A 56619-nucleotide genomic window follows, 5' to 3' on the forward strand; every position below is an offset into this window, starting at 1 on the left:
CGGGTGATGTCCTGGGCCGTGCGAGGAACGCCGAGCGGTGGCCGCGTCTCCGCCTCGTAGACACGCAGCTCTCCGAGCCCGTCCAGCCGGCCCTCCCGGTTGCAGCGGCCGGCCGCCTGCGCGAGCGCATCGAGCCCACCCACCGCGCGGTAGACGACGGGAAAGTCCAGGTCCACGCCTGCCTCGACCAGTTGGGTGGCCACCAGACGCACGGGCTCGCCGCGACGCTTGCGCGCCTTGATGTCCGCGATGACACGTGAGCGGTGCTCCGGACACATGAGCGCCGACAGGTGCAACGTCCGCGAGTCTCCCAGCCGCGCATCCACCAACTCGCAGAGCCTGCGCGCGTCCTTCCGCTGGTGCACCACGGCGAGCACATCTGGCTCGCGCGCAATCTCCTCGGCCAGCTCTTCGTAGGAGCGAGGCTCCCGGCTCGCGGGCCATCGCACGCGGACGCGGCGCAATCGCTCGAAGGCGCGCAGCTCCGCGGGAACGATTTCCCTCACCTCGGGGAAGCCCTGCGGGAGCCCGGGACGGCGTCCCAGCGCGGGCTGCGTGGCGGTGCAGATGACCACCGAGCAGCCATAGTCGGCCACGAGAGTGCCGAGACCGTCCAGGATGGGAGTCAGAAGCGCGGGCGGCAGCGTCTGGGCCTCATCGAGCACGATGACGCTGCGAGCCACCCGGTGCAGCTTGCGGCAAGCGGACGGCCGATGAGCGAAGAGACTCTCCAGCAACTGCACCGTGGTGGTGACGATGACCGGAGCGTCCCAGTTCTCGCTGGCGACGCGGTTGAGCGGAGTCTCGCGGCGAGGGTCCACAGCCGAGTGATGCTCGATGACCGCGTGCTCCAGGCCCTCGAACGCCTGACGATAGACACCAGCGCTCTGCTCGATGATGGATGTGTAGGGAATGGCGACGATGACGCGCTGGAGGCCGTGAAGCCGGGCGTGCTCCAGCGCGAAGGCCATGGAGGTCAGCGTCTTGCCGCCTCCGGTGGGCACGGTGAGGCTGAAGACACCGGGCTGATGCGAAGCGCTGTGCACCGCGGCCGCGAGCACCTCGCGGCGGACGCGGTTGACCTCCGTGTCCGGGGCGGCGCCCTGCTTCTGGTCCAGGAAGGCACGCAGCCGGTCCGCGAGCTCGGCGGGCGTCACCTGCACCGCGCGCGCCGTGCTCCGGTCCGAGTCGAAGAACGCCTCGGTATCCAGGAAGTCGGCGTCACACAGCGCCGAGAAGAGCATGCGCGTCCAGAACTCCAAACGATGCTTGGAGAGCGAGGCCTGAGCTCCGGGCTCGAAGCCGAGCGGCCCCTTCAGCAGGTCCGCTGGTGCCTGAGCCAGCGCATCAGCGAGGAGCGCGTGCTTCTCCTTACGGTTCATGCGCTCCTTGAACTTCGCCAGGTCAGGCAGGCCCGCGTGGTGCCCGGCGATGGCGAGCGCCAGCGGCAACAACCGGGTGTCGGTCCGCAATGCCCAGAGTGCGCCCGGGGTGGAGTGGTCTCGCTCCAGGGCGCCGTCCTTCTCCAGGTGCGCCTCGAAACCATTCTCGAAGCGGATGCGGTACTGAAAGTCGCGCGTGTACTTGCCGAGGTCATGCCACCTCCCTGCCACGCGCAGCGGCTCGCGCAGGTCCTCGCGAGGCGCCAGCTTCGCGGCCCACGCGCCCACGGCGTCGAGGTGCTCCCTCAGCAGGTGCGGACGCCCGCCCTCCGTAACATGCGCGAGCGGCGCCGGCGTGACGATGCGCACCGAAGAGCCTCCCTCTTCCAGCTCAATCTTTGACATGAGCCTCCCATTCGCCCGCCCTCTGATGTCTGTATTTTGGAAGACGTGCCGAACGAATCACAAGTCCACATCCCATGAAGCGGATGGGCACGCCCTACCCCGTCAGGGGTAGGGACCGTCTCCCCAGCATCGGATGTTCGTTCCAGCACTTCCGGACGTGTGCGGCGCACGTCAACGCGTGCATTGAGCGCAACGCGATTGCGATTCCACGCGTGGCGCGCGACCGGCAACCGCAGGTGCGGCAGCCACAAAAGTGGCCCAGTCCGCTCCGCCTAAGTGGCGCTTCTCACCTCTCCGGCTCGCGCGCATCTTGCTCGGCGTCACTCCTCCCCAAGCGAGCGAGCCCCATGCCCCGCATCATCACCACCTCACGCCGGAAGCTGCTCACCCACGCCCTCGCGGGCGCCGGCGCCATGTCACTCCTCCCCTCCCTGAGCATCGCCGGAACCCACAAGGCGGCAATCCCTCCCAAGCTTCCCACCGGCGACATCCACGACTTCGACTTCTTCGTCGGCAACTGGACCAGTGTGAACCGGCGCCTCAAGAAGCGCTGGGTCGGCTCCTCCGACTGGGATGTCTTTCCCAACACGGTCCGCTGCGAGAGCCGCATGGGCGGCGTGGTGAACATCGACGAGGTCGTCTTCCCGACCAAGGGCTGGTCCGGAATGACCATCCGCACGTTCAACCTCGAGAAGCGCCAGTGGTCCCTCTATTGGGTCAACAGCAGGACCGGTGAGCTGTTCCCTCCCGTCGTCGGCGGCTTCACCGGCGACTCCGGCGAGTTCTACGGCGACGACACCGACGAGGGCCGGCCCATCAAGGCCGTGTTCCGCTGGAAGCGCCTCGGGCCTGACGCCGCGCATTGGGAGCAGGCGTTCTCCCTCGACGGCAAGGAATGGGAGACGAACTGGACCATCGAGCACACCCGGGTGAAGAGCTAACCTCGGGGGTCGATGGCCAAACACGCCGTTTCCATCTTCTCCGTCGACGTCGCGGGGCTCGACTCCGTGCACGGACAACCCGCGTACGCGCGCATCTGCGACCGGATTCGCACCGCCATCCGCGGTGGGGCGCTCGTGCTGAACGCGCGCCTCCCGTCCAGCCGGGTGCTCGCGAAGGACTTCGGCGTGGCGCGGAACACCGTGGACTGGGCGCTCGGCCAGCTGGTGTCCGAGGGCTACATCGTCCGGCGCCGGGGCGCGGGCAGCTTCGTCGCCGCGCGTCTCCCCGAGCACGACGCACCTCCGCTCGCGCCCAGGCGCGTCGCATCGAAGAAGCCCCACGACGAGGAACGGCGTCTGTCTCGACGCGCGCAGGCGCTGCGGAGCTATCCCGGCCACTATCAGCCGCTCAAGGCCATCGCCTTCACGCCCTCGCTCCCGCCCATCGAGCACTTCCCGCGTGAGGTCTGGAAGCGGCTCCTCAGCCGCGAGGCGGCCCGGTCCGGCAGCACCTACTGGGCCTATGGCGCGAGCAACGGCCTACCGGCCCTGCGCGAAGCCATCGCCGCGCACGCCTCCGCCATGCGCGCGGTGGTCTGTTCCCCCGAACAGGTCATCGTCGTGACAAGCACACAGCAGGCCGTGGAGCTCGCGGGGAAGGCGCTCGCCGACCCCGGTGACAGCGCGTGGGCCGAGTCGCCGGGCTACCAGCCCGTGCAGCACTGCCTGCGCGCGGTGGGACTGGAGGTCGTGCAGGTGCCGGTCGACGAGCACGGCCTCGACGTCGAAGCGGGCCGGAGGCTCGCACCGCGGGCACGGCTCGCGTACGTCACTCCGGCGCACCAGTACCCGCTCGGCCACGAGATGTCGCTCGAACGCCGCAAGGCGCTGCTCGCGTGGGCACGAGAGGCAGACGCCTACGTCGTCGAGGACGACTACGACGGTGACTACCGCTACGAGGGCCGCCCGCTCGCGTCCCTCCAGGGAATGGATGGCGAGGGCCGCGTCATCTACGTGGGCAGCTTCAACAAGATTCTCTTTCCGGGACTGCGCATCGCCTACGCCATCGTGCCGGAAGCGCTCGTCAGCGCCTTCGTGGACGCGAAGCACGTCGCGGACGGACACACCGCGCTGCTCACCCAGGGCGTGCTCGCGGCGTTCATCCAGGAAGGGCACCTCGCGCGCCATCTGCGCAAGACACGCGCCCTCTACGACGAGCGCCGCCGGACCTTCCTGGAGGAAGCCAAGGTCCTCTCCGACACCCTCGACTTCGGGCCCGCGCGGGCCGGCATGCACCTCACCGGTCTCTTCAAGAAGAACCTGGACGACCGCGCGGTGGCCGCGGAGTGCGCTCGCTCGGGCGTCGAGGTGCAACCCCTCTCCCGCTTCGGAGCCACCGGCCGTGGCGGGCTCGTCTTCGGCTTCGCGGGTGCCACGCGCGCGGCCACCCGGTCCGGCCTGGACGTCGTCCGGCGGGCGCTTGGCAATCCCAACCTTCGCACGGACTTCCACCGGGCACCGTGACGCCTGGGTGTGTTCACTCCCACGCCTCCCGGGCATGCGCGCAACACTCCCGTAGTCGTCTTTGACGCAACACGGTTAAGTTTCCGCGCATGAACCGCGAATACCACCGCTGGTACAGCGAGCGCCTGCACCGGGACATGGAGGTGCTCCTCTTCGGCCACTCCGGCGAGCCGGTGCTGCTGCTGCCCACGAGCCGGGGCCGCTTCTACCAGGCCGAGGACTTCGGCCTCATCGGCGCCATTGCCGACCGCATCCAGTCCGGCCGGTACATCGTGGTGTGTCCGGACTCCGTCGACGAGGAGTCCTGGTTCAACAAGTCCGTCCACCCGCGTGAGCGCGTCACCCGCCACCAGCAGTGGGAGGAATACCTCCTCCACGAGGTGGTGCCCCTGCTCACCAGCCGCAGCACCGGCGGCCGCCTCACCCTCGCGGGATGCAGCTTCGGCGGCTTCCACTCGTACAACGTCGGCCTGCGCCACCCGCACGTCTTCCGCCGCCTCATCTCCATGGGCGGCAAGTTCGAGACGGACGAGTTCCTCGACGGGCACAACGACTCGGACGTGTACTTCCACTCGTGCACGCAGTGGCTGCCCAACCTCAACGACGCGGCGCAGCTGTCAGCCCTGCAGCGCGTGGAGATGGTCCTCGCCGTGGGCGAGCACGACTTCTGCCGCCCCTCCAACGAGCACCTCTCCAGCCTCCTGTGGAAGAAGGGCATCGGCAACCACCTCGCCGTGTGGCAGGACGGCACCCACGACTGGCCCGTGTGGCGGCAGATGATTCAGCAATACCTGCCCTGGTAGCGCCCGCGCCTCCTACGACTCCAGCGGGCGCAGCGTGCCCGCGCTCAGGCGGTGGAAGCGCCACAGCAGCGCCACCGCCACGCTGATGAGGCCCGCGCACAGGCCCCACCAGATGCCCACCACGCCCAGCTTGAGCCCGAAGCCCAGGAGCAGCGTCAGCGGCAGGCCGATGGCGTAGTGCCCCACCATGTTGGCGAGGAAGGTGAAGCGCGTGTCGCCCGCGCCGCGCAGCACGCCCGCGCCCACGCCCTGCACGCCGTCGAACACCTGGAACACGGCGCTCACCATCAGCAGCGGCACCACCAGCGGCAGCACCTCCGCGGGTGCCCCGGCCAGCTCCGCCAGCGAGTGCGGGAAGAAGGCGAACACCAGCCCGCCCAGCGCCATGAAGCCCGCGCCACCCGCGAAGGCCGTGAAGCCGGCCACCCGCGCCCGCGGCGTGTCGTGCGCCCCCACCGCCCAGCCCACCCGCACGCTGCCCGCGTTGCCGATGCCCATGGCCACCGTGAAGGTGACGCTCGAGAAGGAGATGGCAATCTGGTGCGCGCCCACGCTCGCCGCGCCCAGGCTTCCGGCCAGCACGCCCGCCAGCGCGAACACGCCAATCTCCGCGGTGATGTGCAGGCCAATGGGAATGCCCACCCGCGCCGCCTGCGCCAGGTCCGCCCACACCGGCGTCCGCCGGGGCTTCTCGCCCGCCACGCCCTTGCTGCGCACCGCCCAGAGGACGACGAGCACCTCCAGCCCCGTGCACATCGTCGTGGCCATCGCCGAGCCCGCCACGCCCAGGGCTGGCACCGCGCGCAGCGGCCCGAAGTACCACGGCAGCCCCGCCCCACCGAACACCAGCAGCATGTCGCCCAGCAGGTTGAGGATGTTCGCCACCACCGTGGCCACCACCAGCGGCCGGGTGAAGGCCGTGGCCTGGCAGTACGAGCGCATCGTCAGGAAGGCCAGCATCAGCGGCATGCCGGGCGCGCGCCACACCAGGAAGTCCCGCACTCCTGAAACCTGCTCGGGGGCAATGCCCGCCAGCGGCAGGAGCAGCGGCATCAGCATCAGCAGCGAGGCCAGCACCGTGCCCGCGAACAGCGACATCCATCCGCCCTGCCACAAGAGAGCGCGCGCCCGGCCGAGGTGGCGCGCGCCGACGGCCTGGGACACGAGCGGGTCGAAGCCCATCATCAGCCCGATGCCGAAGCCGCTCATGGCGAAGAACAGGCCGTTGCCCAGGCCCACCGCCGCCAGCGCGGCCGTCCCCGCCCGCCCCACCACCAGCGTGTCCACCAGGCCCATGAGCGCCTGGCCGCCCTGGGCAATCGCAATGGGGAAGGCCAGCCGGCCCAGCTCACGGAGCTCCGTGCGGTAGGGATTCACGGACTGGGACGGGGTCGCGGCGAGAGTCATGGCAGGCGCGCCTATAGCGCCTTCCGGAAGGGAATGCGCTCCCCGGTGTGACGCCCCGCCGCTCCCCGGCCTGACCGGGGAGGGCGGGTTTCACGCCCGTGACGGGCCGCCTACAGGACCGCGCCCGCGAGCAGCAGTGCGGCAAGCTGCTGCTTCGCGGGCTTCATCACGGGAACATCGGGGCGTCGAAGCGCGACGTGGCGAGCGGCGTCTGGAGCGCGTCCACCTTCGACACGCGCAGGCCGGCGTCCGTAATCGCGTAGACGTAGTCATCCGCCATGACGCTGCGACGCACCATGGGAGACCAGTACCACGTCCAGCCGCGCTGGTTGAACGTCTGGTACACGTCCTTCATCGACAGCGCGCCCACCGGGGTGATGCCGGTGGTGGTGTCCACGCGGAACACGCGCAGCTCGCTGCGGAAGCTGCTCCAGTAGTCGTAGCTGTCGTAGCGCCAGTCGGTGAAGGGAATCGCCAGCAGGCCCTTGGCCGGGAAGTAGTTGAAGGCCTTGTGCTCGTAGAGGGCCTCGCTGTAGCTGCTCGCCGTGCCCACCATCTGCGTGAAGGCCTCCTTCGGGTGCTCCAGGTCCCTCACGTCGAACAGCGTCAGCTTGAGCATGCGGCCGTTCCAGCCGCCCGTCTCGTCCCGGTGCTCGCCCAGCGCGAGCAGGTGCGTGTCGCCAATCGGGTGGATGTACGTGGAGAAGCCCAGCACCTTGAGCTCGCCCACCTTGCGCGGGTGCGCCGCGTCGCTCAGGTCGAAGGTGAAGAGCGGGTCCGTCTGCCGGAAGGTGACGACGTAGCCCTTGTTGCCCACGAAGCGCGCGCTGAAGATGCGCTCACCCTGCGCCAGGTCCTCGGTGCGGCCCAGCTCCTCCAGCTTGCCTTCCTGCTCGCGGAAGGTGGTGACGCGGTTGGCGGTGTCGAAGCGCCACCACCCCGAGTTCGTCGTGTCCATGACGCGCTTGCTCACCGTGGTGGCCACGCGCAGCACGCCCTCGTGCTCGTCCATGGAGAACTGGTTGGCGACACTGCCTTCCACCGTGCCGCTGCCCACGTAGGTGGCCTTGCCCGGCTCGCGGATGTCGAACTTGTGCAGGTACGTGGAGTCCGTCTGGCCGACTTCAGGCCACCACCACCAGTGGGACGCGGCCATGTAGAGCGCGTCCTTCGACGCGTACACCTCGCCCGGCATCGTCACCACGCTGGTGCGGCCCGGCGCCGTGTCGGTCGCGCCCGCGCCCAGGTTCAGGGACAGCACCGTCACGAAGCCCAGGCCCGTGGGCGCGTTGGCGTGGAAGAAGTCCGTGCACCGGTACGCCAGCGGCGTCACCTGGCCCTGCGCGTCCACGCGCCGGCCCGGCGCCAGCCACTGCTCCAGCGTCTGGGCGCGGATGAGCTTCTCGTTCTTGGCGATGAGCGCGTCCACCACCTTCTTCAGCTTCTCCCTGTCCGAGTACACGTCCTCCGAGTACTCGGGGTAGAAGCGCACGTCCTCCGGCCAGCGGAACTGGTCCGAGAGCACCAGCCGCACCATGCCCTCCACGCGCCGCGCGTTGACGTAGCCGCCGGGCACGTACACCTGCTCCACCACCTTGGGCGCGGCGAGGTCCGCCACGTCCACCACCGTCACCTTCAGGGTGTCGCCGTACATGTAGCCGCACCCGAGGCCCGCGCAGTCCACGGCCACGGCGGGCTCGGCCACGCCGCCTCCGGAGCTGCCGCCCGTCAGGTTGGGCTTGCCGGGCCGCTCCTCGTACACCTGCGAGGTGATGACCAGCCGGTTGCGCTCCGCGTCCAGGAGCATCTCCCGAGGCCAGCCCTCCACCTCCAGCGCGGCCGTCCGTACCAGCTGCTCCGCCGGCCACGAGCGGTGGATGTACAGCTTGGGGCCGGACAGCACGAAGATGCGCGTGCCGTCGTTCTGCACGAAGTCCGCCTCGTGCACGCCCTCCACCTGGTTGTTGGTGCCCGTGGAGTTGCCCGGCCCGGAGCTGCCATTGCCACCGCCCGCCGCGTCCTCCTGGGGAGCACCCGACGGCGGAGCGCCATTCACATCATCCACGCCGCGGGGCCCCCACCCGCCAAAGCCACCGCCGACGGGGTTCGTGAGGGACTCCAGCGACACGCGCATCTGCGTCGTCGCGCTGTCCTCGATGTATTGCTCCAGCTCCGCGCAGCCTTCGAAGGACTCCAGCTTCGCCGCCGTCTGCACCGGCGTGTTCTTCACCTGCGAAGCGTTGTCCGTGCCATCGCTGCAGCCCGCCGCCACCAACGCCAGCCCCACCCATCCATAGCGTTTCCACTGCCGCATCAAATCCTCCGCGTCGTCATCGGCCCCACCGGCGGCGGCGTGGACCCTCGCGTCCACCCCCCCCAGCAGCCGGCGCAGCCACTGCCACCGGCATGCCAGGGCACACGGAGAGCAAACAGCCGGGATTTCCAGGGGTTTGCGGGAGAGGGGGCCTCTCAGAAACCTGAGACGCGCGGGGAACCCGAGAGCGAAAAACCGAGGGTGCGCGGCACGAAGCGGACGAACTGCTGGGTGAGCGACGCGTCCATGCGCTCCAGTCGCAGGCCCATGCCGGCGGGAGCGCGGAAGGCCCCCGGGGGATGCGGCGGGTTGGACCAGGCCACCGTCGCCTCGGCGGTGCAGGGCGTGCGCTGACCCGCGAGCAATACTTTCAAAGACAGACGTGCGCCCTCGCGCGCGGGGGTGAGGGTGCGCACGAAGAGGCCTTCCGGGCTGGCGTCGTGGCTGAAGCCGGAGAGGACGGGCCCGCCCGCGGTGGAGAACTCCACCACGGTGAAGAAGGGCACGCGCTCCGCGGCGCGCAGCGGGACGAGCCCCGGCACCAGCCGCGCCAGCACCTTGCCCAGCAACTCATCCGCGCCCAGGTGGCGCTTCTCCAACAGCGGCGCGCCCGCCAGCGCCTGCGCGCGAGAGAGCACCTCCGGAGACTCCTCGGCGCGAGACAGCAGCACCAGCGGCTTGCGCGCGTGCGTGTCGCGCAGCTTCGCGGCCAGCCCCAGCGCCTCGCGCGGCGCGCGGGACACGTCCACCACGAAGCCGTCCAGTTGCGCGCCGTGCAGCGCGGCCAGGCGCGCGGCGTCCTCCGCGTCGCGCGCGTAGAGGACGTGCAGCCCCTCCTGCTCCAGCGCGCCACCGAGGAAGGTGTGCAGGAAGCGCCCGCCCTCCACCAGCAGCACGCGGCGCCCGCGCGGCGCACCCTGGGCCCGCTCGCGCGCACCGCGCACCGCGGCCAGCTTCGCCTCCAGCGCCTCCAGCGCCACGGGCTTGGGGAGGAAGTCATCCGCGCCCGCGCGCCAGCAGTGCATCACCTCGTGCGGCTCGCCCGCGGAGGTGAACATGATGACGGGCACGTTGCGGCCCGCGGGGTGCGCCTTCACGAGCCGGCACACCTCGTCACCCTGCATGCGCTCCATGCGCAGGTCCAGGAGGATGAGGGACGGCGCGCGACGCGACAACTCGGCGAGGCAGGCCTCTCCGCCCTCCATGGCCACGGCCTCGCAGCCCAGCCGCGCCAGGTGCAGGCGCACCACCTCCCGGGCGGTGCGGGAGTCGTCCACCACGAACACGGTGTCGCGCGCGGCGGTAGTGGGGACGGTCATGGGCTCACGGATAGAGAGGAAAGAAGGGGACAACCACGGGCCCTACGGGCCGGCGTTCGGGTGTTGACGCTCAGGCGCGGTTCTCCTGCCGTCCGGACAGCAGTTTCGTGAGCTGCCGGGCAATGGATGCGCACTGCGCGGCATCCCCGCTCTGCAATGCGGTGCGTCCGCCTTCCAACAACTGTTGCACGGTGCCCACGGCGGCCTGGGCCTCGGGGCTGGGGTTCTCCTGCGCGCTCTTCTGGAGCATCCGCGCGAGCTTGTCGCCGCGCTCCAGCAGCTTGCGGAACAGGTCCTCCGCGCGCTTCGCGTCCACCACGCCCTGCGTCTGTGCGTAGTGCGCCTGCTCCGCGCCCAGCTTCTCCGCCTCGCCCTGCGGCATGCCCGGCCGCGCCTCCAGGCGCACCAGCTCCATGTTGCCGCTCGTCAGGTCCGTGGCCTTCACCGCGAGGATGCCCTCGCTGGACAGCTCGAACACCACCTCCAGTGGCGTGTCGCCGCGCGCGGCGACCTGCAGGTTCTTGAGCACCACCTCGCCCAGCTTGTGGTTCTCGTCCTGGAACTCGCTCTCCCCCTGGTACACGGGGATGCGCGCCTCGCTCTGGCCGGCCGTGCCGGGGAAGAAGATGTCGCGCGCCACCACCGGCACGCCGGTGTTCTTCGCGATGAGCCGCTTCACGCGCCCGCCCAGCACGCCCACGCCGAGGCTCTGGCTGGCCACGTCCAACAGCAGCGCCTGCCCGGACTGGCGCAGCAACTCATCCGCCTGCACCGCCGCGCCCAGCGCGACGGCCTCGTCCGGGTGCACGTCCGTGGACGGCGCGCGGCCGAAGAAGTCCGCCACCAGCCGGCGGATGAGCGGCACGCGCGTCATGCCGCCCACCAGCAGCACCACGTCCACCGAGCGCGGGTCCATCTTCGCCTCGTGCATGACGCCCTGGCACACCTCCAGGCAGCGGCGCGACAGCGGCTCGGACAGCGTCTCGAAGAAGGAGCGCGTCAGCACCGTCTCCAGCTCCGTGAAGCGCCGGCCGGCGGTGGCGTGGTCGCCCAGGCCGGACACGGAGATGGTGGCCTCGTCCGCCTCGGTGAGGGTGCGCTTGGCGGCCTCGGCGGCCACCTTCAGGCGGCGCAGGCTCTGCGCGTCCTGCGACACCATGTGGCGCATGTCGTCCTCCACCTGCGCCAGGAGCCACTGGACGATGCGCTGGTCGAAGTCCTCGCCGCCCAGCCGCGGGTCGCCACCGGTGGCGCGCACCTCGAAGACGCCGGACTTCACCTCCAGAATCGACACGTCGAACGTGCCGCCGCCGAGGTCGAAGACGAGCGCGTTGCCCTCGAAGCCGCGCGACAGGCCATACGCCAGCGCCGCCGCGGTGGGCTCGTTCACCAGCCGCACCACGTCCAGCCCGGCGATGGTGGCCGCCTCGCGCGTAGCCTGGCGCTGGTTGTCGTCGAAGTTGGCGGGCACCGTAATCACGCACTTGGTGACGGGGCGTCCGAAGTGCGCCTGCGCGTCCAGGGCCAGCTCGCCCAGAATCATCGCGGACACCTGCGTGACGGGCATGACCCGCCCGCCCAGCTTCACGCGCACGTCGCCCGACGGGCCCGCCACGAGTGGGTAGGGCACGAGCGCCTTCGCCTGCTGCACGAGCTCCGGCGTGTATCGTCGCCCGAGGAAGCGCTTGGTGGCCCAGACCACCGCGTCGGGTTGTTCCTCACCGAGCGCCTGCGCGGCCTGACCCACCACGCGTTCGCCGGACTTCGTCACGCCGACGACGGAGGGCGTGAGCCGACCCCCGGCGCGTGACGGGATGAGGCGCGCGCGCCCGTCTTCGACGGTGGCCACGGCGCTGTTGGTGGTACCCAGGTCGATGCCGATGACGGGGTCGTGCATGGGGGGCGTTCAGGACACCACGCTACGGTCCTTCCGGCCACCTCGCCAAGTCCCCTACTTCCCATACCCCCCGTGTACCGGACGCCCACCCGCCCTCCAGAGCGTCCGACCTGTTGCGCCATGAGCGGCTCCGGGGCCGGGCGCACGCCCGTTGCCCGGGGGCGGGCACCATGCTAAGGGCGCCCCCGTCATGGTGAACGTGTCCATCGCCCGCCGCTACGCCCGTGCGCTCCTCGATGTCGCCTCGGAGGCCGGCAGCGTCGACGCCGTCGCCGAGCAGCTCACCGCCTTCGCCTCCGCCTTCGCGAAGAGCCCCGAGCTGACGGATGTGCTCCTCAACCCCGCCTACACCCGCACCCAGCGCAGCCAGGTCGTGGAGGGCGTGATGAAGGCGCTCCCCGGCGGCGCGGACCCGCTGCTGGCCAGCACGCTGCGCCTGCTGGTGGACCGCAACCGCCTCGGCTACCTCCCGGACATCGCCCGCCTCTTCGGCGACATGGCGGATGCCCGCGCCGGCCGCGTCCGGGGCCGCGTCACCACCGCCGCTCCGCTCAGCGCCGACGCCCTGGCCGGCATCCAGAAGCAGCTCCAGCAGCTCACCCAGCGCAACGTCATCCTCGAGACGCGCGTGGACCCCTCCCTGCTGGGCGGCGTCTCCGCCCAGGTGGGCAGCATCCTGTACGACGGCAGCCTCCGCACCCAGCTGGAGGAGATGCGCCGCGAGCTGAAGCAGCACTGACGTTGCGGCTGGCCGTCGGTCAGCCAACTGTCCAGGTCGGCTTCTCGTCCCGTAGTCCAGGGTAAACCGGTATTTCCAGCGGGCCCCGGGAAGGGATATACTGCGTCATGACGCAGGACAAGCCCGCGTTATCCGGACGACCTGAACATGCCGCAGCCCCTGCTCCACTGGCTCCCTGATGGCGCGTCCACGTCGGCCGCGCCCGAGGAGTCGAGGCCCTTCCTTGGCGCGTTGCTCAACGCGTCGGGTTGTGGCGTGGCCCTCCTGGACAGGGAGCTCCGGCCGCTCTGGGTGAACGCGGCGCTCGCGTCGCTGTCGGCCCTGGAGCCGCGCGCGCACGTGGGCCGGCCCCTGGCCGAGCTCTGGCCGCAGGTGGCGCCCGCGCTGTCCCCGCTGCTGGCGCGCGCGCTGTCCGGCGAGGACGTGGCGGAGGCGCCGGTGTCTGGCGTGCTGGCGCCGTCCGCGGGAGAGCGGCACCTGCGTGTGGGCACGTCGCCCGCGCTGCACGGCGGGGTGCTGCAAGGCGTGGTGCTGTGGGTGCGCGACGAGACGGAGCGCGTGCGCGAGGAGCAGCGTCTGCGAGAGCGCGAGGCAAACATGCGCAACCTCGCGGACGTGGCGTGTGACGGGCACTTCGTCCACGCCAGCGGCACCATCCTCGACGCCAACCGCGCGGCGGCGCACCTCTTGGGGCTGGACTCTCCCTCGGCGCTGGTGGGCCGCAACCTGGTCGAGTGGGTGGCGCCGGAGTTCCGCCAGACGGTGCTCACCGCGATGAGCCGCGGCGTGGAAACCCCTTATGAGGTGGTGTGCGTGCGCCACGACGGCCAGCGCCTCCCCATCGAGGTGCTGGCGCGCGACGTGACGTGGGAGGGCCGGCGGGCGCGGCTGGTAGCCGTCTGGGACATGAGCAGCCGCAAGGCCTCGGAGGAGCGCGTGGCGCGCACGGAGCACTTCCGGGACCAGCTGCTGGGCGTCATCGGCACGGACCTGCGCACGCCGCTCCAGTCCATCCAGCTCAGCACCGGCGCGCTGCAGCGGCTGGGCGGGCTGGAGGAGTCACAGCGCCGGCTGGTGGGCCACATGGCCCAGGCGGCCCGGCGCATGGAGCGGATGATCCACGAGCTGCTCGACTTCACGCGCGAGCGCCTGGCCGGCGGCCTGGTGGTGCGGCCGGAGCCCGGCGTGCTCGACATGGTGGTGGAGCGGGTGGTGGAGGAGCGCAGGACGGCGCACCCCGGGCGCGCGATTCAGGTCGAGTCCGAGGGAGATTTGCGCGGGCGGTGGGACGCGCCCCGGCTGGCGCAGCTCGCGGACAACCTGCTGGGGAGTGTCCTCCAGCACGGCCCCGAGGACGCGCCGGTGCTGCTGCGGCTGTCCGGCACGGTGGGCGGCGTCACCCTCACCGTCCAGAACGACGGGCTGGTGGTGCCCGCCGAGGAGCACGCCGCCCTCTTCGAGCCCTTCCGCCGGGGCCGCGCCACCAGCCCGGATGGACTGGGGCTGGGGCTCTACATCGCCCGGCAGATCGCCCTCGCCCACGGCGGCCGACTCACCGTGGAGTCCCGCGCCGGCGGCGGGGTGCGCTTCATCGTCTGGCTCCCCCGCGAGGGCGGCGGCTGCTGAGCCCCGGGCCCCCGCGGGCCCGCCTGCTTCCTCACCTTCCAGCCAGAGAACCTGAACCGGGCTTCAGATGTCCGGCGGAAGGTGGGAACCCTTCGTGGGGCTCCGTCCGTCGGAGCTCCAAGGGGAAGAATCCGGCAGTCCGGCCTGTCCCTCTCTTACCGGGCCCATCATTCCGCTCACGCACGAGGTATGCCGTCCGCATTGCAGCGGGGGGGTGTGCGTGGTAAGGGGCCCCCACTTCCAGCTTTCAGCGGCCGTCCCCCACGTAGGCCGCCCAGTGCAAGGACGCGATACGCCCATGGAAATCCGCGCCGACGAGATCAGCAGAATCATCCGGGAGCAGATCAAGGATTACGGCAAGAAGGTCACCGTCGCGGAGACTGGGACCGTGCTGTCCGTCGGTGACGGTATCGCCCGCATCTACGGCCTCGAGGGCGCCCTCGCCGGCGAGCTGGTGGAGTTCGCCAACGGCGTGCAGGGCCTGGTGCTCAACCTCGAGGAGGACAACGTCGGCGTCGCCATCATGGGTGACTTCCAGCACATCCGCGAGGGCGACACCGTCAAGCGCACCCAGCAGATTGCGTCCGTGCCGGTGGGCAAGGGGCTGCTCGGCCGCGTGGTGGACCCGCTCGGCAAGCCGCTGGACGGCAAGGGCCCCATCACCGGCACCGAGACGCGCCGCCTCGAGGTGAAGGCGCCCGGCATCGTGAAGCGCAAGAGCGTGCACGAGCCCCTGCAGACGGGCATCAAGGCGCTGGACGCGCTGGTGCCGGTGGGCCGCGGTCAGCGCGAGCTCATCATCGGTGACCGCCAGACGGGCAAGACGGCTGTCGCGGTGGACACCATCATCAACCAGAAGGGCCTGGGCGTTTACTGCATCTACGTCGCCATCGGCCAGAAGCAGTCCACGGTGGCCCAGGTGGTGGAGAAGCTGAACCGCTTCGGCGCCATGGAGTACACCACGGTGGTGGCGGCCAACGCCTCCGACTCCGCCCCGATGCAGTTCTTCGCGCCGTACGCCGGCGTGGCCATCGGTGAGTACTTCCGCGACAACAAGATGCACGCCCTCATCGTGTACGACGACCTGTCCAAGCAGGCCGTGGCGTACCGCCAGCTCTCGCTGCTCCTGCGCCGCCCGCCGGGCCGCGAGGCGTACCCGGGCGACGTGTTCTACGTGCACAGCCGCCTGCTGGAGCGCGCCGCCAAGCTGTCCGACGAGGAGGGCGCCGGCTCGCTGACCGCGCTCCCCATCATCGAGACGCAGGCCGGTGACGTGTCCGCGTACATCCCGACCAACGTCATCTCGATTACGGACGGGCAGATCTTCCTCGAGACGGACCTGTTCTTCTCCGGCGTCCGCCCGGCCATCAACGTCGGTCTCTCCGTGTCCCGCGTGGGTTCCGCCGCGCAAATCAAGGCCATGAAGCAGGTGGCCGGCACGATGAAGCTGGACCTCGCGCAGTACCGCGAGCTGGCCGCCTTCGCGCAGTTCGGCTCCGACCTCGACAAGGCCACGCAGGAGACGCTGGCCCGCGGCGCCCGCATGGTGGAGGTGCTGAAGCAGGGCCAGTACGAGCCGCTGCCCGTCGAGCACCAGGTCATCCAGCTCTATGCCGCCACCAACCGCGACGACGCCAAGAAGCGCGGCTGGATTCGCGACATCCCGGTGTCCGACGTGGTGCGCTACATGAAGGAGCTGCTGGAGTTCACCACCGCGAAGCACCCGAACATCGCGAAGGACATCATCGGCAAGCGCGAAATCAGCAACGACACCAAGGCCGCGCTGAACAAGGCCATCGCCGAGTTCAACGAGGTGTTCCAGCCCACGCCGGGCGCCAAGGTCTGACGGCGCCGCCGTGCTGAAGGTGGGGCCCTCCTCGGAAGGCCCCGCCAACTCGAAGCCCCGCTCCCATCACCGGGACGCGGGGCTTCTTGCGTCTGGGGCTTCGAGCCTTCGCGCGCCTACTCCCAGCCGGGCTCGGGTAGAGGTACGACACCCGTCGTACTCCGGGCCGGGGAAATACGACGGGCGTCGTAAACAACGCCCCATCCGGAAGGGGATATCGGCGCCGCTGTCAGCGCAGGCGGGGCAGCAGGGCGCGCAGGCTGCGGTCCACGCCGCCGCGGATGCCGAGCGCCTGCACCGCCTTCAGCTCGTAGGGCAGCACGTTGTCTCGGGCCACGAGCTGCACGTGCGCGCCCAGCGCGGCCGGCAGCGCGAGGTCCAGCTCGTAGATGTCGCCGGCCACCAGCGTCTCCTCGGGCCGCGTGCCCGTGGAGTCCCAGACGCGCTTCAGTGCCTGGAAGTAGCGGCCCCGGCGCAGGTAGATGGGCCGGCGCAGCACCCCGTCCATCGTCTGCGTCTCCGGCACCGCGGCGAAGCGCGCGTCGGGCGCGTCCGGCGGGTCCAGCAGGAACTTGCGCGCATCGCCGGACACCTTCAGCCGCTCACGTCCCTTCGGCGCGAGCTGGTCCAGCTTCTTCTCCACCAAATCCGTGTGCGCGTTCGTCACCACCGTCACCGGCAGACCCGTGGCGAGCAGCGCCTCCAGCACCTCCTTCGCCTCCGGCTTGAAGGCCGTAGCGGAGAACGCGTACGCCTCGCGGTAGAGCGTCTGCACCGCGTCCGAGCGCACCGCCTCGTCCCCGCCCTTCCCGAAGCGCTGCAGCAACCGGTGCGCCGCGCACGTGGCCATCAGGTACGGGTCCGCCGTGGCCGGCGCCACCACCTTCCCGCCCAGCTCCCAGCCCAGCGAGTCCGCCCCCACCTTCAGCGCCGAGACTTCCTCCTCCCAGGCGACTTCCAACTCCTGTCCCAGCAGCCGCGCCAGCCCCTCGCGGAAGTGACGCAGGAACGGCGCGCTCTCCGTCGCCACGTCGGTAAAGGTTCCATCGAAGTCCAGCACCACGCACGAAATCGCCATCAGCCCACCGGCTCCCGGAGTCGTTGTGAAAGGGCCCCCGATGACGCCCCGCCGCCGTCCCGGAATCAAGCCCACCCCACCAGACAACACCCGACGATTCCCAGACAGCCGAGTAAATCCAGCCGCCGACGTTGCGAGCGGGCCCGGGTTGTCAGCGGGAGGTGGCAGCCGCAAGGTAGGTGGGTTCCGGGCCACACCGCCCCCTGCGCATGTCCGAGTCTCCGCTCTCCCCCACCGAGGCCGTGCCCTCCCCCGAGAGGGAGCGGCTGCGGGCCGTGCTGCGGCTGCTGCCGGTGGGCGTCTTCATCGCGGACGCGCACGGGCGCCTGCTGGAGACGAACGCGGCCGCGGAGGCCATCTGGGGCAGCCCGCCCCTGGTGGAAGGCATCTCCGGCTACCGCGAGTACACCGCCTGGGAGCCCGACACCGGCCGGCGGCTGGAGGCGCACGAGTGGGGCCTGGCTCGAGCCCTGCTCCACGGCGAGACGGTGCTCAACCAGGAGGTGGACATCGTCGCCTTCGACGGGACGCGGCGCACCATCCTCAACTCGGCCACGCCACTGTACGGCGCGGACGGCGTCCTGCTGGGCGGGGTGGCCGTCAACGTGGACATCACCGAGCGCAAGGTGGCCGAGCGCGCGGAGGCCTTCCTCTCGGGCGCCAGCCGCCTGCTGGCGGAGTCGCTGGAGTGGGAGACGACGCTGACGGCCGTGGCACGCCTGGCCACGCACGAGTGGGCGGACTACTGCCTGCTGGACGTGCTGGGTGGGGACGGCACCCTGCACCGGCTCGCCCTCTTCGCGCGGGACGCCGAGCGCCAGTCCCTGCTGAACCGGGCGATGCCCTACCCGGCGCGGCTGGACACGGACACGGTGATGGCGCGGGCCATCGCCGAGGGGCGCTCCATGCTGGTGCAGGACATCACCCAGGAGTGGCTGGTGCGCCACGCGCGCAACGCGGAGCACCTGAGGATGATGCAGGAGCTGGCGCCGCGCTCCATGCTCGCGCTGCCGCTGGTGCGGGGCGAGCAGCGCTTCGGCCTCATCACCCTCATCTCCACCTCGCAGGCGCGCCGCTACACGCCGAGGGACCTCGCGTACGCGGAGGAGTTCGCCCGCCGCGCTGCGCTCGCGGTGGACAGCGCGCGGCTGTACCGCGAGGCACGGGAGGCGCTGCACGCGAGGGATGCGTCGCTCGCGGTGGTGGAGTCCTTCCTCGCCGCCTCGCCGGTGGGCATGGCCTTCCTGGACCGGGAGCTGCGCTACGTGCACATCAACCCCGTGCTCTCCGGGCTCAACGGCATGCCTCGGGAGGCGCACCCGGGCCATACGCCGCGCGAGGTGATGGGCCCGCTCGCGGAGACGTGGGAGGCGCCGCTGAGGCAGGTGCTGCGCACGGGCGAGCCGCTGGTGGACCACCAGATGGCGGACCCACGTCCCGGCGAGCCGCGCCACTTCGTGGCCTCCTACTTCCCGGTGCGCGTGAACGGCGAGACGCTGGGCGTGGGCGCCACGGTGCGCGAGGTGACGGAGCAGAAGCGCGAGGAGGAGCGGCTGCGCTTCCTCGCGGACGCCACCGCGCGGCTGTCCACCTCGCTCGACTGGCGCACCACGCTGCGCACCGTGGCGGAGATACTGGTGGAACAGCTGGCGGACTACTGCACGGTGGACATCGTCACCCAGGACGGCGTGGGGCTGGAGCGCGTGGAGGCGCGGGCCCGCGACGCCCGCACCCAGCAGAGGTTGGGAGAGGCGCTGCGCTACGCGCCTCCACCCGGCGTGCGCACGGCCGTCCGCCGCGTCCTGGAGACGGGGCAGCCGGAGCTGGCGTCGGAGCTGGACGCGGCGACGCTGGGCGCGCTCGCCGTGTCGCCCGAGCACCTGCGGCTGATGGAGTCGCTGGCCCCGCGCTCGATGATGTTCGTCCCGCTGGTGGCGCGCGGACGCACGCTCGGCGTGGTGAGCGTGGTGTCGCAGAGCCCGTCCCGGCGCTATGGCGCGCGCGACCTGGCCTTCCTGGAGGACCTGTCGGCACGCGCGGCGCTGGCGGTGGACAACGCGTGGCTGTACCGCGAGCTGGAGGGCGCGGTGACGGCGCGCGACGAGTTCGTGGCCATCGCCACGCATGAGCTGCGCACGCCGATGTCCGCGTTGCAGTTGCAACTGACTTCACTTCAGCGCGCGGCGGAGCGCGACACGCCGATTTCACCGGAGCGGCTGAAGCAGGGGCTGGCCAGCGCGAAGCGGCAGGTGGAGCGGCTGAGCCACCTGGTGACGCACCTGTTCGACGTGACTCGCATCAGCACCGGGCACCTGGTGTTGGAGCGCGAGGAGTTGGACCTGTCCGCGCTGGTGCACCGGCTGGTGGCGCGCATGGAGGACGCGCTGGCCGCGGCGGGCTGCGCGCCCGTCGTGCACACGGACGCGCCGGTGCGGACCCGGGTGGACAAGCTCCGGCTGGAGCAGGTGCTGATGAACCTCCTCTCCAACGCGATGAAGTACGCGCCCGGCCAGCCGGTGGAGCTGTCCGTGGAGGACTCCGACAGCATGGCCATCATCGCCGTGCGCGACTGGGGCCCGGGCATCCCCCGCGAGGCCCAGACGCGCATCTTCGAGCGCTTCGAGCGCGCCACCGGCGAGCACGCGCGAGCGAGCCTGGGACTGGGGCTCTACATCTCCCGCCAGATTGCCCGCGCCCACGGAGGTGACTTGACGGTGGAGGACCCGCGCGAAGGCCCCGGTGCCCGCTTCGTGCTCCGGCTGCCGCGAGAGTGAGGTAGGACGCGGGGCGCGGACGCCGCCTTGAGGCCTACCCCGGTGGGCCCGCTAGCCTTCCGGGCATGGAAGCGACGCAGCAGAGCGAGTCGGCGCGGCGACGCCGGGTGTGGCTGCCCTGGGGCCTGCTGGTGGGCGCGGTGGTGCTCGCCGCGTCGGGGGCCTGGGCGGGCTCGCGCTCCGTCTCCGCGCTGGTGGAGCGCAACGTCCAGCTCGAGCGCGAGGCCGCCGAGTCCGAGGCCAGGGTGGCGGAGCTGCAGGCCCTGCGCGAGGCCCAGTCGCGCCGCCTGCGCACGCTGGAGCAGGAGCACCAGGCCACGCAGGCCGCCCTCGCCTCCACCACCGCCACGTGCGCCGCGCCCGAGAGCGCTCCTCCCCGCCCCGAGCCGCGCCGCACCGGAAAGGCCACCGCCCGAGGCAAGAAGGTCGCCCGCCGCTGAAGGCTTCCGCCGCTCGCCGTTGTCCTCGCGTCCACACCGCCTGGGGACGCTGTGGACGGGGAAGCAACACCCGCGCGCTGCCTCCGAACGCAACCCCGCGAAAGCACGGGTGCGGGGAGGGCGGCCCGCCGCGTGCTAACCGCAGCCGCAAGCGTCGTCGTCTTCCTCCCCGTCGAGGTCCATTCCGCATGTCGCCCACCGTCCTCCGTGCTCCCTCGCGGCCCCTGCTGGCCGCGCTCGCGTGCCTGTCCGCGCTGCTGCTCCCGGCGTCCCAGGCCGAGGCCGAGCCGGGCATCCGCATCCTGAACTCGCTGTCCACGTCCGACCTGGCCCTCAACGCCCTCACCACCAACAAGAAGGCGCTGGACGCCCTCACGACGGGGCCGCTCAACACCGAGGTCTTCGAGAAGGACGACCGCCTCAAGTACCAGCTCGAGCACCCGCCCGCGCTGCACGTCATGAAGTACCTGGTGGAGTGCGCCCTGGCGGAAGGCCAGGAGGTGAAGTGGACCAACCGCTCGGGCGTCACCACTTACTTCAAGGGCGAGGTGGGCCTGTGCAAGGAGTGGGAGAAGGACAAGCCGAGCCCCGAGTGCCTGGGCTACGTGACGGCGTGCCTCCTGGCGCGCAACAACGCCTTCGGCGTCACGGTGCCGCTGTCCATGCGCGGCGAGGACCCGCGCGACGAGAAGCGCTTCAACCCCTCCGGTAACTCCGAGGAGTGGAGCCCCATGTTCCTGCCCTGCCCCTCGGGAGACAAGGGGCTTGCGCCCGAGTGCGGCTGGCTGGGCGAGAGCGTGGGCACCTGCACCCCGGGCGCCGCGGTGACGGTGGCCGCGGGCGCGCCGCTGGACCAGGTCGCGTGCACGGGCAAGCTGGGGGACATCAACGGCGACCGCGTGCTGCGCGTGTGCAAGGACCCGGCGGGCTGCACGCGCGCCGACGCCTGGGCGGAGACGGACGGAAACAAGTGCGGCGCCGCCCCGAGCGTCACCTTCAAGTGCCCGGACTCGGGCCAGTACAGCGTCATGTCCGCGCCGTATGACCGCACCGCCCTGCCCGGCTCGTGGGTGTGGCCGCAGGCGCGCTCCACCTCGGCGGGCGCATACCCCGCGGGCCCCTTCGGCGCCTTCACCTTCCGAGAGGGTGCCTTCTACGGGAACATGTTCGACCCCGCCGCGCTCGCGGTGGAGGTGCTGGTGGACAAGGACAAAGACTTCGTGCCCGTCCTCACCAAGCCGGGCTTCCAGGGCTACCCCTACCAGAACGTGCACGCCTGCCACTCGCGGGACTGGGTGTCCGGCGACAGCCACCTCATCTCGCGCGTCTGCGCCAACGCCAGCGTCGGCGGCAGCACCGCCTACGCCTGCGTGGCGCGCACCGCCGGCCCCTGCGAGCCGGACAGCACCAGCGGCCGCCCGCCCCGCTGCGGCGTGAATGACGGCACCTGGGTGTACGGAGACGGCGACTTCGAGGCCTGCCTCGACGAGGCCGACAACAAGCACCCGGAGCCCATCACCGTCTACCTGCGCAACCCCTGCGACCTGCTCCCACTCAGCGCCAGGCAGGTGTGCACCAACGGCAAGTGCCGCCCCAAGTCGCCCAGCGAGTGCCTCCAGAAGTACGGCTCCTCGACGAAGCAGTAGCCCCCAGGCGGGGCGGGAGCGGCGGTGTTCCCCCGGCCTCCGGGGGTGCAGAATTGCCGTGAAATGAATAAGACAGCCGAGCAGCCGTCCACGGTTCCCGAAGGCGCTTTCGCCGCTCCCCTGCCGAGGAGAAGAACCGTGTCCCCACTCCGGGCTGTGCTGTGTGCCGCTCTCGCACTCGGGCTCGTGCTCGGGCCGGGTCCCGCCGAGGCCCGCTTCGGCAAGCGCTCCAACTCGAGCGAGTCGAAGAAGGACGACGACAAGGCGCACGACGCCAGCGCTGTCGGAGACGACTCGGATGACGACAAGGACGATGACCGTCCGCGCCGCCGCCGCCGCCACACGAACAACTTCTCGGACGTGGACGCGACGATAGGCTTCTTCGCCTTCGTCTTCTCCGGCGGCAACCACCGGCTGATGATTGACGACCGGCGGGGGGCGGATGCGGAGTGGCGCGGCGAGCGTCACGCGGCGCCGCTGTCCTTCCGCCTGGGCCTGCAGGGCGGCCCCATCACCGAGGGCGCCGCGGCGGACATCTTCCTCGGCATCGAGGGCCGCCGCTTCGGCGTGGACGCGCGGCTGACCGGCATGGGGCTGGACGCGGACGACGGCTCGGACGAGATGGACTCCATCTCCCTCGTCGAGGCGCACCTCACCTGGGCCATCGTCTCCCTGCCCCGGGCGCGCGTGCGCGTGGAGGCCGGCGTGAGCACGGCCCACGCGCCGGACGCCACCTTCGTGGGCGCCAGCATGGGCATGTCCCTGGAGGCGTGCGTGGCGGGCCCGCTGGACTTCGAGGCGCGCGTGCAGGCGACGCCCTTCCCCTACCGGCAGGTGGACGCGAGCGCCGCGCTCGCGCTGCACCTGGGCGCGCTGGTGCTGCGCGGCGGCTACCGCGGCATGGTGCTGGACGACGCGGGGCTGGTGGACGACGTGCGGCACGTGGACACGTTCCACGGCCCGTACTTCGGCCTCGGCCTCACCTACTAGCCACGGCCCGGCCGCGGCCTAACCGCTCGACGAATTCGCGGTCTCCCGCCTCGGGCAGTACCGCGCCACCGCGTCCAGGAGCATGCCCAGCTTGACGGGCTTGCGCAGCAGCGCCACCACGCCCGCGGGCGGCGGCCCGAGCTCTCCCGTCATCCCCAGCACCTGCGTGCCGGTGAAGCGCGCGTCCGTCCTCAGCCGCTCGATGAAGGCGTGGCCGTCACCCCGGGGAATCTCCAGGTCCAGCAGCACGAGGCACGGCACGTCCAGGGACGCCAGCACGCGCAGGCCCTCGTGGCCGTTGATGGCCATGGCCACCTCGTAGCCTTCGTCGTGGAGGGCTTCCGCCATGGTGCCCCGGACGTCCGGATCGTCTTCGACGAGGAGGACCATGGGCCGCGCCAGTGCGTGAGTCACGCGTGCCACCCTAGCGTCTCCTCTCGCGCAAGACACGCGCGGCATGTGATGCCGCCCTCCCTCCGGCGGCCCAGTGTCGAACCATGAGCATCTGCATGGGGAGGACAGGCAGATATTACAGGCCCCTGGCCACAGACGGCGCCCGACCGGGGGCGGGCTTGTTGTCGCGCGGCGGTGGGTGGGGCGGGGCTTCTCGCGGGAGCCCTGTCCAACGCCACACAGGAGATGTTGCCCAACGCCACACCCCGCCCGGGGGCCCATGGCCGTTCCTCCCGCGAAGGCGCTTCAATCCCCCTTCCCCCACGGGCTTCAGAAATCCCGAGCAGAAGAGGAGTGCACCGTGCCATCTCCCAAGGCCGTGCTGTGCAGCGCGCTCGCCGCAGGTGTCCTGTGGAGCGCTCCCGCCGAGGCCCGCTTCGGCAAGCACTCCTCCTCTTCCTCCCAGTCCGGCGGGTCCAGGGACCGCGGCGGCTCGCGGCCCTCGCGTCCCCCACGCGATGAGCAGCCGCGCAGGCACGAGGCCACGCCCGTCAGCGGCCCGTCCTCGTCGAACGACAACGACGACGCGCCCCGGAGGAGGAGGGCGGCGGTCCGCCGCCCGCTCCCGGAGGTCATCGTCTCCGGCGCCATCATCGCCTCGCCCCGAGTCCGGGCCCTGGCCCCCGTCACCCGGGTGCGCGAGCGCTACGAGCCCGTGCCCCTGATGGTGCGGCTGGGCGTGGACGGCGGGCTGCTCGGCGACGGCAGGGCCATGGGGCTCTTCATGGCCGTGGAAGGGCGGCGCCTCGGAATGGACACGCGCCTCACCGGCATGGCGCTGCCGGCGGATGACGGCTCGGATGACGTGGACCGCATCAACCTGCTGAGCGCGCACGTCACCGCGGCGCTGTGGGCAGGCAAGCGCGGCCGCGTGCGCGTGGAGGCCGGCGTGGCCAGCGCCCATGCACCGGACATCATCTTCGTGGGGCCCAGCTTCGGTACCTCGATGGAGGTGTGCATCGGCCGCTCGCCGGTGGACCTGGAGGCGCGCCTGCACGCGGTGCCCTTCCCGCACCGGCAGGTGGACGTGCAGGCCGGCCTGGCCACGCACCTGGGCGCCTTCAACATGCGCGGCGGCTGGCGGGGGCTGTACCTCAACGATGCCGGCCACGTGGACGGTGTCGTGCACGCCGAGAGCCTGGGCGGCCCGTACCTCGGGCTCGGACTGTCGTTCTGAGGCAGAGTCGGAAGCGCGCGCGCCCCGGCCCTCCGCCCCATGCGGCGCAACAGGGCGGGGCCCGCCACCTTCACACAGTCTGGACACTTCCGGGCCGGAGCGCCCGGACTGGGGGAGCTCCGGCCCTTGCAGCCCTACTCCTCGGACGCGGCGGCCATGGGCGCGGAGCCGCCGCCCAGTTCGCCCAGCTCGCCCACGGTGGTGGACGGAGTGCCACCGCGCTTGCCGCGACGCTTCGGCGGAGGCGCCAGGCGAGGCGCCATTCCGAAGAGCCGCTCGTACGTCTCCGGCGTGTTGATGTTCACCACCACGCCCGGGTCCTTCACCGGCACGCGCCGCGTCTTCAGCCCCGACAGCGCGGGCTCCAGCTGCGCGCCCTCGGCGGAGCGCAGCCGCTCGGCCGCGGCCCGGTTGAGTACCAGCGGCCAGCCGGGCGCCCCCTCGAACTCAGGGCGGAGCACTTCATCCGTCTCGCCGATGAGCTTGAGCAGGGACTTGAGGGTGGATGCACGCAGCGCGGGCATGTCCACCGGGTGCAGCAGCACCACGTCCGCCCCCGACTCCAGGGCCGCTTCGAGCCCCGTCCTCATCGAGGCCAACAGGCCCTCCTGCCACTTCTCCGCTTCCACCAACTCCAGGCCCGGGTGCTGCTCGCGCACGGCCTCCGAGTCCTTGCCCAAGACTCCGATGACAGAGGAGCCCGCCTTTCCGAATGTAGATGCCAGTGATTGGAGGAAGCTCTTTCCTCCCTCGTGTTCGATGAGCGCCTTGGGATGGGCCATCCGCCGGGCCTCACCCGCAGCGAGGATGATCGCCACTGCCTTCATGCCACGCCTCCTCCGCCCCCCATGAAATGAACGCCAGCAGGCCCGGGGGCCACCCGTTGAAGGCTGTGGACTTCTTCCGGGATTGCAGCCCGCCCCCAGGTCCGAGCCGTCAGCCAGCCGCCAGTCACTCAAGAAGGGTGTTGGCTGCAAGCGGCTGCCGGGCGTTAGAACGTTCGCAAGCCACCATGAGCGCCCTTCCCGACTTCATTGCGCGCCTGCTCCCCTTCCGCTCCCACTTCGCTCCGGTCCGCTTCGGCCCCGGGCTCGTGAAGATGCACTTCCTGGACCACGGCGAGGGCCGGCCGGTGCTGCTGCTGCACGGCAACCCGACGTGGAGCTTCCTGTGGCGCAAGGTGATGGCCGGACTGGAGGGCAGGGGCCTGCGCATGGTGGCGCCGGACCTCATCGGCCTGGGGCTGAGCGACAAGCCGCGCGCACTCGACGTGCACACGCTGCGCAACCACGGGCAGGCGGTGTTGGAGCTGGTGGAGCGGTTGGATTTGCGCGACGTGGTGCTGGGCGTGCAGGACTGGGGCGGGCCGGTTGGCGCGTGGGTGGCGGCGCGCTCGGGTGGGCGGGTGACGGGGCTGGTGGTGCTGAACACGTCGATGCTGAAGCCGCGCACGTACCGGACCACGTGGTTCCACCGCTTCTCGCACGTGCCGCTGGTGAGCGACGCGGCGTTCCGGCTGCTCAACTTCCCGGTGCCGATACTGGGGCGCTCGCAGGGCGACGCGCGCTCCATCTCCGGTGACGTGGCGAGGGCGTATGCGTGGCCGCTGCGGCACGTGATGGACCGGTCCGCGCCGCTGGCGATGGCGCGAATGGTGCCCAACCGCGAGGACCATCCCACGTTGGCGGAGCTGGCGGACGGCGAGGCGTGGCTCCGGAGCTTCCGCGGGCCCACGGAGCTGGTGTGGGGACTGAAGGACCCGATTCTCGGCCGCGCGCTGAAGCGGCACCGCGAGGCCCTGCCGCATGCGCGCGTGACGGAGACGCAGGCGGGGCACTTCCTCCAGGAGGAGGTGCCGGACGAAATCGCCGCGGCACTGCGGCGCGTGGCGGGCGTGGCGTCCGCGGCGGCGTGAGCCTCGCGCGCGGCTCAGTGCAGCCACAACCGCGCGGGCGCGGACTCCCGCGCCTCGTGCGGAACGCCCGTCGTTTCTTCCATGCCCGCGAGGGCCTTGGCGGTCAGAATTTCAGCCAGCCGGGCCAGCGGGGCGAACGCGGACAGGCGCTGCAGCTCGCCCTCCGTCACCTCTCCCAACAGCTCTCCGTCCTGCCCGTCCACCACCGGGAGCACGTGCACCCCATGGCGGTGCATCACCTGGAGTGCGGCGAGGACGGTGTCCTCGGGGAAGAGCGTCACCGCACGTGAAACGAGGGACTGGAACTGGAAACCGCGGCACGTCGTCACGGATGCCTCCGGATACCGAGGCGCCTCGCGCCTCGTGGATCACCCCGTAGCAAGGGCCTTGCCGCGCCAAATCCTCACTTTCAAAGAGGAACACACAACCTGCGACAAGGTGCGCGCGATAATCCCGTTACACTCGCCTCCCCCCGGCTGATCGCGGAGCCCGCCCGTCCATGAGCGTCAAGAACACCCCCTCCCCTTCTCCGCTCGTTCCCCGCCGCACGCCCGAGGCTCCTGCCCCCCAGGCCCCTCGCAAGGCCGAGCAGCCCAACCTCATCGCCCGCCTCGGCCAGGGCCTCCAGAATGTCGCCCGCAAGGCAGACGCGCTCGTCGACGGCTTCGAGGCGCGCCTTCCGGACCTCGGCCGCCTCGGCCTGCCGAAGCCGGGCGGTGCCACCGGCAAGCCGTGGGAGGGCATCACCCTCACCGGCAAGCCGCTCCAGATTCCCTTCGACAAGCTGCTCCAGGTCGACCTCGGTGACTTGCGCAAGGTCCTGGAGCGCGTCATCCCGCAGAAGATTGACGACAAGCAGGGCAAGCATCTCATCGCCCAGACGCAGGGATTCCGCGACAGCCTCAACAAGGTGCGCTCGCTGGGGCTCGAGCTGGACATGCTGCCGCCCTCGCACCCGCGCCACGCGGAGGTGAAGGCCCAGCTCGCCAAGGCCGAGGCCGAGCTGAAGCAGTCCTCCGGCTACACCCGCGCCACCGCGCCGCGCCCGGGCTCGCTGTGGTTGGACCCGCAGTTCCTCGCCAAGGAGCTCCCCAACGGCCAGGTGAATGCCAGCAAGTTCCCCACCGGCACGCCGGTGACGAAGCCGCCCAAGCCGCTCGACTTCCTCTTCGGCGGCGACGCGACGAAGGCCGCGCAGTACACCGCCTCCGTGGCGAAGAACCGCGAGGCCGCCGGCATGCCCGTGCAGGGCGGCGAGCCCATCGGCGTGCACCTCTCGCTCCAGGGTGGCGGCGGCAAGGGCAAGCGCTACGCCGCGATGATTGGACAGATGCAGGAGCTGGGCGTGGTGCCGGTGAGCCTCACGGGCACGTCCGCCGGCTCCATCGCCGCGGCCTTCGCCGCCACCGGCGCCACGCCGAAGCAACTGGAGGACGTGGCGAAGGACCCGCGCCTGAGCAAGCTCTACGACTTCGACTTCGACCTGAAGGACGGAGGCCTCCTGGACGGGCAGGCCGCGTATGACCTCTTCGACGCGAAGCTGCGCGAGCTCACCGGCATCAAGGACCGGCCCGTCACCTTCGCGGACCTGAAGGTGCCGCTGCAGCTCGTGGCCGCCAAGGCGTACGACAGCGCGGTGGGCAAGGACGGCTTCAAGAGCGCCAAGGACCGCGTCTTCGTCTTCAGCCAGGAGACGACGCCGGACACGCCGGTGGCGCTCGCCATGCGCGCCTCCATGGCCATCCCCGGCGTCTTCGAGCCCGTGCAGGTGGTGGACCCCACCACCGGCCGCAACATGCACCTCGTGGATGGCGGCACGCTGGACAACCTGCCCATGGGCTACGCGAAGAACGACTTGCCGCAGATTGGCGCGTCGCTCCACTCGCGCGGCGACTCGCACCCCGTCAACGGCCAGGCCACCGCGAAGCCGCTGCCCTCGGGCCAGCTCGACACGGACGACGTGTTGTGGAACGCCTTCAACGGCATCTCCATGCTGAAGGAGAACGCCACCAACGCGCAGGACTGGAAGGACCGCACGCAGCCGGGTGCCAACCAGTTCATGCTCAGCGTGCCCACGTGGGACCTCACCAACCCCAAGCAGGGCAACAGCATGCTCGGCTTCGGCTACGACGCGAAGGTGGACCCCGCGCTCGACGCGCAGACGCGCCAGGTGACGCAGAACTTCCTGCGCGAGTTCATGGACGACCTCGGCCGGCCCGGCGCGCGCGGCACCAACCTCACCACGCAGGTGCCCGCCAACTTGAAGTTCGACGTGCCGGTGAGCGTGAAGGGCGAGTCCTTCCGCGTCACGTACAACGGCGGCGAGTCCGTGACGGCGACGGGGACCGACGGCAAGCCTCACGAGGTGAAGCTCGGGAAGCAGAAGATTGAGGCCATGTGGCTGGACAACCAGGCCTTCGGTGACTTGAGCGCGCAGCTCTCCGAAGCGCTGGGCAATCCACGCAGCGTGCGCCCCTCGTGGCTCCCGTTCTGACACCGCTGCAAGGTTGAACCTCCAGATACCTGCACGCACCCGGGGCGCCTTGAGGTGCACCCGGGCGTGGTCGCTACGGTGACTCGCGAGTCTCTTCCATCGTGGAAGCGGTGACGCTCTCCCGGGCGTCACCGTCGAGACAACGGCGCCCCCGCGCCGACGTGAGCCAGCGGCGCCCCACGGCGCCAACGTGAGACAGCGGCGCCTCACGGCGCCAACGTGAGACAGCGGCGCCTCACGGCGCCTCATCGGAGGTCCCCACATGACGGAAGTCCCGCACGAGCACGGCCGGCAGCAGGAGCGAAAAAGCAGCCCGGTGCCCTGGCTGGTGACGGCGCTGGTGGTGCTGCTCGCGGGCGGCGTGATGTTCCTCGCGCACAAGAGCTCGCAGCAGGCACAGGCCCTGGCCGAGCAGTCACGCGCCGCCGCCGAGGAGGCCGCCAACCGCGCCCGCGACGCGGAAGGAGCGCGCCTGAAGCTCGAGGAGAAGCTGGCCTCGGTGGAGTCCGAGCGCACGAAGCTCGCCACCGAGAAGGAGCAGCTCAGCAGCGAGAAGGAGCAGCTCAGCCAGACGGTGCAGGAGCAGGAGGCGGAGCTGGCCAAGCTCAAGGCCACCTACGACGACCTGCAGGACAAGATGAAGGCGGAGATCGCCAACGGCGCCATCAAGCTGTCGCAGGCGGAGGGCCGCATCCAGGTGGACCTGGTGGACAAGGTGCTCTTCGACTCCGGCGACGCGAGCATCAGCACGCGCGGGCAGGAGGTGCTGACGCGCCTGGGCGGCGTGCTCGCCAAGGTGGAGGACAAGCTCATCCAGGTGTCGGGCCACACGGATGACTCGCCGCCGTCGCAGAAGCTGCAGGGCACCTTCCCCACCAACTGGGAGCTCTCGGTGGCGCGCGCCGTCAACGTGGTGCGCTTCCTCCAGGAGAAGGGCGGCGTGCCCGCGCGCCGGCTGGTGGCCGCGGGCTACGGCGAGATGAAGCCGGTGTCCTCCAACGCGACTCCTCAGGGCCGCGCGCGCAACCGGCGCATCGAGGTGCTGCTCATGCCGCAGCTGCCCAGCCAGCGCAACCCGGCCGCGGTGAAGCGCGCGCTCGCGGACTCCACCACGCCCAAGAGCGCGGTGAAGCCCGCGAAGGGAACGAAGTAGACGCGCGTCTACTTCTTCTTCACCGACTCCAGCAGCTTGCGGAAGGGCTTCTCCGCGGCGGCCGCCGTCTTCTCGGGCGCGGTCAGCTTGAAGAAGACGGCGCCCTCGGGCCCTTCGACAATCGCGCCCAGCAGGCGGTAGCCCGGCTTCGGCGCGGAGGGGCCCATCATGGGCCCGCCGCCCGCGTACGTGCCCTTCACGTCCACCGTGGTGACGGGCATGCCGTTGAGCTTCTCCGTCTTCGTCTTCGCCACCTTGTCCACGGGCTTGCCGTCCGGAGTCTGGAACTGGCCCACCCAGCGCTTCACGTTCGCGTCCACCGCGCCGCCCTGGCCCTGGCCGAAGTAGAAGACGGCCAGCTCACCGCCCTCGGCGTCGCCCTTGGCCGCCGGAATCTTGTACGTCGCCGCGCGCATCGGCCGCTCGCCCTGCGTCGTCCACTCCGCGGGGGCCGTCCACGTCAGTCCCCCGGCCTCCTCCGCGTGAGCCACCACGGCCGCAATCACCACCAGCACACTCAGCAGTCGGTTCATGCCGCGTAACGTACCCGCCGCATGTCCCCCGCGCAGCGGCTGAGACGGCCAGTCCGCCCGGCTCGTCCGCCAGCCACGAATGACACGCAGCGTCAAGTCGCCTGTCTTCCTGGCAACCAAGCAACGTGCTACGCCACGGAATCGTTTCCAGCAGTCCAACTTTGGACGCGAGGGGTCTGACTCATGAGAAAGATGTTGTTCCTGGGGGCACTCGCCCTGGGCTCGGCGGCGTGTGATCCGGATATCGCCAAGGACGCACCGCCGGCCGCTGAAAATGTCCCCGCCGTCGCGGAGTTCGACCCCGCGGCCTCGCCGCCGGTGGTACCGACGCCCAACGACCTGGCCATGAAGAATGGCCTGGTCAACGCGCCCATCAGCGAGAACTCTCCCGCGGCGGAGCAGGAGTTCACGCGCGACTACCTGAACACGCTCGACGGCTTCCCCACGTCCGTCAGCGCCAGCACGACGGTCAAGAACCTGGACCCGTCCAGCGTGACCGCGGCCACGGTGAAGATCCTCGACCTGTACGAGGGCACGCCGCTGTCCAAGCCGGTGCCGGCCAACGTCGTCGTCGGCTACAACCCGGACACCAACAAGGTGAACGTGATTCCCCCCACGGGGTGGCCCAAGGGCGGCCGCTACGCGGTGGTGCTCGTGGGTGGTGACAAGGGCCTGAAGACGGTGACCGGCAAGAACGTCATCGCCTCGGCCACCTGGGCCTTCGCCAGCTCCACGGAGCCGCTCGTCACGTGCGAGGACCTGACGGCCTCCAACTGCCGCGCCGCCACCGAGCTCATCCCCGCCACGGCGACGGACCCCGCCGAGCGCATCGCCCAGCAGACGGCCACCGCGCTCCAGCTGGAGCAGCTGCGCCGCGGCTACAAGCCCGTCATCGACGCGGCCGTGGAGAAGTTCAAGCTCAACCGCGACGACATCGTGCTCGCGTGGACCTTCACGGTGATGAACATGCCGGAGGCCACGTTCGACCCGGCCAACAGCATCATCCCCTTCCCCAATGACCTGCTCCGCGTCCCGGCCACCGCCAACGCCCCGGCGCACCTGAACCTGCCGGTCAACACCAGCCCCAACGCCAACCCGCTCGAGGTGGCCATCTCCAAGGGCCTCAACACGCTGGACGGCTGGTCCACCACCGCCCCCATCGTCTCGGAGAACGGCGCCAAGACGGGCGTCATCGACCTGGGCGCCGAGCTGGACATGAACACGGTGCAGCTCGCCACCACGCCGCAGCCCGGCAAGACGCTCTACTTCGTGAAGGTCACCAACACCGACAAGGGCACGGCCCCCAAGGTGAAGGTGTGCCTCAACTGCACCTCCAGCCTGAAGGCGGACGGCAGCGCGCAGACCACGCCGCAGCAGCTCCAGATCATCCCCGAGGTGCCGCTCGACGAGGCCACCCAGTACGCCGTCGTCATGCTGCGTGGCATGAAGGACATCAAGGGCCGCTCCGTGGCCCCCACCGCCGCCCAGGCGCTGCTGCGCAGCAAGGCGCCGCTCGTCGACGACGCTGGCAAGAGCCAGGTGGCCGCGGTGCCGGACTTCCTCGCCGGCCAGCTCGAGCCGGCGCGCAAGGGCATGAAGCCGCTCTATGACGCGCTCGAGAACCTCGGCATCCCGCGCAAGGAAGTGAACCTGGCGTGGGCCTTCAGCACGCAGAGCACGCTGTCCATCCTCCAGAAGCTGAACCTGGCGACCAGCAACGTGCCCGCGGACCCCGTCTACCTGACGGACCAGACGACGACCTTCCAGGGCATCCTGGCGCTCAACAAGCTGGACAGCGAGTCGGTGGGCGCGGCCTTCGCCGGTGCCTACACCTCCATCTACATGCTGAGCGACGAGCAGGGCACGCTCAACCGCACGGAGCCGCGCGTCGAGCACGTCCCGTTCCTGCTCTTCACGCCGAAGGCGGACGTGGCGCCCATGCCCGCGAGCGGCTACCCGGTGGTCATCTTCGGCCACGGCCTGACGGGCAACCGCATGAACGTCGTGGCGGTCGCCAACATGTTCAACAAGAAGGGCTTCGCGGTGGTCGCCATCGACTCCGCGCTGCACGGCGAGCGCACGAGCTGCGCGGGCATCGCGCCTCCGGGCCTCACCGCCGGCTCGGTGACCATCGACTCGCCGGACGAGGCGTGCAACACCGGCAGCACCTGCGACGTGACGCCCAACAGCCCCAGCTTCGGCCGCTGCGTGGCCCCCGCCGCCGCCATCACCTGCGACCCGGCCCCGACGGCCGCGGTGCCGGGCGACCTGACCTGCGCGCAGGCGCGCCAGGGCCGCTGCCTGGCCACCGGCAAGTGCGAGGGTGGTGACTTCCTGCGTGGCGGCAACAACAGCCCCAACGCGGCCCCGGTCGTCTCCGGTTGGAACTACCTCAACCTCACCAACCTGTTCGCCACGCGCGACAACTTCCGCCACTCCGTCATCGACGTCGCGCAGCTGGCCCGCATGGTGGCCACCGACACCCTCGACGCGCGCATCGCCGCGGCCAGGGCGGGCTCCGGCACCATCGACGGCACGAAGGTCTACTACGTGGGCCAGAGCCTCGGCGGCCTCCAGGGCGCGCTGGTGGGCGCCGTCAACACGAAGCTGCAGCGCGTGGGCCTCAACGCCGCGGGCGGCGGCCTGACGGACGTGCTGCTGACGGCCACCAACCCCACCTTCGTCGCCTACCGCAAGGGCTTCAACGACCTGCTCGCCAGCGCGAGCCGTGCTCCCGGCACCCCGGCCTACGACGAGTTCATCACCCTGGCCCGCACCATCCTGGACCCGGCCGACCCGCGCAACTTCGGCTACTTCCTTGAGAACGGCCAGGCCGACAGCCGCGACGCGTTCATCCAGTACATCAAGGGCGACGACGTCATCCCCAACCCGGTGACGGACTTCCTCACCGGCGCGGCCAACCGCGGCACCACCCGCTCGGTGCAGTCGTACATGTTCGACGTCCAGCCGCTGCCGGCGAACGTCAAGCACGGCTTCTTCACCATCTTCGACCCGACGCTGGACCCCGCGGACCCCGCGGATGCGCAGACGATTGCCTTCCTCAAGTCCGTCCGCGACACGGCCCAGAATCAGATGGCCGAGTTCCTGAAGACGGGCATCGCGCCCACCCCGTAACCGCCCACCGAGAGAGACGAACAGACCATGAAGAAGACACTCTCCCTGGTAGCGCTGCTCGCCGCCGGTACGTCGCAGGCCGCGGGCTTCCAGATCAACACCCAGAGTTCCCGCTCGACGGGCATGGCGAACGCGTCCGTCGCGTGGCTGAACGACTCGTCCGCCATCTACTACAACGCGGCGAACATCCTGGGTGACGCGAAGCTGGACGTGCAGGTGGGCGACACCGGCATCCTGCCCACGCTGAAGTTCACCCCGGAGGGCGGGGCGACGCAGGGCCAGAAGACGACGCTGTCCCCGCCGCCGCACCTGTACGCAACGTACAAGGTGATGGACAAGCTGGCGGTGGGCCTGGGCATCTACACGTCCTTCGGCGCGCGCAGCCGCTGGGTGGATGACTTCGTGGGCCGCTTCCGCGCCCGCGAGTCGGCCATGGCCGTCTACAACATCAACCCCACGGTGGCCTACCAGGTGCATGACCGCATCAAGGTGGGCGTCGGGCTCGACATCGGCCGGGCCACGCTGGAGCTGAAGCGCGCCCTGGACTTCGTGGAGAGCGAGGGCAACGTCCACATGGGCGCCGGCGCGTGGGGCATCGGCGCCAACGTCGGCGTCCAGGGCGTGGTGGTGCCCGAGCTGCTGTCGGTGGGCGTCCACTACCGCAGCCCCATGAAGGTGACGTTCAAGGGCGACGCGGACTTCCAGGACGTGCCGGCCGAGTTCCAGGCCCGCCTGGCGGACACCATCGTCCAGGGCGACGTCACGCTGCCGCAGCAGATTTCGGCGGGCGTGGCCGTCACGCCGCTGAAGAACCTGACGCTGGCCTTCGACGCGAACTGGGTGGACTGGTCCGACTTCCAGGAGCTCGCCATCGAGTTCCCGGAGAACCCGGCGCTCAACAACCCGCTGCCGAAGAAGTGGAAGGCGACGTGGAACTTCCACCTCGGCGGTGAGTACGGCGTGACGGACGCGCTGAAGGTGCGCGCGGGCGTCCTGCTGGACCCGTCCCCGAGCCCGCAGGACACGCTGACGCCGGACCTGCCGGACGCGGACCGCTTCGCGGTGACGGGCGGCGTGGGCTACGGCTTCGGCTCGCTGCGCGCGGACGTGGGCTACCAGTTCGTCACGCTGTCCGACAACGACAGCGTCGCGCCGGGCATCCCGGGCCGCTACAACGGCACCGCGCACGTGTTCAGCCTGACGCTCGGCTACGCCATGAAGTAGCCACGAGGACGGCCCCGGCCCCTCGCGGCCGGGGCGGTGCCTGACGACGCCCGGGTCTCCCGCATGGGGGCCCGGGCGTTTCGTTTTCCGGCGGGCGCTTCGCGCGCGTCAGACGCGCAAGTCGCCCTCGTGCAGCACGCGGCCGGAGGCGAGGGCCTGGGCGGTGCGCTGGAGGCGCTCGGTGCCCATGCGCATCAGCATGCCCTTGAGGCCGGGCTGGCTGAGGAGGTGCTTCTCGAAGGCGGCGCGCTCCAGGCGCAGCACCACGCCCGGCACGTCCGCGCGCACGGTGGCGGAGACGGGCTTGTCCAGCAGCAGGGAGATTTCGCCGAAGACGTCGCCCTCGCGCAGCTCCGCCAGGGCCACGCGGCGGCCGTGGGGCTGCTCCAGCCAGGGCGTGCAGCGGCCGCGCAGCACCACGTAGAAGGCGTCTCCGGGCTGGCCCTGCGTCAGCAGCGCCTCTCCCGCGCTCACGGTGCGCAGCTGGAAGTCGCGGGAGATGGCCGCCTTCTGCGCGGGCGTCAGCTTGCTGAGGAGCGGGTTGCTGCGCAGGAGGTTCTCCACCATGCGCCGCCGGTAGAAGGCCTCCACCGCGCCGGCCACCGAGGGGTGGCGCGCGGCCACGGCGTCCAGGTGCGCGCGCGTGAGCTCCAACAGCACGGCGCGCTCGGTGGCCACCACCGAGGCGAGCCGGAGCCCCTCCGTGACGAGCGCCAGCTCTCCGAAGAAGTCGCCGGGCATGACGGTGCCCACGGACTTGCGCTCGCCGCCCTCGAAGGTGCGCAGCACGTCCGCGCGGCCCTCCACCAGCGCGAACATGGACGCGCCCTGGGCGCCCTCCTCGACGATGGACTGCCCGGGGAAGAAGGCCCGCACCTCCAGCGCCTCCAGCAGCGCGATGAAGGCCTCGCGGTCCAGGTGCGAGAGGATGGGCAGCGCGCCCGGCGCATCGGCCTCGGGCACCGGGGCCATGATGCCTGGCAGGGTGGCTCCGCCCGGAGTCGCGACCGCGCCCGGCGCCAGGGCGAAGCGCTCCGCCAGCACGCGCGCGGTGCGCGTCCTCACGGCCGGGAGCGCGCCGAGCCGGGACAGGGCGACACAGGCGGACACCGCGCGCAGCGCCTGGCCCGCCTTCGCCCAGGCCAGCGCGGCGGCCTCGTACGCCACCGCCGCGTCCGCCTGCCGCCCCAGCCACTCCGACAGCTCCGCCACCTTCTGGCGCACCTCCGCGTCGTCCGGGGCGGCCTTCGCCACGCCCTGGTACTCCGCCAGCGCCTCCTCCAGCCTGCCCTCGCTGGCGAGCTGGACGGCCCGCTCCCTGCTCACGCCCGTTTCCGCCATCCCCAAACCTCCGCCTACGCGCTCAGCGCGCGCACGCGCTCCGCCAGGTTCTCCGTGAAGAGCCGGTAGATGCGTAGCGCCGCGGCCTCGTGCGTGTCCAGGTAATGCTGGAAGTCCACCCGCGTCACCCGCAGCGCCCGCACCGGCGTGCGAGAGCGCACGTGCGCCGACGTGGGCCCATCCAGGATGAGCGAGATTTCCCCCAGGAACGCCCCGGGCCCCAGCGTGTTGAGCAGCCGCGCGTCCTGCCCCGCGCCGCTGTACACGTCCACCGTCCCGTCCAGCAGCACCAGCAGCCCCGTCCCCCGAGCCCCCTTCTCCAGCACCGTGGTGTCCGCGGGGATGAGCACCTGCTGCGCCATGCGGAACAGGTCCTTCATGTCCTGCATCGGCAGCTCGCCGAAAATCGGAATGGCCTTGAGGTACTCGTAGCCGTCCGGCGCCGGCATGGACGCGCGCTCGGATTCGGGCGGCGTCTCATCCAGCCCCAGGTGCCTGAGCAGCCGCGCGTGCTCCGCCTGCAGCGCGCCGTCCTCGCGCGCCGCGGCGGACACCTGCATCTCGTCCGCGAGCAGCACCAGCGCGCGCCACGAGTCGCCCAGCGCGTCCAACAGCGCGCTCATCCGCAGCACCGCCTCGCGCCGGCGCGGATGCCCGGGCGGCACCGCGCGCAGCGACTCCAATTCCGCGTGCGCGTTGCCCAGCTCGCGGTACACCGCCGCGGCCTCCAGCGGCCGGTGCAGCCGCGTGAGGCACTGGGCCATGGACTCGCGCGCGTCCAGCGCCCGGTACAGCTCCAGCGCCCGCTCCAGGCTGCCCGCGCGCTCGAAGGCCGCCGCCGCCCGCCCGCGCTCACCGGCCCGCAGCCATGCCTCGGCTGCCTTCTGCAGCGCGCCGGCCTGCTCGTGCAGCGGCGCCGCCACCGCATGCGCGCCATCCTCTTCCAGCAGGCGCGCCGCGCCCTCGAAGTCCCGCGCCCGCCGCAGCACCTCCACCAGCGACGCGCGCGTCTGGGCGGGCAGGCCGTGGGACTCCTCCAGCACGCGCTCCCGCTGCGACGCCGCCAGGTGCTCATAGGCGCGGACGGCCACCTCCACCGCGCCCTGCATCACCGCTTCCCACACGGTACGCGTGGCTGCCCCCGCGGGCACGTCTCCCCGCACCGCGCCGTCGTCGATGAGCCTGGGCTCCACCGTGGACCCCGCCATGTCGTGCACTCCCCCGGGGACACCGTGGGCCGCCCGTCTGGAGCGGCCCGCGTTCAGGTGTCTCCCACGTCCGTAGCAGACAGGGCGGGTGGGAGGCGAGCCCCGTGCGCCGGGCCCGCCTCCTCCTGGGACCGCGAAACACCCCTCCCCGCGCGTTTGACGGGTGGACAACCCTCCCCGCGCGGGAGGCTTGCGCTTCAGAGCTCCGGGAAGATGAGCAGGCCGCGCAGGGTGTCGATGACGTACACGTAGCCGTCACCCGGCACGCGGATGCCGATGGCCCCCTCGTAGAAGGAGAAGCCCGCCTGCACGTGGTCCGGCTTGTAGGTGTTGTAGTAGCCCACCTCGCGCGGCTGCGAGGGCACCGACACGTCCAGCACGCGCACGCCGTCCTGGTAGTGGGCGAGGTACAGCTTGTTGCCCTTCAGCTCCATGTTGTGGATGGAGACACCGGGCCGCAGGCGGTACTCGCCGATGATGCGCACCGCCGCCAGGTCCGTCACGTCCAGCACGCGCAGGTGCGCGCCCCAGTCCTCCCCCCCCTCGAAGGCGATGAGCCGGCCGCCCATCCGCGTCACCCGGCTGGTGTGGCTGGTGGCGCGCGCGTAGACGTACTGGCCCACCTCCTCCACGTCGTCCAGGTCGCTCACGTCCGTGATGACGTACCCTCTGTGCAAGTTGCTGATGTAGAGCTTGCCCTCGAAGGGGAAGGCGTCGTGCGGGTAGTTGGCGACCGAGGACGAGTCCCCGGTCACGAGGCGCTTGAGCAGCACGGGCGACTTCGCGTCCTTCACGTCGAAGATGAGGACCTCCGCGTTCGGCGACGGCGACATGGCGTACAGCCGGTCGCCTTCGACGATGACGGTGTGCACGTTCAGGCCGGCCGAATTCCCGGGCACCGAGCGGATGAACTGCGGGTCCGCCGGGTTGGAGATGTCGAAGACGCGCACGCCCTCGTTGGAGCTGGCCACGTAGAGCGCGTCGTCCTTCGCCCAGACGCCGTTCCAGTAGTTGTCACCGGGGAAGGAAATCGTCTTCTTCAACACCGGCGCGCGCTTGTCCGTCACGTCGTACACGCTCAGGCCACCGGGACGGGTGATGAACGGCAGGGACACCACGTACGCGTGGCCCTTCGTCACGTACACGTCCGCCGGCGTCGCCTTGCCCACCGCCGTCTCCGACAGCAGCGTCACGCCCGAGGCCTCGGACTCACCCGAGCGGCGCACCTGGCGCGCGGCCTCGAAGGTGCCGAACACCGCCGGCGCCCCATTGACGCACGTCTGGACGCAGCCCTTCAGCGTGAGCCCGTCGTCGCTGGCCTCGCACCCCACGAACGCGAACGCGGAGGAGCCGCCGTCGGGGCGGTCCGTCCGGGTGCCGAGGAACAGCCGCCCGTCCTCCGACTGCTGGTCGCGGAGGCCGAGGGTGGAGAAGTTGGAGACGCCACCATCCGTCACCACCCGCATCGAGCTCACGTCCGTGGTCAGCGGCTCGATGCCGTCGAAGATGACGTGCGTGGTGTAGAGCCCGTCCTGCTTCGCGAGCGTCAGCGAGGACAGTTTGCAGGCGGACACATCGAAAGCCTCATAGGTGCCGCACGGGACGGTGGTGTTCGTCACGGGCTTGCACGCGGCGAGTCTCCCGGTGTGCGCCCAGTCCGGGCCGTCCGCCATCCACGGCGTCACGTCGACCCTCTCCTTGGGCGGCTCCATCAGTTCTCCAGAGCACCCCGCCGCCACGCCGACCACACCGGCCAGGAGCCATCCGCACGCGCTACGCGTCCATCGCTTCATTCGAGCGATTCCTTTCATCCATGATGGGTGAGAGCGGCGGCGGCCCCCGCCCGGCCCGCGAGGTACAACCGTCCTGCTCAACGGGAGAACGAGCGAGGAGGCGAGCGCATATCGCTCGACCCTTCACGTTCCGCCGCTATGCCCGGGCGCGCCGGGCGTTATCGTGGGGCCGGGCCGGCTCATCCCTCGGAGTCTCGGAGAATGGATTCTCGCAACTCGGTTACAGGGAAGCTCCTCGCCGCGCTGCTGGCCCTGGCCACCAGCGGGGCGGCCCACGCGCATGCAGGCCTGCCAGAGACCTCCAACGTCACCATCCGCCGGGGCCACCCCGAGGACTTCTTCGTGGGCGCCACCTTCGGCGCGGTGATTTCGCGCGACAGCGGCCAGACGTGGCGGTGGATTTGCCCGGACGCCATGGGCTACGGCGGCTGGCGCCCGGAGTCCTTCCTGTGGCGCGAGGCCGGGGACATCATCGCCGCCACCGGCAGCGCAATCCTGCGCTCGGCCGACAATGGCTGCTCGTGGAATACGCATCCGTATTTCAAGAGCACCTGGGTGACGGGGCTCGCCGCGCACCCCACGGATGACCGCATCCTCTATGCCGTCACCGGCCGGCCCACGACGCCCAACGGTGTGTACCGTTCTCGGGACGGCGGCGAGACGTGGGAGGCCACGCCCCTGTTGCGCACCGGGCTCAACCTCAACGCCGTGCGCGTCTCGCCGGTGGACCCGCGGCGCGTGTACGCGTCCGGCGACGAGGGCGGCAAGCTGCTCCTCTTCCGCAGCGACGACGCGGGCGACACGTGGGAGGAGCTGCCGCAGGCGCTGCCGGAGCTGCTGCGCCCGTATGATTTGGTGGTGACGGCGGTGGACCCCGCGCAGGCGGACGGGGTGTGGGTCCGCGTGTCCGCGCAGGGCTACACGTACCTGCTGCGCAGCGAGGACCGGGGCCACACGCTGGTGAAGGTGCAGGAGCTGGACGACGTCTTCATCAACATGGACCTGTCCGCCGACGGCGGCACCGCCTGGGTGGGCACCCTCAACTCCTTCTTCCGGGGCCCGAGCTCCGGTCCGCTGGACAAGCAGCCGCTGCCCACCGGGAACGCGTGCGTGCTGCGCACCGGCGACGCCATCTATGCCTGCGGCTCCACGTGGCTGCACGACTGGGCGCTCGCGCGCAGCCGCGACGAGGGCGACACGTGGGAGCCGCTGTTCACCCTCTATGGCATCAAGGGCCCCGACCAGTGCCCCGCGGGCACGCCGGTGCAGCGCATCTGCCCGGGGTTGTGGCCGCAGCTCGCGGACCAGCTCGGCGCGGAGGTGTACCCCGACGGCGGCGTGATGGAGCCGCCTCCGCCCGAGGACGCGGGCACGCCCGATGCCGGGACGGAGCCGCCTCCCTCGAAGCCCAAGGCCGGTGGCTGCGACGCGGTGTCCGGGAATGCGGCGCCCGTCCTGCTCCTTCTGTCGACCCTCACGATGTGGCGCCGCGGCCGGCGGCGCTCGAACCGGTAGGCCCCTCACCATGAAGAACATCTCCCGGAAGCTGTTGTGGACGTCCCTCTCGGCCGCGCTGCTGGCGCTGACTCCCGCCTGCGACAATGACGACGAGACGGACACCGACGAGTGCGGCGAGCCGCTCTACGGCGGCGATGCCACCGACGAGGCGTGGCGCGCGATGGTGGACGCCCAGAGCAAGGCGACGGCCAGCACGCAGTCGGTGACGCTGGAGTCTCCCACCGAAGGGCAGCAGTACGTCACCACCGAGGCGGCGCCCACGTGGCGTTGGACGTCGCCGATTGCGTCGCTCGTGCCGGGCTCGGAGCCCGCCGCGCCGTCGCTCCCCGCGCGCCCACGCGAGGGACGCTCCCTGCTGGCGCGGCTGGGGAACCTGATTCTGCCCTCGGCCGAGGCGCACCTGCCGCCCTTCACCGGTGACATCTACTGGGTGCAGGTGACGGTGCCGGGCCAGAAGTGCCCGGTGGCGATGCTCACCTCGAATCTGGAATGGCAGCTCGACGCGGCCACGTGGGACACGCTGCGCGGCGCGGTGGACCAGGACCTCTCCGTCCAGGTGACGAGCGCGTACCTCGTGGAGAACCGCCTGCGCGAGGGCCCGTACAAGCTGGCCACGCCGCGCACCGTGCACATCGTGGGGGCGCGATGAGCGGGGCCCGCCGGTGGCTGCCGGCGCTCGCGCTCGCGCTCGCGGCATGCAGTGAGGACCCGGACCCCGGAGATGCCCGCACGCCGCCGGAGGAAATCGACTACGCGCACCCGGACCCGTGGGCGGAAGGAACCGTCGTTCCACCGCCCGGGCCCGGCGGGCGCATCCTCATCACCAACAGCCTCGACGACACGCTGAGCCTCATCGAGCTGGACACCGTGGGCACGCCCGGCTTCAAGGAACTGGCGCGCGTGCCGGTGGGGCTCAACCCCGTGGAGCTGGAGGGGCCGCACCACACGGCGGTGGCTCCGGACGGCGCCGCCTACTACGTCGGCATCTCCAACTACGTGCCGGGTGGCGGCTCGGGGCCGCATGGCACGCACGGCACCGGCTCAGAGGACGGCTACTGCCTCAAGCTGGATGCGCGCGACAACCGGCTGATGGGCTCGGTGCGCGTGGACCCGAACCCCGGTGACATCATCGTCAGCAAGGACGGGCGCACGCTGTACCAGACGCACTTCGACACCTTGAAGATTGTGAAGGTGGCGCAGCAGGGCGGCAGCCAGGACAAGATGAACGCGCGGATGGCCATCATCGACGCGGCCACCATGACGCGCAGGAGCATGGTGGAGGTGTGCCCCGCGCCGCACGCGGTGCGCCTGTCCGCCGACGAGCGCACGGCCTACGTCGCGTGCTGGTCCGACCAGGTGGCGATTGTCGACCTCACCACCAGCCCGCCCGGCGTGCAGCTGGTGAACGTGGCGGCCAGCATCGGCACGGCGGTGAGCCCCCGGCATGAGCCGTACGCGCTCACGCTGTCGCCCACCACGGGCGAGGCGTGGGTCAGCTCCATGGCGAGCCGGCAGGTGCAGGTGCTCAACCCCACCACGCGCGCCATGGACGCCACGCGCACGGTGACGGGGCTGCGCGGCGCGCCCATGTTCGGAGCCTTCACGTCCGACGGGAGCACGCTCTACATGCCCTACCAGGGCGCGGACGCGCTCGCGGTCATCGACCCGGTGACGGGCACCGTGCAGCGCGAGCGCGAGGTGGACCTCGCGTCGCATGGCTGCCTCAACGTGCACCAAATCACCCTGACGCCGGACGACAAGTACGGCCTCGTCGTCTGCGAGGGAGACCACCTGGGCCCGGGCACGTTGCACGCGGTGGACCTCGCCGGGGGCGCCGTGGTGGGCACCGTGCAGGTGGGCATCTTCCCGGACTCGGTGAGCATCCTGCGGGGGCAGCCATGAGGCGCGCGGGACTGGGAGTGCTCGCGGCGCTGTCCCTGCTCGCGGCGGCCTGCGGCGACGACGAGCCGGTGCCCGCGGCGGAGTATGGCGAGCGGCTGTTCAACGACTCGAAGCTGTCGGAGAGCCAGTTCAACAGCTTCTCGTGCGCGACGTGCCATGCGACGACACCTGGCGCTCCGGCGGGGCGGATGGACGCGGGGTACACGCTGCATGACTCGGCCTTCCGCAAGCGCTGGTGGGGCGGGTACGAGACGCGCCTGCTGGACGCGGTGAACTTCTGCTACGTCAGCTTCATGCGCGGCGTGCAGCCCCTGCCCGAGGACTCGCCGCAGAGCCGCGCGCTCTACGAGTACCTCGTCAGCATCAGCCCCAATCAGGACGCACGGCCGCTGCCCATGACGGTGGTGAAGAACGCCGCCGACGTGCCGCGAGGCGACAGGGCTCGCGGGCAGGAGGTCTACCGCGCGGCCTGCCAGGGCTGCCACGGTGAGCTGCACACGGGCGCGGGGCGGCTGACGGAGTCGGCCTCGCTGCTGCCCGAGGTGACGGAGGACTACGGCGAGGTGTTCCCCGGCGTGCCTCCCTCGCTGGTGGTCATCGAGAAGGTACGGCACGGCCAGTTCTTCGGCGTCGGCGGCAACATGCCGCCCTACAGCCTGGAGGCCCTGTCCGACGCGGACCTGGGCGCGCTGCTCACGTACCTGGACCTGTGACACCCACCGCGTCCGGGGCGTAACCTCGCCCCTCTCCGAGGTACGTACACGGGAGCACGCATGGGGTTCTGGAGCAGGCTGTTCGGACGGAAGGCACCGGAGGCGAAGCCTTCCGTCCCAGCTCCGGCCCCGGCGGCGGACGCGGCGCCGAGCATGGACCCTCGCGAGTACCTCCTGAGGCAGGTGGAGGCCGTGCTCCGCACCGAGCCGGGGGTGGAGAAGGTGGAGCGCCACCCGGAGCTCTACGGCCTCCGGTTCACCCGCGACGGGCGCCAGGGCAGCGTGTTCCTCGACAACCTCTACGCGGACACCCGCGAGGTGCCGCCCGAGGCGCGCCCCCTCATCATCCAGCGCTTCCTCAAGTCACTGCGGCACGAGGGCCCGGACTCACATCCCTGGGAGGACGCTCGGCAGCGCCTGTTGCCCGTGCTGCGCGCGTCCACCTTCGGCATGTCGCAGCTCGCGCAGCTCGAGGCGGACCGGGAGCTGGTGGGGCGGCGCACGGTGCCCTACCTGTTGGAGCTGCTGGTGGTGGACCTGCCGGAGTCCGCCATGTTCGTGCAGCGGCGGCACCTCCAGGACTGGGGCGTGAGCGAGGACGAGGCCTTCGCCGCGGCGTACGAGAATCTCGGCGAGCTGCGGATGGACGGCGTGGTGGAGCTGTACGACCGCGAGCCGAGCCCCATCTGGTCCATCGACTCGGGCGACACGTACGAGACGTCACGCCTGCTGTCCCCGGGGCTCCTCGCGTCCTTCGCGGACAAGGTGGAGGGCCGGCCCATCGCCATCCTCCCGGAGCGCGCCACGGTGCTCATCGCCGGGGACGCGAATCCCGCCACCGTGGCCCGCCTGTGCGAGAGCGGCGAGCGCGAGTACGAGGCCGCCACGCGCCGCCTCACCCCGGCGCTCTACACAGTGGGTGACGAGGGCCGCCTGGTGCCGTACCTGCGCCCCGGCGACGACACGCTCGCTCAGCGCGTGCGGCTGGCACACGTGCGGCTCGCCCTGTCCGAGTACGCCTCGCAGAAGGAGGCGCTCGACAAGCTGCACGAGACGAAGAACGTGGACGTCTTCGTCGCCACGCTCTCCGCCGTCGCCCGGAAGAAGGACCAGCGCCCGATTACGTGGTGCGTGTGGAGCCATGACGTGGACGCGCTGCTGCCGCGCGCGGACGTGGTGGCGGTGCACGCGGGCACCGAGGACGTCTTCATGGTGCCGTGGGAGGACGTGGAGCGGCTGGCGCCCGGGCACCTCACGCTGGCGCCGGAGACGTGGCCGCCGCGCCACCGCACCACCGTGAGGCCCACGCCGGAGGTGCTGGAGCGGCTGCGCGCCGCGCGGGTGGACCTGGAGGACTACGTCGGCAGCTGAGCCCGCCGAGTCAGCCCACCCACCGTCATCGCGTCAGGCCCCGGCATGTGGGGCCGTGCCCCCGAGGAGACCTTCATGCTTGCCTGCCTGGATGTGGACTACCGCGCTGACCTCACCGTGGCCGCGTGTGTCCTCTTCCGGGACTGGGCGGACGGCGTGGAGGCCTCGCACCGGGTGGACCATGGGCCTCCCGCCGCGCCGTACGAGCCGGGCCAGTTCTACCGCCGTGAATTGCCGCACCTGTTGCGAGTGCTCGGCCTGGTGCAGGAGCCGCTGGAGGCCATCGTCGTCGACGGCTACGTGTGGCTGGGCGAGGACCGGCCCGGACTGGGCGCGCACCTGTACGAAGCGCTGGGCCGCACCGTGCCCGTCATCGGCGTGGCGAAGACGGCCTATGTCACCACCGGCCCCGCCATGCCCGTGCTGCGCGGACAGAGCCTGCGGCCCCTCTTCGTCACCGCCGTCGGCATCGACACGGCGACGGCCTCGGACTGCGTGCGACGCATGCATGGGCCCTCGCGCATCCCCACCCTGCTGAACCGGGTGGACCGGCTGTGCCGCGAGTCGTGAGCCGGGCGCCACGCTTCGGCGGTGATGCCCTGCTCGCGGCCCGGTTGGCCGGTTCCGCCCGCCGGGCGCCGCGCTGCTGGCGGGCTCCCGCATGGCCTCATGTCGCGAGCGTGACGCCCTGGCTGCCCACCAGGCGGGGATGACGCGCAGCGGTGCAACGACTTCGCTCGTGCCCTCGTGGGGGGCTTCCCCGCGGGCGCGTCCTGAGCGACAACCTCTCCATGCAACGCCGTCACTTCCTCCGCTTCTCCGCCCTCGGGGGCGGTGCGCTCGCCCTGGGCAGCCTCGGCTTCTGGCGGAACGTCTACGCCACGCCGCCTCGGCCCGCGGAGGGCCCCGGCCCCTATGGCCTGCTGGCGAGCACTCCGGACGTGAACGGGCTGCTGCTGCCACGCGGCTTCACCTCCCGCCTCATCGCCCGCAGCAGAGACGTGGTGCCGGGCTCGCGCCATCCGTGGCACATGGCTCCGGACGGCGGCGCCTGCTTCCGCATGCCGGACGGCGGCTGGGTCTACGCGTCCAACAGCGAGACCTCTCCCGACGGCGGCGTGTCCGCGGTGCGCTTCGGTCCTGGAGGCGAGCTGAAGGACGCCTACCGCATCCTCTCCGGCACGGACGTCAACTGCGCCGGCGGGCCCACGCCCTGGGGCACGTGGCTGTCCTGCGAGGAGCATCCGCGCGGCCACGTCTGGGAATGCGACCCGTCACGTCCCGGACAGGGAGTCATGCGGCCCGCGCTCGGTACCTTCACGCACGAAGCCGTGGCGGTGGACCCGGTGGGCCGGCGCCTGTACCTCACCGAGGACACGTCGGACGGACGCTTCTACCGCTTCACTCCCGCGAAGTGGCCCTCACTGGAGTCGGGCACGCTGGAGGCCGCGCGCGTCGTCGGAGACGTCTTCAAGGGCGCGAAGGTGGACTGGGTGCGCGTGTCTCCGGAGGCGCCCGCGTCCGAGCAGCCCGCCGCGAGCGAGACGACGGTGTTCCGCGGCGGCGAGGGGTGCTGGTACGACGGAGGCGTCGTCTACTTCACCACCAAGCGGGACAACCGCGTCTGGGCGCTCATGCCCGCCGCCGGGCGGCTGGAGGTGCTGTACGACGCGGAACGCTACCCGGGCTCGCCGCTGATGGGCGTGGACAACGTCACCGTGTCGCGTGGCCGCGAGGTGTTCGTCTGCGAGGACGGAGATGACATGCAGGTGTGCCTGCTCACGCCGGACCGGAAGGTGACGCCGTTCCTCCAGGTGGTGGGGCACTCCGGCTCGGAGCTGGCGGGCGCGGCCTTCAGCCCGGATGGACGGCGCCTGTACTTCAGCTCGCAGCGGGGCATCGACGGGCGCGGCATCACCTTCGAGGTGACGGGGCCGTTCCGCACCCGGGCGGCGTGAGGCGGGCGCGGGGGCGTCCTGTTCGGAAATGTCGGGACATTTCGCGCGCAAAACCCCCGACATTTCCGAACAGGACGCCCTGCTCCCCTGCCCGGGGGGCGTCCGTCGCCCTGGAAACCTCACGTCGGGAGGCTTACCTTTCGCGGCGGATGCGCTCGCACCCGCCCTCTCAGCTCGCCCTCTTCGACGCTTCGGCACCGGCGCGCCCGGAGCACACCGAGCGTGTCGATGGCCCTGCTCATTCCGAGCCCTCCGCGCGCCCCGAGCGCACCGTGGCCGCCTCTTCGGAGCAGACCGCGCCTCCCGACACTTCTGAAACCGCGCCCGACCACCGCCTCCCCGTGCGTGAGGACGCGGTGCCACTGGCCTCGGACCTGGCGCGGCGGCTGTCGTCGCTGCTCGGCGTCCCCGTGCACCTGCGCCTCACGGACAACCTCGCCACGCTGGTCAGCTTCCGCCGGAGCCCCGAGGGCCTGCGCCTGCGCGTGCACCACCTCTTCCTCAGCGCACCGGACGCCGTCGTCCACGCCATGGCTCGCTACGTGGGCCGCGATGACGCCGGCGCTCGCGAGGTGCTCGAAGCCTACGCCCACTCGCGCAGCGGGCTCGTGCGCCGCGAGCGCCAGCCCGGCAAGCCCCTGCGCTCGCGCGGGAAGTGCTTCGACCTGCGCGCCCTCTCCGCCCGCCTCAATGCCGCCCACTTCGACAACCGCGTGCGCGTAGACGTCGGATGGGCGCGCAAGCCCGGCCGGGCCCGGCGCCGCAGCATCCATCTGGGTGGCTACGACTCGCGGCGGCGTGAAATCCGCATCCACCCCGCGCTCGACAAGCCGCACGTCCCGGCCTTCGTGGTGGACTACCTCGTCTTCCACGCCATGCTGCACGCGGACCTCGCCGGGCCGGATGCCTCCGTCACCGACGAGGACGGCCGCTGCGCCCCCGGGCATACCCCGGACTTCCTCGAGCGCGAGGCGGCCTTCCCCTTGCGTGACGCGGCACAGCGCTGGCTCGCGGAGAACCTCGCCTCACTGAAGCGCGGCTGACGCAACCGTCCGTGAACAGTGGCGGCGGCAGGCCCGAAGGCGGCATGCTTCCGGTCAATGCGCTACTTCAGCGTGGAAGAGGCCAACCGGCTGGTGCCGCTGCTGACCCGCACCTTCGAGCGCGTCCGCCCGTGGGTGGAGCGGGCGCAGCAGCTCGCGGAGACCCTCGGCTCGGACGGGAGCACCCCCGGCGTGCAGCTCGACTCGTTGCGCGAGGAGCGCGACGCCCTGGTGGAGCGCATCCGCGGCGAGCTGCTCCAGCTCACGGAGATGGGCCTCGAAATCAAGGGCGCCGACGGGCTCGTGGACTTCCGCGCGCACCGGGGTGATGACCCGGTGTTCCTCTGCTGGCGCTTCGGCGAGCCCGCCGTCACCCACTGGCACGAGCTGCAGGACGGCTTCGCCGGGCGGCGCCCCATCGACAGTCCGGACGACTTCGCGCCCACCTGGCTGAGCTGACGGCCCTCAGCTCCCGCCGAAGCTCTTCTGGAGCAGGCCCATCTTGTTGCGCGCGGACAACAACTGCTGCCGCAGCGAGTCGGCCTGCCGGGCCACGTCGTGGAACTCCTTCTCCTCCGCGGCCTCTCCCAGCGCCTGCGCCTCGTCGGCCACCTGGGTCATGCGCTCCTGCAGCGCCTGAAAAGTCGTCGCCAGCGCGGCGTTCTCCTCGGGCGTCTTCGCCTGCTGGCGCTGCTGGGCGAACTGCTGCATCTGCACGTTCAGCTCGCCCGCGCTCTGGCCCAGGTTGCCGTAGCGCACGAGCAGGTCCTTGAAGACCTCGGTGCGCGACTGGAGCTCCTGGGCGCGCTGGTGGACGGCCTCGGCCTGGGTCTGCTGCCTGTCACGCACCTTGGAGATGGCTCCGACGAGCGCGGTGACGCGCTGACGGAGCTGGTCGTCCATGTCGGCCAGGCTCTTCAGGGTGGCGGAGGCCCGCTCCAGGTGCTTCTCGGACTCGAGGGGGGCCTTCTGGAGCTGCTCGGAGAGGGCCTCGAAGCGCTCCAGTCCCTCGTCGAGGGCCTGTGCGGCGGCCACCAGCTCCGATTCCTGCGGCTTGTCGCGCTTGCTCATAGGTGGCCGGCACCATGGCACGCGCGAGGGCCGGAGTGGTGCCGTCGCTTCTGATTCCGGACAGAGCGCCGGCATACGGGCCGCTGCGCGCGGTGCCGAGTGTCCGCATGCTCGCAGCTCGGGGCATCCGGACCGCGCGGGACACCTGCCCTCTTGCCGGGAGGGTCCCTACCTTGTGCGGAAAGCGCGCGAGCGCGCGCGGCACACGACACGAGGAGAGCGGGATGCCCAGGCCATACAGTTTCGACCACTTCCAAGCCAAGAAGCCGATGCAGGCCGCTATCGGCACACCGGGCCGGCTCAGCAATGACGAGGACAAGCAGAAGCCGCTCAAGAGCGAGCTGTCGGAGAAGCAGCCGGACACCATCCCCGGCGCGCACCAGGGTGAAATCCACTACGGCATGGCGCACGCGGAGACGGTGAAGCGCCTCCAGGAGCGCCGCGCGGCCCGGGCCAAGAAGGAGGCCCGCGCCAAGGCGGCCACGAAGCGCCCGGCGGGTACGCGCAAGGCCGCCGCGAAGAAGGGCGCCGGCACCGCCACCGCGAAGACGGCGCGCACAGGCAAGACGGCGCGTGAGGGCACCAGCACCATGCCGCGTGCGAAGCCCATCACCCGGACGGCCAGGGCGGACGCCGGGGAGCACGTGACGGCGAAGACGGCGCGCAAGAAGACGACGCGCGCGGAGCCGGCGGCCGAGCGCACCAGCGCCCCGGCGAAGCGCACCGAGGCCACCGAGAAGCAGGGCCTGCTCGGGCGCGTGGTGGGCACGGCGCTGTCCACCGGCAGCAAGGGCCTGGCGCGCGCCGCCGCCTTCGCGAAGGAGGTCCGCGCCAGCAAGAGCAAGGCGGAGAAGTCCAAGACGGGCGCCAAGGCGGAGAAGCCCACGGGCAAGAAGCGCTGAAGCCCACAGGCTCGCGAATCCGCGCGAGCCTTCGCGTGGGTGAAGGGGAGCACGGCCGGGGCCTGTCCGGGCATGACAGCCGCCCCGCCTGCCCTCCTGCCCGCCGCTCTCAGGCCGGAGTCCGTGCAGCCTGCCCGCCCGTGCTCGCCACCGCGCGCCGCCGTCCCCAACTTCCCCACATCCATCGCCCGAGGTTCGCACCATGCCCATGGCTTTCTTCCGCTCCGTGCTCGTCACCGGCGCCACAGGCCGGCAGGGCGGCGCCGTGGCCCGTCAGCTCCTGAAGCGCGGCCACCGCGTCACCGCCTTCGTCCGCAACCCGGACTCTCCCGCCGCCGAGGAGCTGCGGTCCATGGGTGCCGAGCTCGCCGTGGGGGACTTCGACAACGTGGATGCGATTGCGCTCGCCGCGCAGGGCATGGACGCCATGTACGCCATGGCCACGCCTTTCGAGGCGGGCGTGGAGACGGAAATCCGCCACGGCCTCAACCTGGCGGACGCGGCGCGGCTGGCGGGCGTGCGGCACTACGTGTACTCGTCGGTGGCCGGCGCGGACCGAAGGACGGGCATCCCCCACTTCGACAGCAAGCACCGCGTGGAGCTGCACGTGCGCCGCAGCGGCCTGCCGTACACGATTCTCGGGCCCACCTTCTTCATGGAGAACTTCACCAGCCCCATGTTCGAGAAGGGGCTGAAGGCGGGCGTGCTCGCCATGGGCCTGCCGCCCACGCACGGCCTGCAGATGGTGGCGCTGGATGACCTGGCCGCCTTCACCGTGCGCGTGCTGGAGGAGCCGGACCGCTTCCTCGAGGAGCGCATCGACGTCGCGTCGGACGAGGTGACGGGACAGCAGGCCGTGGGCCTGCTGTCCATGGTGAGCGGCCACCGCATCCACTACGAGCAGCTCCCGCTGGACTTCCTGCGCGAGCGCAGCGAGGACCTCGCGGCCATGTGGGAGTGGCTGGACAGGGTGGGCTACCACTCGGACATCCTCACGCTGCGGCACTCGTACCCGGAGGTTCGCTGGCACACCTTCGAGGACTGGGCGCGCGGGCAGGACTGGAGCGCGCTCACCTCGCCCGCCTGGCCCCACGCGGCCGCGGAGCCCGTGCCGGGCACCAGCCACTGAGGGCTCCACGCCCGGGCGCCTCGGGGCTCGGGTGGACGGGCGCTCCGGGCCCCCGCTCCACCGCGCGGCTTCCTACCTTTCACACGAGGAGGAAGTCCCATGCCCATGCGAGGAATCCGGCTCGTCACCGCGGCGCTGCTCGTCGCCTCGGGCTGCATCCCGGAGGCGCGGCTGCGCCCCGCGTCCGAGGCCCAACCGCAGGAGGGCGTGAAGGACGCCGCGAGGGCTGAGTCTGCCGGAGTCGTCATGGTGGCGTCCGGCAACGCGTGGAAGGGCGAGCCGGAGCACCTGGAGCGCAGCCTCATGCCGGTGCTCGTCCGCCTGGAGAACCACAGCGGCCGGCCGCTGCGTCTCGAGTACCGCGCCTTCTCCCTCGTCGGCGGCGAGTCGCGCTTCCAGTACGCCGCGGTGCCGCCGCTGCTGCTGAGCCCGAGCGGAGGCACGGGGATGGGCGGCTCGGGACCCGGCGGGTCATTGGACATGGGTGCCGGGGCGTACCGGCAGGTCGACCCGCACAACCCCTTCGTGGGCTCGTACGGCCCCTACTACCCGAACACGTCCGGCCGGCAGTGCGTGGAGCCGCTGCCCTCGCCGGACATGCTCGCGAAGGCACTGCCCGAGGGCACGCTCGTCGACGGAGGCCGGGTGGAAGGCTTCCTCTACTTCCAGGGCGTGTCCGAGCGAGAGAGCCAGGTCGTGCTCCAGGCCCGGCTCGTGGATGACAGCACCCATGAGCCGTTCGGCGCGCTCGACATCCCCTTCCAGGTCCGCAAGGAGTGACGCGCGTCAGTGGATGGTGATGGGCGTCGTTCGCGTGGCCGGGCGCTGGAGCCCGTCCAGGAGCGGCGTCTCCTCCGTCATGCCCAGCTCGCGGCGCAGCTCCTCGCCGTGTATCGGCAGGCCGAAGAACGCGGCCAGGGGGACAATGTCCAACACGCCGGTGATGAGCGGCGGCAGCCCCGCGAGCGCCACGGCCATGCCGCGCGACGTCCCCGAGGTCAGCCCTCCCAGCACCATCCCAGCGCCCGTCACGATGCGGAGCCACCGCCCCGTCCGCGACGCCAAGAAGCCGACGACCATAGACACCTCCACGGGGCGAAGATGGGCACGCCCCATGGCCCCAGCAGGCGGAAGCACCCTCCACGCCTGGATGCATGGAGGGCAGCCGGCCGGGCCTCAGTCTTGGACCGTGGCGTCCTCCATGAGCCCCGGCAGGAAGCCGGGGACCGTCCCGGCCGCCCGCTCCGTACGCAGCGCCCTGCGCGCGAGCACCGCGTCCAGCGCGAAGCTGGCGAAGTCATACGCCTCATCGGGAGAGGGACGCCGCGCGCTGGCGGCGATGGCGGAGAGCTGTGCGCACGAGGACACCAGCGCCATGTGCGTGAAGGCCTGGGGGAAGTTGCCCAGCGCCTCGCCGGTGCCGGGCACGGCCTCCTCCGCGTAGAGCCCCACGTCGTTGCCCAGCCGCAACAGCCGCGCGAGCACCGCCTCCGCCTCGTCCCGCTGGCCGGCGTGGGCCAGCACGTCCACCAGCCAGAACGAGCACAGCAGGAACATCCCCTCTCCGCCCGCGAGCCCGTCCGGCGTGTGGTAGCGGTACAGCAGCCCGTCGGACTCCAGCCGCTCGCGCACCACCCGCACCGTGCGCTGAACCAGCGGGTGCGCCACCGGCAGGAAGCCCAGCGCCGGCACCAGCAGCGTGGACGCATCCGCCGCGCCCGAGCCGCGCGCCTGTGGAAACCAGCCGCCCTCCGCGCACTCCAGCAGGAAGCGCCGCAGCGCCGCGCGCTCCCGGGCCCAGCGCGTCAGCGGCGCCGGCAGCCCCCGCGCGCGAGCCAGCCGCAGTGCCCTGTCCAACGCCACCCAGCACAGGAGCTTCGAGTGGACGAAGTGCCGGGGCGCGTCGCGAATCTCCCACAGCCCCTGGTCCGGCAGTCGCCAGCGCCGGCACACCTCCTCCACCAGCCAGGACAGGTAGTCCCAGTTCGTCGTCGACAGCAGCCCCCCCGCGCGCGCGTACAGCCACGCCGCCTCGAGGAACTCGCCCGTCACGTCGAGCTGGAGCTGCTTCACGGCGCCATTGCCGATGCGCACCGGACGCGCGCCGGCATGGCCCTCCAGGTGTGTCAGCTCGATTTCAGGCAGCAGGCGGTGGCCCTGGATGCCGTACATGATTTGCACGTCCGTCGCGCGCCCCGCGCTGGTGCGCCGCAGCCAGTGGCGGAAGGCGTCCGCCTCGTCGCGGTAGCCCATCACCAGCAGCGAGATGAGCGTGAGCGAGGTGTCCCGCAGCCAGGTGAAGCGGTAGTCCCAGTTGCGCACGCCGCCGGGCTCCTCCGGAAGCGACGTGGTGGGCGCGGCCACCAGCGCGCCCGTGGGCGCATACGTGAGCGCCTTGAGCGTGAGCGCCGAGCGCCGCACCGCGCGCACGTGCTCTCCGGTGTACGCGCAGCGGGAAATCCACGTGCGCCAGAAGGTGAGCGTGTCCTCCAGCCGCTGGCGGAAGGTGGCGCGGTCCGGCGCGTCCGCGGGAGAGCGCTCGACGAAGGACGGCGTCCACGCCGCCTCCACCCAGGCCTCGTCTCCCGCGCACAGCTTCCACCGCGCGCGCAGCGCGTCCTCGCGGGCCACCAGCGGATGCGTCGTCGTCACCCAGAGCGCGTCCGCGCCGCCCACCACCTCGGCGGTGCGCCATGACGTGAGGCGCATGCGCGGGACGAAGGAGCCGTACTCGAAGCGCGGGGTGAGCACGACGCGGACCATGACCTCGCCGGCGAGACACCGGATGCGCCGGAGCAGCGCATGGCGCGTGCCCACGTGCGTGCCGCTCGCGCCGCCGGGGAAGACGGGCATGCAGTCGACGACCTCGAGCACGCCGCGCGGCGTGCGGAACGTCGTCATGAGGACGTTGGTGTCCTCCAGGTAGGAGCGCGTGGAGTGGAAGCGCCCCTCGGGAGCGACGCCGAAGCTGCCGCCCCGGCGGATGTCGAGGATGCGGCAGAACACCGAGGGTGAGTCGAAGCGGGGGAAGCAGGCCCAGTCGATGGAGCCGTCCTTCCCCACGAGCGCGGCGGAGTGACAGTCCCCCAGGAGCGCGTAGTCGGCGATGCGGGCCATCCGCACTCCCCTCTCGAATCGACAAGGACCGTGGGGGAGGCGCCGGCCCGCGCCCGCGCCCCACGGGCGGAAGGCCCGGCATCCGATGGTTCCTCGCCCGGTCCTCCGCCCTTCACCGATGGGGCTGACGCGCGCCCGGTGCAAGCGCGCCGAGGCTTCAGCGACGGAGCGTCACGGGATGGCCGCCTGCCTGCTTCCTCGATGCGAGGGAGGGACGGACGCAGCGATGCCCGCCCTGCCCGTACCCCGGGGAAGGAGCAGGGCCATGCGCCGCCGTGCCGCCGCGAGGGGACTCGCTGGAGCGCCACACCGCATGCCCGCTGCACTGCGTGGAAGCACACGCCAGCTTTTTCGCAGGGGCCTGCCCTTCACGGCCCCGGGGAGCCAACGATGTTCAACCGGTCGGAAATCCACAAGGGCATGAAGGTTCGCGGCAATGACGGCCACACCATCGGCCGCATCATCGACATGACGGACAGGGAGCTCATCGTGGAGAAGGGGCTCTTCCGCCACCATGACTTCGCCGTCTCCATCGACGACGTGCGCGAAGTCGTTCACGGCGAGGTCATCCTCAACCACGGACGCGACAGCCTCTTCGCCGCGCCCCGGGAAGTCCCTCCCATCCACCAGTGACGCCGGAGTCCGTCTCCACGGGGCGCCGTGCCGCTACGGCGCCCCGCTCCACCCCGAGCGCGCCTCCGCCTCGCGAGCCGCGCGCCGCCCTGCCTCCACGTCCACCCGCCACAGCACCGCCGCCCCCGCGCCGAAGAAGAGCAGCAGCGACAGCACCGCCTGCCGGCTGGAGCCCGTCAGCTCCACCGTGGCCGCGAACACCAGCGGGCCCAACACCGCCGTCACCTTCTCGAAGACGCTGAAGAGGCCGAAGAACTCCGCCGCCCGGTTGCGCGGCACCATCTGCGCGAACAGCGAGCGGCTCAACGCCTGGCTCCCGCCCTGCACCATGCCCACGCCCAGCGCCAGCGCGAAGAAGTGCGCCGCCGTGTGCATGAAGTACCCGAGGAACGTCACCCCCACGTACACCGCGAGCGCCAGCATCAGCGCCCGCTTCGCTCCCACCCGCGCCGCCCCCTTGCCGAACAACACCGCGCACGGCACGCCCACCACCTGCGTCATCAGCAGCGCCCCAATCAGCGCGCCACGACCAATCCCCAGCTCCGTCCCATACAGCGTCGACAGCCGGATGATGGTGCCGATGCCGTCGCTGTAGAGCAGATACGCCACCAGGAGCAGCAGCGCCTCGCGGTGCTGGCGCAGCCCCTTCAGCGTCTCCGCCAACTGCACGAAGGTGCCTCGCAGCGACACCCGCCGCTCCCGCCCGTCGCTCGAGGGCGAGGGCGAGGGCTCCGGAATGCGCAGGAACAGCGGCACCGAGAAGCCCGCCCACCACACCGCCACGGAGAGGAACGCCGCGCGAGACGCCGCCGCCGCGTCCGCCAGTCCGAACCAGCGCGGCTGCAGCAGCACCACCAGTTGCAGCGCGAGCAGCAGCCCTCCGCCCAGGTAGCCCAGCGCGTAGCCCGCGGTGGACACCCGGTCCAGCTCGTCATCCCGGGCGATGTGCCGCAGCAGCGCGTCGTAGAAGACGAGGCTCCCCGTCACGCCGATGTTGCCCAGGCCGAACAACACCAACCCCCACGCCCAGTCGCCGCGCCCCACTCCAGCCAGCCCCGCCGTGCACGCCACGCCCAGCGCGAGGAACCCGCCCAGCAGCGGCTTGATGCGTCCCGCCGTGTCACTCAGCGCGCCCAGCACCGGTGACAGCAGCGCCACCACGGCCAGCGCGACGGAGGTGGCGGTGGCGAAGCGCGCGGTGGCCACGTCGCGCGGCAATCCCTCCGAGACCACGGACGCGTAGTAGAGGGGGAACACCACCGCGATGACGGTGGTGACGTACGCGGAGTTGGCCCAGTCGTACAGCGCCCACGCGCGCAGCTCCGGCCGGGTGAGCCCCATGCGCGTGAGCAGCGCGTCCCAGGCCCTCATGCGTCGAAGTCCATGCCCTGCACCGCGTCGTCGGCCTGCGCCGCCTGGTACACGTGCCACGCGGCGGCCAAATCTTGAAAGGGCAGCCCCACCGCGCCGAACACCGTCACCTGCTCCGGAGACGTGCGCCCCGGCTTGAGGCCCGCGATGATTTCGCCCAGCTCCGCGTGGATGGCGTCCTCGCCCAGCCCTACGTTGCCCGCCGCGCCGCTGCTCGAGGCCAGCCCCCGGTGGTCCACCACGAAGAGCGACTGCTTCAAGAGCTCCGCGGACAGCTCCGCCTTGCCCGGCTCGTCCGCGCCCAGGGCGATGACGTGCGTGCCCGGCCGCAGCA

General features: G+C 71.2%; 47 protein-coding genes (2 of these 47 cut by a window edge). 29 read left to right on the forward strand and 18 right to left on the reverse strand.

From position 1 onward, the window contains the following. Positions 1–1787, reverse strand: partial view of a CRISPR-associated endonuclease Cas3'' gene (locus ACVTJA_RS49390; RefSeq protein ID WP_465831487.1) — the 5' portion only. The gene continues 454 nt to the left of window position 1, outside the view; the window shows 1787 of its 2241 coding nt (coding positions 1–1787); its start codon is at positions 1785–1787; its stop codon lies beyond the left edge, outside the window. Positions 1788–2134: 347 nt separating this feature from the next. Between ACVTJA_RS49390 and ACVTJA_RS49395 the strand changes: the two genes are divergently transcribed. From ACVTJA_RS49395 to ACVTJA_RS49405, 3 genes are all read left to right on the forward strand, one after another. Continuing rightward, positions 2135–2728, forward strand: coding sequence for a hypothetical protein (locus ACVTJA_RS49395; RefSeq protein ID WP_465831488.1), 594 nt, complete (start codon positions 2135–2137; stop codon positions 2726–2728). A 12-nt stretch (positions 2729–2740) separates the two neighbouring features. After that, a complete protein-coding gene (pdxR, locus tag ACVTJA_RS49400; RefSeq protein ID WP_465831490.1) occupies positions 2741–4252 on the forward strand; it encodes a MocR-like pyridoxine biosynthesis transcription factor PdxR in 1512 nt (503 codons plus the stop codon). A gap of 89 nt (positions 4253–4341) precedes the next feature. Beyond that, positions 4342–5055 (forward strand): esterase family protein, encoded by a 714-nt coding sequence (locus ACVTJA_RS49405; protein WP_465831492.1) that lies wholly within the window; start codon positions 4342–4344, stop codon positions 5053–5055. 12 nt (positions 5056–5067) lie between these two features. On the opposite strand, the gene ACVTJA_RS49410 is transcribed toward ACVTJA_RS49405, so the two are convergent. From ACVTJA_RS49410 to ACVTJA_RS49425, 4 genes are all read right to left on the reverse strand, one after another. Further along, the gene (locus ACVTJA_RS49410) at positions 5068–6462 is read right to left on the reverse strand and encodes an MATE family efflux transporter (RefSeq protein ID WP_465831494.1); all 1395 of its coding nucleotides are present in this window, start codon (positions 6460–6462) and stop codon (positions 5068–5070) included. A gap of 166 nt (positions 6463–6628) precedes the next feature. Further along, positions 6629–8776 carry a beta-propeller domain-containing protein gene (locus ACVTJA_RS49415; RefSeq protein WP_465831496.1) on the reverse strand — a complete coding sequence of 716 codons (2148 nt, stop codon included), beginning with the start codon at positions 8774–8776 and terminating at the stop codon, positions 6629–6631. A 155-nt stretch (positions 8777–8931) separates the two neighbouring features. After that, positions 8932–10095 carry a TIGR02266 family protein gene (locus ACVTJA_RS49420; RefSeq protein WP_465831498.1) on the reverse strand — a complete coding sequence of 388 codons (1164 nt, stop codon included), beginning with the start codon at positions 10093–10095 and terminating at the stop codon, positions 8932–8934. A 70-nt stretch (positions 10096–10165) separates the two neighbouring features. Next, positions 10166–11992, reverse strand: coding sequence for an Hsp70 family protein (locus tag ACVTJA_RS49425; protein ID WP_465831500.1), 1827 nt, complete (start codon positions 11990–11992; stop codon positions 10166–10168). 190 nt (positions 11993–12182) lie between these two features. Between ACVTJA_RS49425 and atpH the strand changes: the two genes are divergently transcribed. The 3 genes from atpH (at position 12183) to atpA (ending at position 16203) form a co-directional block, all read left to right on the forward strand. After that, positions 12183–12731 carry an ATP synthase F1 subunit delta gene (gene atpH / locus ACVTJA_RS49430; protein ID WP_465831501.1) on the forward strand — a complete coding sequence of 183 codons (549 nt, stop codon included), beginning with the start codon at positions 12183–12185 and terminating at the stop codon, positions 12729–12731. A 147-nt stretch (positions 12732–12878) separates the two neighbouring features. Continuing rightward, positions 12879–14357, forward strand: coding sequence for a sensor histidine kinase (locus ACVTJA_RS49435; protein WP_465831503.1), 1479 nt, complete (start codon positions 12879–12881; stop codon positions 14355–14357). Between the two features lie 298 nt (positions 14358–14655). Beyond that, the gene (atpA, locus tag ACVTJA_RS49440) at positions 14656–16203 is read left to right on the forward strand and encodes a F0F1 ATP synthase subunit alpha (protein ID WP_465831504.1); all 1548 of its coding nucleotides are present in this window, start codon (positions 14656–14658) and stop codon (positions 16201–16203) included. A 229-nt stretch (positions 16204–16432) separates the two neighbouring features. Here atpA and ACVTJA_RS49445 read toward each other — a convergent pair whose 3' ends face one another. Beyond that, positions 16433–17281 carry an HAD family hydrolase gene (locus ACVTJA_RS49445; protein WP_465831506.1) on the reverse strand — a complete coding sequence of 283 codons (849 nt, stop codon included), beginning with the start codon at positions 17279–17281 and terminating at the stop codon, positions 16433–16435. A gap of 209 nt (positions 17282–17490) precedes the next feature. Here ACVTJA_RS49445 and ACVTJA_RS49450 point away from each other — a divergent pair, with 209 nt between their 5' ends. The 4 genes from ACVTJA_RS49450 (at position 17491) to ACVTJA_RS49465 (ending at position 23131) form a co-directional block, all read left to right on the forward strand. Then, positions 17491–20055 carry a sensor histidine kinase gene (locus ACVTJA_RS49450; protein ID WP_465831508.1) on the forward strand — a complete coding sequence of 855 codons (2565 nt, stop codon included), beginning with the start codon at positions 17491–17493 and terminating at the stop codon, positions 20053–20055. Between the two features lie 65 nt (positions 20056–20120). Further along, entirely contained in the window at positions 20121–20495 is a 375-nt protein-coding gene (locus ACVTJA_RS49455; protein WP_465831510.1) for a hypothetical protein, read from the forward strand. Positions 20496–20683: 188 nt separating this feature from the next. After that, positions 20684–22141 carry a hypothetical protein gene (locus ACVTJA_RS49460; protein WP_465831512.1) on the forward strand — a complete coding sequence of 486 codons (1458 nt, stop codon included), beginning with the start codon at positions 20684–20686 and terminating at the stop codon, positions 22139–22141. Between the two features lie 138 nt (positions 22142–22279). Then, entirely contained in the window at positions 22280–23131 is an 852-nt protein-coding gene (locus ACVTJA_RS49465) for a hypothetical protein (protein ID WP_465831514.1), read from the forward strand. An 18-nt stretch (positions 23132–23149) separates the two neighbouring features. Here ACVTJA_RS49465 and ACVTJA_RS49470 read toward each other — a convergent pair whose 3' ends face one another. Beyond that, positions 23150–23554, reverse strand: a complete 405-nt coding sequence (locus ACVTJA_RS49470; protein WP_465831515.1) for a response regulator — start codon at positions 23552–23554, stop codon at positions 23150–23152. Between the two features lie 331 nt (positions 23555–23885). Between ACVTJA_RS49470 and ACVTJA_RS49475 the strand changes: the two genes are divergently transcribed. Beyond that, a complete protein-coding gene (locus ACVTJA_RS49475; protein ID WP_465831517.1) occupies positions 23886–24761 on the forward strand; it encodes a hypothetical protein in 876 nt (291 codons plus the stop codon). A 134-nt stretch (positions 24762–24895) separates the two neighbouring features. Here the strand turns inward: ACVTJA_RS49475 and ACVTJA_RS49480 are convergent, their stop codons facing one another. Continuing rightward, positions 24896–25588: a nucleotidyltransferase family protein gene (locus ACVTJA_RS49480; protein ID WP_465831519.1), complete on the reverse strand. Its 693-nt coding sequence runs from the start codon at positions 25586–25588 to the stop codon at positions 24896–24898. Between the two features lie 185 nt (positions 25589–25773). Between ACVTJA_RS49480 and ACVTJA_RS49485 the strand changes: the two genes are divergently transcribed. Next, entirely contained in the window at positions 25774–26676 is a 903-nt protein-coding gene (locus ACVTJA_RS49485; protein ID WP_465831520.1) for an alpha/beta fold hydrolase, read from the forward strand. Between the two features lie 14 nt (positions 26677–26690). Here the strand turns inward: ACVTJA_RS49485 and ACVTJA_RS49490 are convergent, their stop codons facing one another. After that, positions 26691–27005, reverse strand: coding sequence for a CBS domain-containing protein (locus tag ACVTJA_RS49490; protein WP_465831522.1), 315 nt, complete (start codon positions 27003–27005; stop codon positions 26691–26693). A gap of 170 nt (positions 27006–27175) precedes the next feature. Here ACVTJA_RS49490 and ACVTJA_RS49495 point away from each other — a divergent pair, with 170 nt between their 5' ends. Together ACVTJA_RS49495 and ACVTJA_RS49500 are read left to right on the forward strand one after the other, a co-directional pair. After that, the gene (locus tag ACVTJA_RS49495) at positions 27176–29170 is read left to right on the forward strand and encodes a patatin-like phospholipase family protein (RefSeq protein ID WP_465831524.1); all 1995 of its coding nucleotides are present in this window, start codon (positions 27176–27178) and stop codon (positions 29168–29170) included. Between the two features lie 262 nt (positions 29171–29432). Then, a complete protein-coding gene (locus tag ACVTJA_RS49500) occupies positions 29433–30323 on the forward strand; it encodes an OmpA/MotB family protein (protein ID WP_465831526.1) in 891 nt (296 codons plus the stop codon). An 8-nt stretch (positions 30324–30331) separates the two neighbouring features. Here the strand turns inward: ACVTJA_RS49500 and ACVTJA_RS49505 are convergent, their stop codons facing one another. Beyond that, the gene (locus ACVTJA_RS49505) at positions 30332–30856 is read right to left on the reverse strand and encodes a hypothetical protein (protein WP_465831527.1); all 525 of its coding nucleotides are present in this window, start codon (positions 30854–30856) and stop codon (positions 30332–30334) included. A 183-nt stretch (positions 30857–31039) separates the two neighbouring features. On the opposite strand from ACVTJA_RS49505, the gene ACVTJA_RS49510 reads away from it, so the two are divergent. Both ACVTJA_RS49510 and ACVTJA_RS49515 read left to right on the forward strand, forming a co-directional pair. Beyond that, positions 31040–33991, forward strand: a complete 2952-nt coding sequence (locus ACVTJA_RS49510) for a hypothetical protein (protein WP_465831529.1) — start codon at positions 31040–31042, stop codon at positions 33989–33991. 27 nt (positions 33992–34018) lie between these two features. Beyond that, positions 34019–35215, forward strand: a complete 1197-nt coding sequence (locus ACVTJA_RS49515; RefSeq protein WP_465831530.1) for an OmpP1/FadL family transporter — start codon at positions 34019–34021, stop codon at positions 35213–35215. A 108-nt stretch (positions 35216–35323) separates the two neighbouring features. Here ACVTJA_RS49515 and ACVTJA_RS49520 read toward each other — a convergent pair whose 3' ends face one another. The 3 genes from ACVTJA_RS49520 to ACVTJA_RS49530 form a co-directional block, all read right to left on the reverse strand. After that, the gene (locus ACVTJA_RS49520; protein ID WP_465831532.1) at positions 35324–36556 is read right to left on the reverse strand and encodes a cyclic nucleotide-binding domain-containing protein; all 1233 of its coding nucleotides are present in this window, start codon (positions 36554–36556) and stop codon (positions 35324–35326) included. Between the two features lie 14 nt (positions 36557–36570). Continuing rightward, positions 36571–37764: a cyclic nucleotide-binding domain-containing protein gene (locus ACVTJA_RS49525; RefSeq protein ID WP_465831534.1), complete on the reverse strand. Its 1194-nt coding sequence runs from the start codon at positions 37762–37764 to the stop codon at positions 36571–36573. Between the two features lie 197 nt (positions 37765–37961). Beyond that, a complete protein-coding gene (locus ACVTJA_RS49530) occupies positions 37962–39476 on the reverse strand; it encodes an LVIVD repeat-containing protein (protein WP_465831536.1) in 1515 nt (504 codons plus the stop codon). A gap of 282 nt (positions 39477–39758) precedes the next feature. On the opposite strand from ACVTJA_RS49530, the gene ACVTJA_RS49535 reads away from it, so the two are divergent. From ACVTJA_RS49535 to ACVTJA_RS49575, 9 genes are all read left to right on the forward strand, one after another. Then, on the forward strand, positions 39759–41072 hold the full coding sequence (locus ACVTJA_RS49535; protein ID WP_465831537.1) for a WD40/YVTN/BNR-like repeat-containing protein: 1314 nt from the start codon (positions 39759–39761) through the stop codon (positions 41070–41072). A gap of 10 nt (positions 41073–41082) precedes the next feature. Beyond that, positions 41083–41724: a hypothetical protein gene (locus tag ACVTJA_RS49540; RefSeq protein ID WP_465831539.1), complete on the forward strand. Its 642-nt coding sequence runs from the start codon at positions 41083–41085 to the stop codon at positions 41722–41724. Further along, positions 41721–42977: a YncE family protein gene (locus ACVTJA_RS49545; protein ID WP_465831541.1), complete on the forward strand. Its 1257-nt coding sequence runs from the start codon at positions 41721–41723 to the stop codon at positions 42975–42977. The genes ACVTJA_RS49540 and ACVTJA_RS49545 overlap by 4 nt, the downstream gene beginning before the upstream one ends. Then, complete coding sequence (locus ACVTJA_RS49550) at positions 42974–43690, forward strand: c-type cytochrome (protein WP_465831542.1); 717 nt, start codon at positions 42974–42976, stop codon at positions 43688–43690. The genes ACVTJA_RS49545 and ACVTJA_RS49550 overlap by 4 nt, the downstream gene beginning before the upstream one ends. Before the next feature lie 60 nt (positions 43691–43750). Continuing rightward, entirely contained in the window at positions 43751–45061 is a 1311-nt protein-coding gene (locus ACVTJA_RS49555; RefSeq protein WP_465831544.1) for a DUF1444 domain-containing protein, read from the forward strand. Positions 45062–45136: 75 nt separating this feature from the next. Continuing rightward, positions 45137–45631, forward strand: a complete 495-nt coding sequence (locus ACVTJA_RS49560) for an endonuclease V (protein WP_465831545.1) — start codon at positions 45137–45139, stop codon at positions 45629–45631. Positions 45632–45852: 221 nt separating this feature from the next. Continuing rightward, the gene (locus ACVTJA_RS49565; RefSeq protein WP_465831547.1) at positions 45853–47019 is read left to right on the forward strand and encodes an alkaline phosphatase PhoX; all 1167 of its coding nucleotides are present in this window, start codon (positions 45853–45855) and stop codon (positions 47017–47019) included. A 149-nt stretch (positions 47020–47168) separates the two neighbouring features. Then, positions 47169–48062 (forward strand): hypothetical protein, encoded by an 894-nt coding sequence (locus ACVTJA_RS49570; protein ID WP_465831548.1) that lies wholly within the window; start codon positions 47169–47171, stop codon positions 48060–48062. 57 nt (positions 48063–48119) lie between these two features. Then, complete coding sequence (locus tag ACVTJA_RS49575; protein WP_465831550.1) at positions 48120–48521, forward strand: DUF2203 family protein; 402 nt, start codon at positions 48120–48122, stop codon at positions 48519–48521. Positions 48522–48527: 6 nt separating this feature from the next. Here the strand turns inward: ACVTJA_RS49575 and ACVTJA_RS49580 are convergent, their stop codons facing one another. After that, positions 48528–49133, reverse strand: a complete 606-nt coding sequence (locus tag ACVTJA_RS49580) for a hypothetical protein (protein ID WP_465831552.1) — start codon at positions 49131–49133, stop codon at positions 48528–48530. A 224-nt stretch (positions 49134–49357) separates the two neighbouring features. On the opposite strand from ACVTJA_RS49580, the gene ACVTJA_RS49585 reads away from it, so the two are divergent. From ACVTJA_RS49585 to ACVTJA_RS49595, 3 genes are all read left to right on the forward strand, one after another. Continuing rightward, complete coding sequence (locus tag ACVTJA_RS49585; protein WP_465831554.1) at positions 49358–50035, forward strand: hypothetical protein; 678 nt, start codon at positions 49358–49360, stop codon at positions 50033–50035. Positions 50036–50237: 202 nt separating this feature from the next. Further along, positions 50238–51164: an NmrA/HSCARG family protein gene (locus ACVTJA_RS49590; RefSeq protein WP_465831555.1), complete on the forward strand. Its 927-nt coding sequence runs from the start codon at positions 50238–50240 to the stop codon at positions 51162–51164. A 99-nt stretch (positions 51165–51263) separates the two neighbouring features. Beyond that, positions 51264–51944, forward strand: coding sequence for a hypothetical protein (locus ACVTJA_RS49595; protein WP_465831557.1), 681 nt, complete (start codon positions 51264–51266; stop codon positions 51942–51944). A gap of 6 nt (positions 51945–51950) precedes the next feature. Here ACVTJA_RS49595 and ACVTJA_RS49600 read toward each other — a convergent pair whose 3' ends face one another. Both ACVTJA_RS49600 and ACVTJA_RS49605 read right to left on the reverse strand, forming a co-directional pair. Further along, complete coding sequence (locus tag ACVTJA_RS49600; RefSeq protein ID WP_465831559.1) at positions 51951–52244, reverse strand: hypothetical protein; 294 nt, start codon at positions 52242–52244, stop codon at positions 51951–51953. A 96-nt stretch (positions 52245–52340) separates the two neighbouring features. After that, positions 52341–54281, reverse strand: coding sequence for a glycoside hydrolase family 15 protein (locus ACVTJA_RS49605; protein WP_465831561.1), 1941 nt, complete (start codon positions 54279–54281; stop codon positions 52341–52343). Between the two features lie 390 nt (positions 54282–54671). On the opposite strand from ACVTJA_RS49605, the gene ACVTJA_RS49610 reads away from it, so the two are divergent. Continuing rightward, positions 54672–54914 (forward strand): hypothetical protein, encoded by a 243-nt coding sequence (locus ACVTJA_RS49610; protein WP_465831563.1) that lies wholly within the window; start codon positions 54672–54674, stop codon positions 54912–54914. 33 nt (positions 54915–54947) lie between these two features. On the opposite strand, the gene ACVTJA_RS49615 is transcribed toward ACVTJA_RS49610, so the two are convergent. Together ACVTJA_RS49615 and ACVTJA_RS49620 are read right to left on the reverse strand one after the other, a co-directional pair. After that, complete coding sequence (locus tag ACVTJA_RS49615; protein ID WP_465831565.1) at positions 54948–56285, reverse strand: MFS transporter; 1338 nt, start codon at positions 56283–56285, stop codon at positions 54948–54950. Then, positions 56282–56619: the 3' portion of an ornithine cyclodeaminase family protein gene (locus ACVTJA_RS49620; protein ID WP_465831567.1), read on the reverse strand. It continues 625 nt past the right edge of the window; the window shows 338 of its 963 coding nt (coding positions 626–963); the start codon falls outside the window, past its right edge; the stop codon is at positions 56282–56284. Before ACVTJA_RS49620 ends, ACVTJA_RS49615 begins: the two co-directional genes overlap by 4 nt.

This window comes from Pyxidicoccus sp. M6 (genome assembly GCF_055568925.1).

Excerpts from the sequence above, each read along its gene's own strand:
- ACVTJA_RS49395 (WP_465831488.1), top strand. The coding sequence starts at position 2,135 with ATGCCCCGCATCATCACCACCTCACGCCGGAAGCTGCTCACCCACGCC.
- pdxR (WP_465831490.1), top strand. The coding sequence starts at position 2,741 with ATGGCCAAACACGCCGTTTCCATCTTCTCCGTCGACGTCGCGGGGCTC.
- ACVTJA_RS49405 (WP_465831492.1), top strand. The coding sequence starts at position 4,342 with ATGAACCGCGAATACCACCGCTGGTACAGCGAGCGCCTGCACCGGGAC.
- ACVTJA_RS49410 (WP_465831494.1), bottom strand. The coding sequence starts at position 6,462 with ATGACTCTCGCCGCGACCCCGTCCCAGTCCGTGAATCCCTACCGCACG.
- ACVTJA_RS49415 (WP_465831496.1), bottom strand. The coding sequence starts at position 8,776 with ATGCGGCAGTGGAAACGCTATGGATGGGTGGGGCTGGCGTTGGTGGCG.
- ACVTJA_RS49420 (WP_465831498.1), bottom strand. The coding sequence starts at position 10,095 with ATGACCGTCCCCACTACCGCCGCGCGCGACACCGTGTTCGTGGTGGAC.
- ACVTJA_RS49425 (WP_465831500.1), bottom strand. The coding sequence starts at position 11,992 with ATGCACGACCCCGTCATCGGCATCGACCTGGGTACCACCAACAGCGCC.
- atpH (WP_465831501.1), top strand. The coding sequence starts at position 12,183 with ATGGTGAACGTGTCCATCGCCCGCCGCTACGCCCGTGCGCTCCTCGAT.
- ACVTJA_RS49435 (WP_465831503.1), top strand. The coding sequence starts at position 12,879 with ATGCCGCAGCCCCTGCTCCACTGGCTCCCTGATGGCGCGTCCACGTCG.
- atpA (WP_465831504.1), top strand. The coding sequence starts at position 14,656 with ATGGAAATCCGCGCCGACGAGATCAGCAGAATCATCCGGGAGCAGATC.
- ACVTJA_RS49445 (WP_465831506.1), bottom strand. The coding sequence starts at position 17,281 with ATGGCGATTTCGTGCGTGGTGCTGGACTTCGATGGAACCTTTACCGAC.
- ACVTJA_RS49450 (WP_465831508.1), top strand. The coding sequence starts at position 17,491 with ATGTCCGAGTCTCCGCTCTCCCCCACCGAGGCCGTGCCCTCCCCCGAG.
- ACVTJA_RS49455 (WP_465831510.1), top strand. The coding sequence starts at position 20,121 with ATGGAAGCGACGCAGCAGAGCGAGTCGGCGCGGCGACGCCGGGTGTGG.
- ACVTJA_RS49460 (WP_465831512.1), top strand. The coding sequence starts at position 20,684 with ATGTCGCCCACCGTCCTCCGTGCTCCCTCGCGGCCCCTGCTGGCCGCG.
- ACVTJA_RS49480 (WP_465831519.1), bottom strand. The coding sequence starts at position 25,588 with ATGAAGGCAGTGGCGATCATCCTCGCTGCGGGTGAGGCCCGGCGGATG.
- ACVTJA_RS49485 (WP_465831520.1), top strand. The coding sequence starts at position 25,774 with ATGAGCGCCCTTCCCGACTTCATTGCGCGCCTGCTCCCCTTCCGCTCC.
- ACVTJA_RS49495 (WP_465831524.1), top strand. The coding sequence starts at position 27,176 with ATGAGCGTCAAGAACACCCCCTCCCCTTCTCCGCTCGTTCCCCGCCGC.
- ACVTJA_RS49500 (WP_465831526.1), top strand. The coding sequence starts at position 29,433 with ATGACGGAAGTCCCGCACGAGCACGGCCGGCAGCAGGAGCGAAAAAGC.
- ACVTJA_RS49505 (WP_465831527.1), bottom strand. The coding sequence starts at position 30,856 with ATGAACCGACTGCTGAGTGTGCTGGTGGTGATTGCGGCCGTGGTGGCT.
- ACVTJA_RS49510 (WP_465831529.1), top strand. The coding sequence starts at position 31,040 with ATGAGAAAGATGTTGTTCCTGGGGGCACTCGCCCTGGGCTCGGCGGCG.
- ACVTJA_RS49515 (WP_465831530.1), top strand. The coding sequence starts at position 34,019 with ATGAAGAAGACACTCTCCCTGGTAGCGCTGCTCGCCGCCGGTACGTCG.
- ACVTJA_RS49520 (WP_465831532.1), bottom strand. The coding sequence starts at position 36,556 with ATGGCGGAAACGGGCGTGAGCAGGGAGCGGGCCGTCCAGCTCGCCAGC.
- ACVTJA_RS49525 (WP_465831534.1), bottom strand. The coding sequence starts at position 37,764 with ATGGCGGGGTCCACGGTGGAGCCCAGGCTCATCGACGACGGCGCGGTG.
- ACVTJA_RS49530 (WP_465831536.1), bottom strand. The coding sequence starts at position 39,476 with ATGGAGCCGCCCAAGGAGAGGGTCGACGTGACGCCGTGGATGGCGGAC.
- ACVTJA_RS49535 (WP_465831537.1), top strand. The coding sequence starts at position 39,759 with ATGGATTCTCGCAACTCGGTTACAGGGAAGCTCCTCGCCGCGCTGCTG.
- ACVTJA_RS49540 (WP_465831539.1), top strand. The coding sequence starts at position 41,083 with ATGAAGAACATCTCCCGGAAGCTGTTGTGGACGTCCCTCTCGGCCGCG.
- ACVTJA_RS49545 (WP_465831541.1), top strand. The coding sequence starts at position 41,721 with ATGAGCGGGGCCCGCCGGTGGCTGCCGGCGCTCGCGCTCGCGCTCGCG.
- ACVTJA_RS49550 (WP_465831542.1), top strand. The coding sequence starts at position 42,974 with ATGAGGCGCGCGGGACTGGGAGTGCTCGCGGCGCTGTCCCTGCTCGCG.
- ACVTJA_RS49555 (WP_465831544.1), top strand. The coding sequence starts at position 43,751 with ATGGGGTTCTGGAGCAGGCTGTTCGGACGGAAGGCACCGGAGGCGAAG.
- ACVTJA_RS49560 (WP_465831545.1), top strand. The coding sequence starts at position 45,137 with ATGCTTGCCTGCCTGGATGTGGACTACCGCGCTGACCTCACCGTGGCC.
- ACVTJA_RS49565 (WP_465831547.1), top strand. The coding sequence starts at position 45,853 with ATGCAACGCCGTCACTTCCTCCGCTTCTCCGCCCTCGGGGGCGGTGCG.
- ACVTJA_RS49570 (WP_465831548.1), top strand. The coding sequence starts at position 47,169 with ATGCGCTCGCACCCGCCCTCTCAGCTCGCCCTCTTCGACGCTTCGGCA.
- ACVTJA_RS49575 (WP_465831550.1), top strand. The coding sequence starts at position 48,120 with ATGCGCTACTTCAGCGTGGAAGAGGCCAACCGGCTGGTGCCGCTGCTG.
- ACVTJA_RS49580 (WP_465831552.1), bottom strand. The coding sequence starts at position 49,133 with ATGAGCAAGCGCGACAAGCCGCAGGAATCGGAGCTGGTGGCCGCCGCA.
- ACVTJA_RS49585 (WP_465831554.1), top strand. The coding sequence starts at position 49,358 with ATGCCCAGGCCATACAGTTTCGACCACTTCCAAGCCAAGAAGCCGATG.
- ACVTJA_RS49590 (WP_465831555.1), top strand. The coding sequence starts at position 50,238 with ATGCCCATGGCTTTCTTCCGCTCCGTGCTCGTCACCGGCGCCACAGGC.
- ACVTJA_RS49595 (WP_465831557.1), top strand. The coding sequence starts at position 51,264 with ATGCCCATGCGAGGAATCCGGCTCGTCACCGCGGCGCTGCTCGTCGCC.
- ACVTJA_RS49600 (WP_465831559.1), bottom strand. The coding sequence starts at position 52,244 with ATGGTCGTCGGCTTCTTGGCGTCGCGGACGGGGCGGTGGCTCCGCATC.
- ACVTJA_RS49605 (WP_465831561.1), bottom strand. The coding sequence starts at position 54,281 with ATGGCCCGCATCGCCGACTACGCGCTCCTGGGGGACTGTCACTCCGCC.
- ACVTJA_RS49610 (WP_465831563.1), top strand. The coding sequence starts at position 54,672 with ATGTTCAACCGGTCGGAAATCCACAAGGGCATGAAGGTTCGCGGCAAT.
- ACVTJA_RS49615 (WP_465831565.1), bottom strand. The coding sequence starts at position 56,285 with ATGAGGGCCTGGGACGCGCTGCTCACGCGCATGGGGCTCACCCGGCCG.